Origin of the sequence: Caballeronia sp. ATUFL_F2_KS9A (assembly GCF_023630765.1) — a bacterium.
Taxonomy (GTDB): domain Bacteria; phylum Pseudomonadota; class Gammaproteobacteria; order Burkholderiales; family Burkholderiaceae; genus Caballeronia; species Caballeronia zhejiangensis.
Map to the genome: position 1 here is coordinate 115,067 of NZ_JALQEK010000032.1, position 55,697 is coordinate 170,763.

Annotated in this window: 57 protein-coding genes (2 of these 57 running past the window's edge); 28 read left to right on the top strand and 29 right to left on the bottom strand. The window is 61.5% G+C overall.

The features are described 5' to 3' along the window. The 4 genes in view from NCS67_RS21295 to NCS67_RS21310 are tightly spaced (at most 10 nt apart) and all read left to right on the top strand, a layout consistent with a single transcriptional unit that may run on beyond the window. Window positions 1-187 carry the 3' end of a DUF3348 domain-containing protein gene (locus tag NCS67_RS21295; protein ID WP_250436469.1) on the top strand. Its footprint begins 500 nt before the window's first position, so the window shows 187 of its 687 coding nt (coding positions 501-687); the start codon falls outside the window, past its left edge; it ends in the stop codon at window positions 185-187. 10 nt (window positions 188-197) lie between these two features. Then, window positions 198-2,444: a DUF802 domain-containing protein gene (locus NCS67_RS21300; protein WP_250436470.1), complete on the top strand. Its 2,247-nt coding sequence runs from the start codon at window positions 198-200 to the stop codon at window positions 2,442-2,444. Further along, on the top strand, window positions 2,441-3,088 hold the full coding sequence (locus NCS67_RS21305) for an OmpA family protein (RefSeq protein WP_008347904.1): 648 nt from the start codon (window positions 2,441-2,443) through the stop codon (window positions 3,086-3,088). The genes NCS67_RS21300 and NCS67_RS21305 overlap by 4 nt, the downstream gene beginning before the upstream one ends. Next, window positions 3,081-3,662 carry a DUF2894 domain-containing protein gene (locus NCS67_RS21310; protein WP_250436471.1) on the top strand — a complete coding sequence of 194 codons (582 nt, stop codon included), beginning with the start codon at window positions 3,081-3,083 and terminating at the stop codon, window positions 3,660-3,662. Before NCS67_RS21305 ends, NCS67_RS21310 begins: the two co-directional genes overlap by 8 nt. A gap of 42 nt (window positions 3,663-3,704) precedes the next feature. On the opposite strand, the gene NCS67_RS21315 is transcribed toward NCS67_RS21310, so the two are convergent. The 8 genes from NCS67_RS21315 to NCS67_RS21350 all read right to left on the bottom strand — a co-directional run bounded on the left by NCS67_RS21315 (window position 3,705) and on the right by NCS67_RS21350 (window position 12,340). Beyond that, the gene (locus NCS67_RS21315) at window positions 3,705-4,688 is read right to left on the bottom strand and encodes a transketolase family protein (protein ID WP_250436472.1); all 984 of its coding nucleotides are present in this window, start codon (window positions 4,686-4,688) and stop codon (window positions 3,705-3,707) included. After that, window positions 4,685-5,527 carry a transketolase gene (locus NCS67_RS21320; protein WP_008347910.1) on the bottom strand — a complete coding sequence of 281 codons (843 nt, stop codon included), beginning with the start codon at window positions 5,525-5,527 and terminating at the stop codon, window positions 4,685-4,687. Before NCS67_RS21320 ends, NCS67_RS21315 begins: the two co-directional genes overlap by 4 nt. Before the next feature lie 24 nt (window positions 5,528-5,551). Then, window positions 5,552-6,880, bottom strand: a complete 1,329-nt coding sequence (locus tag NCS67_RS21325) for an MFS transporter (protein ID WP_250436473.1) — start codon at window positions 6,878-6,880, stop codon at window positions 5,552-5,554. 55 nt (window positions 6,881-6,935) lie between these two features. Continuing rightward, window positions 6,936-7,685: an SDR family NAD(P)-dependent oxidoreductase gene (locus tag NCS67_RS21330; RefSeq protein WP_250436474.1), complete on the bottom strand. Its 750-nt coding sequence runs from the start codon at window positions 7,683-7,685 to the stop codon at window positions 6,936-6,938. A gap of 93 nt (window positions 7,686-7,778) precedes the next feature. Beyond that, window positions 7,779-8,672 (bottom strand): LysR substrate-binding domain-containing protein, encoded by an 894-nt coding sequence (locus NCS67_RS21335; RefSeq protein ID WP_175980739.1) that lies wholly within the window; start codon window positions 8,670-8,672, stop codon window positions 7,779-7,781. Between the two features lie 6 nt (window positions 8,673-8,678). Beyond that, entirely contained in the window at window positions 8,679-9,266 is a 588-nt protein-coding gene (locus NCS67_RS21340; RefSeq protein ID WP_250436475.1) for a peroxidase-related enzyme, read from the bottom strand. A 48-nt stretch (window positions 9,267-9,314) separates the two neighbouring features. Continuing rightward, window positions 9,315-11,924, bottom strand: a complete 2,610-nt coding sequence (locus NCS67_RS21345) for a PAS domain-containing hybrid sensor histidine kinase/response regulator (RefSeq protein WP_175980743.1) — start codon at window positions 11,922-11,924, stop codon at window positions 9,315-9,317. A gap of 230 nt (window positions 11,925-12,154) precedes the next feature. Then, window positions 12,155-12,340, bottom strand: a complete 186-nt coding sequence (locus NCS67_RS21350) for a hypothetical protein (protein ID WP_175980745.1) — start codon at window positions 12,338-12,340, stop codon at window positions 12,155-12,157. A 178-nt stretch (window positions 12,341-12,518) separates the two neighbouring features. Here NCS67_RS21350 and NCS67_RS21355 point away from each other — a divergent pair, with 178 nt between their 5' ends. After that, entirely contained in the window at window positions 12,519-13,625 is a 1,107-nt protein-coding gene (locus NCS67_RS21355) for an aldose epimerase family protein (protein WP_250436477.1), read from the top strand. A gap of 205 nt (window positions 13,626-13,830) precedes the next feature. Here the strand turns inward: NCS67_RS21355 and NCS67_RS21360 are convergent, their stop codons facing one another. Then, the gene (locus NCS67_RS21360; protein WP_008347927.1) at window positions 13,831-14,127 is read right to left on the bottom strand and encodes a hypothetical protein; all 297 of its coding nucleotides are present in this window, start codon (window positions 14,125-14,127) and stop codon (window positions 13,831-13,833) included. A gap of 271 nt (window positions 14,128-14,398) precedes the next feature. Here NCS67_RS21360 and NCS67_RS21365 point away from each other — a divergent pair, with 271 nt between their 5' ends. Beyond that, complete coding sequence (locus tag NCS67_RS21365; RefSeq protein ID WP_250436478.1) at window positions 14,399-15,451, top strand: helix-turn-helix transcriptional regulator; 1,053 nt, start codon at window positions 14,399-14,401, stop codon at window positions 15,449-15,451. On the opposite strand, the gene NCS67_RS21370 is transcribed toward NCS67_RS21365, so the two are convergent. After that, entirely contained in the window at window positions 15,402-16,691 is a 1,290-nt protein-coding gene (locus tag NCS67_RS21370) for an MFS transporter (protein WP_250436479.1), read from the bottom strand. The genes NCS67_RS21365 and NCS67_RS21370 overlap by 50 nt on opposite strands. Before the next feature lie 145 nt (window positions 16,692-16,836). On the opposite strand from NCS67_RS21370, the gene NCS67_RS21375 reads away from it, so the two are divergent. The 6 genes from NCS67_RS21375 to NCS67_RS21400 all read left to right on the top strand — a co-directional run bounded on the left by NCS67_RS21375 (window position 16,837) and on the right by NCS67_RS21400 (window position 20,715). Next, on the top strand, window positions 16,837-17,718 hold the full coding sequence (locus tag NCS67_RS21375) for an RNA polymerase sigma-70 factor (RefSeq protein ID WP_250436480.1): 882 nt from the start codon (window positions 16,837-16,839) through the stop codon (window positions 17,716-17,718). 117 nt (window positions 17,719-17,835) lie between these two features. Next, window positions 17,836-18,315, top strand: a complete 480-nt coding sequence (locus NCS67_RS21380; RefSeq protein WP_175980753.1) for a carboxymuconolactone decarboxylase family protein — start codon at window positions 17,836-17,838, stop codon at window positions 18,313-18,315. A gap of 38 nt (window positions 18,316-18,353) precedes the next feature. After that, window positions 18,354-18,761, top strand: coding sequence for a cupin domain-containing protein (locus NCS67_RS21385; RefSeq protein ID WP_175980755.1), 408 nt, complete (start codon window positions 18,354-18,356; stop codon window positions 18,759-18,761). Between the two features lie 76 nt (window positions 18,762-18,837). Beyond that, the gene (locus NCS67_RS21390; RefSeq protein WP_250436481.1) at window positions 18,838-19,851 is read left to right on the top strand and encodes a LysR family transcriptional regulator; all 1,014 of its coding nucleotides are present in this window, start codon (window positions 18,838-18,840) and stop codon (window positions 19,849-19,851) included. A gap of 117 nt (window positions 19,852-19,968) precedes the next feature. Continuing rightward, window positions 19,969-20,142, top strand: a complete 174-nt coding sequence (locus NCS67_RS21395) for an NAD-dependent epimerase/dehydratase family protein (protein ID WP_250436482.1) — start codon at window positions 19,969-19,971, stop codon at window positions 20,140-20,142. A gap of 39 nt (window positions 20,143-20,181) precedes the next feature. Beyond that, complete coding sequence (locus tag NCS67_RS21400) at window positions 20,182-20,715, top strand: Ohr family peroxiredoxin (protein WP_250436483.1); 534 nt, start codon at window positions 20,182-20,184, stop codon at window positions 20,713-20,715. Here the strand turns inward: NCS67_RS21400 and NCS67_RS21405 are convergent. The 4 genes from NCS67_RS21405 to NCS67_RS21420 form a co-directional block, all read right to left on the bottom strand. Continuing rightward, entirely contained in the window at window positions 20,697-22,061 is a 1,365-nt protein-coding gene (locus tag NCS67_RS21405; RefSeq protein ID WP_250436484.1) for an MFS transporter, read from the bottom strand. The two genes, NCS67_RS21400 and NCS67_RS21405, sit on opposite strands and share 19 nt — an antisense overlap. 71 nt (window positions 22,062-22,132) lie before the next feature. Continuing rightward, complete coding sequence (locus tag NCS67_RS21410) at window positions 22,133-22,468, bottom strand: NIPSNAP family protein (RefSeq protein WP_008347947.1); 336 nt, start codon at window positions 22,466-22,468, stop codon at window positions 22,133-22,135. Continuing rightward, the gene (locus NCS67_RS21415) at window positions 22,465-24,210 is read right to left on the bottom strand and encodes an FAD-dependent oxidoreductase (RefSeq protein ID WP_250436485.1); all 1,746 of its coding nucleotides are present in this window, start codon (window positions 24,208-24,210) and stop codon (window positions 22,465-22,467) included. Before NCS67_RS21415 ends, NCS67_RS21410 begins: the two co-directional genes overlap by 4 nt. 60 nt (window positions 24,211-24,270) lie before the next feature. Next, complete coding sequence (locus NCS67_RS21420; RefSeq protein WP_250436487.1) at window positions 24,271-25,110, bottom strand: SDR family NAD(P)-dependent oxidoreductase; 840 nt, start codon at window positions 25,108-25,110, stop codon at window positions 24,271-24,273. Window positions 25,111-25,246: 136 nt separating this feature from the next. Here NCS67_RS21420 and NCS67_RS21425 point away from each other — a divergent pair, with 136 nt between their 5' ends. Continuing rightward, window positions 25,247-26,140 (top strand): helix-turn-helix domain-containing protein, encoded by an 894-nt coding sequence (locus NCS67_RS21425; RefSeq protein ID WP_250436489.1) that lies wholly within the window; start codon window positions 25,247-25,249, stop codon window positions 26,138-26,140. A 133-nt stretch (window positions 26,141-26,273) separates the two neighbouring features. Next, window positions 26,274-27,923 (top strand): alpha,alpha-trehalase TreA, encoded by a 1,650-nt coding sequence (treA, locus tag NCS67_RS21430; RefSeq protein WP_250436490.1) that lies wholly within the window; start codon window positions 26,274-26,276, stop codon window positions 27,921-27,923. 60 nt (window positions 27,924-27,983) lie between these two features. Here treA and NCS67_RS21435 read toward each other — a convergent pair whose 3' ends face one another. Next, on the bottom strand, window positions 27,984-28,220 hold the full coding sequence (locus NCS67_RS21435; protein WP_008347957.1) for a tautomerase family protein: 237 nt from the start codon (window positions 28,218-28,220) through the stop codon (window positions 27,984-27,986). A 69-nt stretch (window positions 28,221-28,289) separates the two neighbouring features. Further along, complete coding sequence (locus tag NCS67_RS21440; RefSeq protein WP_175980772.1) at window positions 28,290-29,000, bottom strand: SDR family NAD(P)-dependent oxidoreductase; 711 nt, start codon at window positions 28,998-29,000, stop codon at window positions 28,290-28,292. Between the two features lie 186 nt (window positions 29,001-29,186). On the opposite strand from NCS67_RS21440, the gene NCS67_RS21445 reads away from it, so the two are divergent. After that, on the top strand, window positions 29,187-29,909 hold the full coding sequence (locus NCS67_RS21445) for a haloacid dehalogenase type II (RefSeq protein ID WP_250436491.1): 723 nt from the start codon (window positions 29,187-29,189) through the stop codon (window positions 29,907-29,909). Between the two features lie 33 nt (window positions 29,910-29,942). Here the strand turns inward: NCS67_RS21445 and NCS67_RS21450 are convergent, their stop codons facing one another. Continuing rightward, window positions 29,943-30,236: a DUF1330 domain-containing protein gene (locus NCS67_RS21450; protein WP_008347963.1), complete on the bottom strand. Its 294-nt coding sequence runs from the start codon at window positions 30,234-30,236 to the stop codon at window positions 29,943-29,945. 228 nt (window positions 30,237-30,464) lie between these two features. Here NCS67_RS21450 and NCS67_RS21455 point away from each other — a divergent pair, with 228 nt between their 5' ends. Then, window positions 30,465-30,764, top strand: a complete 300-nt coding sequence (locus NCS67_RS21455; protein ID WP_008347964.1) for a DUF4148 domain-containing protein — start codon at window positions 30,465-30,467, stop codon at window positions 30,762-30,764. A gap of 48 nt (window positions 30,765-30,812) precedes the next feature. Here NCS67_RS21455 and NCS67_RS21460 read toward each other — a convergent pair whose 3' ends face one another. The 3 genes from NCS67_RS21460 to NCS67_RS21470 form a co-directional block, all read right to left on the bottom strand. Beyond that, window positions 30,813-31,694: an isocitrate lyase/PEP mutase family protein gene (locus NCS67_RS21460; RefSeq protein ID WP_175980774.1), complete on the bottom strand. Its 882-nt coding sequence runs from the start codon at window positions 31,692-31,694 to the stop codon at window positions 30,813-30,815. Between the two features lie 97 nt (window positions 31,695-31,791). Next, the gene (locus NCS67_RS21465; protein ID WP_250436492.1) at window positions 31,792-32,661 is read right to left on the bottom strand and encodes an amidohydrolase family protein; all 870 of its coding nucleotides are present in this window, start codon (window positions 32,659-32,661) and stop codon (window positions 31,792-31,794) included. Between the two features lie 7 nt (window positions 32,662-32,668). After that, window positions 32,669-33,952, bottom strand: a complete 1,284-nt coding sequence (locus NCS67_RS21470) for an MFS transporter (RefSeq protein ID WP_008347969.1) — start codon at window positions 33,950-33,952, stop codon at window positions 32,669-32,671. A gap of 126 nt (window positions 33,953-34,078) precedes the next feature. On the opposite strand from NCS67_RS21470, the gene NCS67_RS21475 reads away from it, so the two are divergent. From NCS67_RS21475 to NCS67_RS21490, 4 genes are all read left to right on the top strand, one after another. Beyond that, window positions 34,079-34,960 carry a LysR family transcriptional regulator gene (locus tag NCS67_RS21475; protein WP_008347970.1) on the top strand — a complete coding sequence of 294 codons (882 nt, stop codon included), beginning with the start codon at window positions 34,079-34,081 and terminating at the stop codon, window positions 34,958-34,960. 29 nt (window positions 34,961-34,989) lie between these two features. Further along, on the top strand, window positions 34,990-36,162 hold the full coding sequence (locus NCS67_RS21480) for an alpha/beta hydrolase (RefSeq protein ID WP_250436493.1): 1,173 nt from the start codon (window positions 34,990-34,992) through the stop codon (window positions 36,160-36,162). 144 nt (window positions 36,163-36,306) lie between these two features. Then, window positions 36,307-37,503 (top strand): acyltransferase family protein, encoded by a 1,197-nt coding sequence (locus NCS67_RS21485; protein WP_250436494.1) that lies wholly within the window; start codon window positions 36,307-36,309, stop codon window positions 37,501-37,503. Between the two features lie 14 nt (window positions 37,504-37,517). Further along, window positions 37,518-38,222: a class I SAM-dependent methyltransferase gene (locus NCS67_RS21490; protein ID WP_250436495.1), complete on the top strand. Its 705-nt coding sequence runs from the start codon at window positions 37,518-37,520 to the stop codon at window positions 38,220-38,222. Here the strand turns inward: NCS67_RS21490 and NCS67_RS21495 are convergent. Beyond that, a complete protein-coding gene (locus NCS67_RS21495; protein ID WP_250436496.1) occupies window positions 38,207-39,514 on the bottom strand; it encodes an MATE family efflux transporter in 1,308 nt (435 codons plus the stop codon). The genes NCS67_RS21490 and NCS67_RS21495 overlap by 16 nt on opposite strands. A 360-nt stretch (window positions 39,515-39,874) precedes the next feature. Continuing rightward, the gene (locus tag NCS67_RS21500; protein ID WP_250436497.1) at window positions 39,875-41,248 is read right to left on the bottom strand and encodes a sigma-54 dependent transcriptional regulator; all 1,374 of its coding nucleotides are present in this window, start codon (window positions 41,246-41,248) and stop codon (window positions 39,875-39,877) included. A 406-nt stretch (window positions 41,249-41,654) separates the two neighbouring features. Between NCS67_RS21500 and NCS67_RS21505 the strand changes: the two genes are divergently transcribed. Further along, a complete protein-coding gene (locus NCS67_RS21505; protein ID WP_033536196.1) occupies window positions 41,655-42,566 on the top strand; it encodes a response regulator in 912 nt (303 codons plus the stop codon). Between the two features lie 21 nt (window positions 42,567-42,587). Here the strand turns inward: NCS67_RS21505 and NCS67_RS21510 are convergent, their stop codons facing one another. Beyond that, window positions 42,588-46,535, bottom strand: a complete 3,948-nt coding sequence (locus NCS67_RS21510; RefSeq protein WP_250436498.1) for a response regulator — start codon at window positions 46,533-46,535, stop codon at window positions 42,588-42,590. 474 nt (window positions 46,536-47,009) lie between these two features. Between NCS67_RS21510 and NCS67_RS21515 the strand changes: the two genes are divergently transcribed. Further along, window positions 47,010-47,183, top strand: a complete 174-nt coding sequence (locus NCS67_RS21515; protein WP_235366224.1) for a DUF3563 family protein — start codon at window positions 47,010-47,012, stop codon at window positions 47,181-47,183. Between the two features lie 25 nt (window positions 47,184-47,208). Further along, the gene (locus NCS67_RS21520) at window positions 47,209-48,033 is read left to right on the top strand and encodes an alpha/beta fold hydrolase (protein WP_081851823.1); all 825 of its coding nucleotides are present in this window, start codon (window positions 47,209-47,211) and stop codon (window positions 48,031-48,033) included. On the opposite strand, the gene NCS67_RS21525 is transcribed toward NCS67_RS21520, so the two are convergent. After that, on the bottom strand, window positions 48,034-48,681 hold the full coding sequence (locus NCS67_RS21525) for a VC0807 family protein (protein ID WP_008347981.1): 648 nt from the start codon (window positions 48,679-48,681) through the stop codon (window positions 48,034-48,036). Between the two features lie 148 nt (window positions 48,682-48,829). After that, window positions 48,830-49,141: a hypothetical protein gene (locus NCS67_RS21530; protein WP_250436499.1), complete on the bottom strand. Its 312-nt coding sequence runs from the start codon at window positions 49,139-49,141 to the stop codon at window positions 48,830-48,832. A 222-nt stretch (window positions 49,142-49,363) separates the two neighbouring features. Here NCS67_RS21530 and NCS67_RS21535 point away from each other — a divergent pair, with 222 nt between their 5' ends. Together NCS67_RS21535 and ppk2 are read left to right on the top strand one after the other, a co-directional pair. Beyond that, on the top strand, window positions 49,364-49,585 hold the full coding sequence (locus tag NCS67_RS21535; protein WP_008347983.1) for an HP1242/YdcH family protein: 222 nt from the start codon (window positions 49,364-49,366) through the stop codon (window positions 49,583-49,585). A 52-nt stretch (window positions 49,586-49,637) separates the two neighbouring features. Beyond that, entirely contained in the window at window positions 49,638-50,729 is a 1,092-nt protein-coding gene (gene ppk2, locus NCS67_RS21540) for a polyphosphate kinase 2 (RefSeq protein ID WP_008347984.1), read from the top strand. Here ppk2 and NCS67_RS21545 read toward each other — a convergent pair. After that, window positions 50,726-51,616 carry a LysR substrate-binding domain-containing protein gene (locus NCS67_RS21545; RefSeq protein ID WP_175980791.1) on the bottom strand — a complete coding sequence of 297 codons (891 nt, stop codon included), beginning with the start codon at window positions 51,614-51,616 and terminating at the stop codon, window positions 50,726-50,728. The genes ppk2 and NCS67_RS21545 overlap by 4 nt on opposite strands. Window positions 51,617-51,698: 82 nt before the next feature. On the opposite strand from NCS67_RS21545, the gene NCS67_RS21550 reads away from it, so the two are divergent. After that, window positions 51,699-52,466 carry a sulfite exporter TauE/SafE family protein gene (locus NCS67_RS21550; protein ID WP_008347988.1) on the top strand — a complete coding sequence of 256 codons (768 nt, stop codon included), beginning with the start codon at window positions 51,699-51,701 and terminating at the stop codon, window positions 52,464-52,466. A gap of 223 nt (window positions 52,467-52,689) precedes the next feature. Here the strand turns inward: NCS67_RS21550 and NCS67_RS21555 are convergent, their stop codons facing one another. Both NCS67_RS21555 and NCS67_RS21560 read right to left on the bottom strand, forming a co-directional pair. After that, on the bottom strand, window positions 52,690-53,040 hold the full coding sequence (locus NCS67_RS21555) for a hypothetical protein (protein ID WP_250436500.1): 351 nt from the start codon (window positions 53,038-53,040) through the stop codon (window positions 52,690-52,692). A 369-nt stretch (window positions 53,041-53,409) separates the two neighbouring features. Further along, on the bottom strand, window positions 53,410-53,613 hold the full coding sequence (locus tag NCS67_RS21560) for a cold-shock protein (RefSeq protein WP_008347993.1): 204 nt from the start codon (window positions 53,611-53,613) through the stop codon (window positions 53,410-53,412). A gap of 242 nt (window positions 53,614-53,855) precedes the next feature. Here NCS67_RS21560 and NCS67_RS21565 point away from each other — a divergent pair, with 242 nt between their 5' ends. Then, window positions 53,856-54,644 (top strand): aldolase, encoded by a 789-nt coding sequence (locus NCS67_RS21565; protein ID WP_250436501.1) that lies wholly within the window; start codon window positions 53,856-53,858, stop codon window positions 54,642-54,644. A 109-nt stretch (window positions 54,645-54,753) separates the two neighbouring features. On the opposite strand, the gene NCS67_RS21570 is transcribed toward NCS67_RS21565, so the two are convergent. Beyond that, complete coding sequence (locus NCS67_RS21570) at window positions 54,754-55,380, bottom strand: DUF1349 domain-containing protein (protein WP_250436502.1); 627 nt, start codon at window positions 55,378-55,380, stop codon at window positions 54,754-54,756. A 129-nt stretch (window positions 55,381-55,509) separates the two neighbouring features. Here NCS67_RS21570 and NCS67_RS21575 point away from each other — a divergent pair, with 129 nt between their 5' ends. Further along, on the top strand, window positions 55,510-55,697 hold the 5' end (the start) of the coding sequence (locus NCS67_RS21575; RefSeq protein WP_250436503.1) for an HdeD family acid-resistance protein. The gene runs 1,225 nt beyond the window's last position; only the first 188 of its 1,413 coding nucleotides appear in the window; its start codon is at window positions 55,510-55,512; its stop codon lies off the right edge, out of view.

A 55,697-nucleotide genomic window follows, 5' to 3' on the forward strand; every position in this document is an offset into this window, starting at 1 on the left:
CAACGTGCCCGCGCTGCTCGGCAAGCATTTCGAGCGTCTGAAGCGCGCTCAAGCCGCTGTCGAGACATCGGCGCCGAATGCATGGCTCGACGTGTTTCGCAAGGATCTGCAGAGCGTGCTGCTCGCCGAACTGGATGTTCGTTTTCAACCGATCGAAGGCTTGCTCGCGGCTCTTCGGCCCCGCTAACTGGCTCGCTATGCCCCGAAATCTTTTGAACATCGCTGTATTTTCGATTGGCCTCGCCGCGGTGCTCGGCATCGGCATTGCATACGTCACGTCGAATGCGATCGCGTTCGCCGTCACGCTCGTGATCGCCGCATGCTATCTCGCGGGCGCGGCGGAATTGCGCCGCTATCAACAGATCACCGGCTCGCTCGAACAGGCCGTCGCACAACTCTCGACCGCGCCGCGCAGCCTCGCCGTGTGGCTCGACAGCCTCGATCCGAGCCTGCGCAATGCGGTGCGTCTGCGTGTCGAAGGCGAGCGCGCGCCGTTGCCCGGTCCGGTGCTCGCGCCGTATCTAGTCGGTCTGCTCGTGTTGCTCGGCATGCTCGGTACGCTGCTCGGCATGGTCGCGACCTTGCGCGGCACCGGCACGGCGCTGCAAAGCGCATCCGATCTGACGGCGATCCGCGCATCGCTTTCCGCACCCGTGACTGGGCTGGGCTTCGCGTTCGGCACGTCGATCGCGGGTGTCGCGACATCCGCGATGCTCGGCCTGCTGTCGGCGCTGTGCCGTCGCGAGCGTCTTCATGTCACGCAGCAACTCGACGTGAAGATCGCGACGACACTTCGCGTCTTCACGCAGGCGCATCAACGCGACGAAACGTTCAAGCTGCTGCAGCTTCAGACCGAACTGATGCCGAAGCTCGTCGATCGCCTTCAGTCGATGACGATCGCAATCGAACAGCAAAGCCTCGCCGCGAGCGAGCGTCAGATCGCGAGTCAGGATGCGTTTCATGCGAAAGCGGAGACGTCGTATCGGCGGCTCGCAACATCGGTCGAACTGTCGTTGAAGCAAAGCGTTGCCGATAGCGCGCGCGCCGCGAGCGCCGCGTTGCAGCCCGTCATGCAGGCGACGATGGATGGCATCGCGCGCGAAGTCACCGCGTTGCACGGCAATGTCGAGCAGGCGGTGGCGCGTCAACTGGAAGGCTTGTCGAGCGGCTTCGAGGCATCGTCGGCGAAGGTCGCGGACATCTGGAACGCATCGCTCGCGAAGCACGCGCAGTCGAACGCAACGCTCGTCGGCGAGATGAGCGCGTCGCTCGATCGCTTCGCGCAAGCATTCGAGCAACGTTCGACGCATCTCGTCGATGGCGTGTCCGCGCAAATGGATCGCGTGTCGGGCGCGCTGGCGTCGTCGGTTGCGAAGCACGAGCAATCGCGCGATGCGCTCGTCGCACGCATGGATGCATCGCTGGAACGCTTCGCACAGACTTTCGATACGCGTTCGTCCGGCTTGATCGACGATGTGTCCGCGCGCCTCGAAACCGCGACGGGCAACATGTCGCAAGCGTGGACCGATGCGCTCGCACAGCACGCGCGCGCGAGCGAGCAGGCAGCCGCGCAGAACCGGAACGCGTTGACGACCGCGGCGGCCAGCTTCGAGCAACATGCAGCGGCGCTCGTGCAATCGGTCGATCGTTCGCATGCGGATTTACGCGCCGAACTCGCGCAAAGCGGGGAAGAGCGCCTCGCCGCATGGAGCAGCGCGCTCGACTCGATGACCGGCTCGTTGCGCGAGCAATGGCAGCAAACGAGCGACGTCGCGGCGAATCGTCAGAAGGACATCTGCGATGCCCTCGCGCAAACCGCGCGCGACATGTCCGCGCAATCGCAGACACACGCGAGCGCGACCATCGCGGAGATCGAGCGGCTCGTGCAGGCTGCATCGGAAGCACCGAAGGCAGCCGCCGAAGTCGTCGCCGAAATGCGTCAGAAGCTGTCCGATTCGATGGTCCGCGATACCGCGATGCTCGATGAACGCAGCCGCTTGCTCGCCACCGTCGAGACATTGCTCGGCGCGGTGAACCTGGCATCGAACGAGCAACGCGCCGCGATCGATGCGCTCGTCGACACATCGGCGACGCTGCTCGAACGCGTCGGCGCGCAGTTCACCGGCACGGTCGAAGCCGAGGCCGGCAAACTCGTTTCGATGGCCGCGCAAGTGACGACGAGCGCCGTCGAAATGGCGAGCCTCTCGGATGCGTTCGGCGCGGCCGTGCAGTCTTTCGGCGAATCGAACGACAAGCTCGTCGCGCATCTCGAACGCATCGAAAGCGCGCTCGACAAATCGCTTGCGCGCAGCGATGAACAGCTCGCGTATTACGTTGCGCAGGCGAAGGAAGTGATCGACCTGAGCATGATGTCGCAGAAGCAGATCGTCGAGGACTTGCAGCATATCGCCGGGCAACGCGTGGCCGGAGCGCGCGCGGCATGAACGAGGAAATCGACGGCGGCGCGGAACACGCCGCGCCGATCTGGGCCGCGTTCGCCGATCTGATGTCGGTGCTGCTGGGCGCGTTCGTGCTGATACTCGTCGGCGTGATCGGCGTGCAGTTGCAGCTGGAGAACAAGCTCGACGAAGAGGTGAAGCATCGTCAGGAAGAGACGCAGCGCCGCAAGACGCTGGAACAGGCGCTCGCGGGACCGCTCGCATCGGGACGCGTGACGCTCGTGAACGGTCGCATCGGCATCAGCGGCAGCGTGCTTTTCGCGCTCAATTCCGATCAATTGCAGCCGCAGGGCCGCGATGTGCTGAAGAGTCTCGCAGCGCCGCTTTCGACGTATCTGCGTGCGCATGAAGAGATTCTCATGGTGAGCGGTTTCGCCGACGATCAGCAAGTCCACGAAGGCAACCGCCGATTCGCGGACAACTGGGAGCTTTCAGCGAAACGCGCACTGACGGTCATGCGCGCGTTGATCGATGCGGGCGTGCCTTCGTCGTCGGTGTTCGCGGCGGCGTTCGGCTCGGAACAGCCGGTGAGTTCCAATGCCGATGAAAGCGGGCGCGCGAAGAATCGTCGCGTGGAGATTTCAGCTGTGCCGCGTTCGTCGGATGGCGCGGTGAAGGCGCATGAGTAACGTGGCCTCTGCACGCGCGATACTCGAAGCATGGCGCGCGAATGGCGACGATCGCGCGAATCCCGTGCGCTTCCATCTGATCGATGCGCTGGACAAGCGCGCGGCCGCGTATGAAGGCGAGGCGCGTCGCCTGCTCGATGAACGTGTCGCGCAATTGCTCGATGCGTATCGAAGCGATATGGAACGTGCTGCATCTTCGGATGCACCGATAAGCGATGCCGATGTGCGCGGTCCGCTGGCAACGCTGATCGCTGACATCGCCAAAGCATCTTCGATGCATGGAACATCTCATGCGGAGTTGCTCGATTACTTTCGCGCGGTATGGTCGAAAGTCAGTGCGGAAAAGCAGTTGCGCGATTCGCTCGCACAGGTGCCCCGAAACGCAGGACCGCTCAATTCGAGCAGTCTCGTGCATCGTTCGTTGTCGCTGATGCGCGAAGTATCGCCGGGTTATCTCCAGCAATTTCTTGCCTACGTCGATGCGCTTTCGTGGATGGAAGAGTTAAACGGGCCGACTGTGACCGTCGCGAAAGAAGCGTCGGGTGCGAAGAAGGGCGGACGCAAGAAGAAGTGATGAAGCGCCGCGCGATTCATCGATCGCGCGGCGTGCAGTCTGTTACGCGAGCCAGCCTTTGATCGTGCTCGACATCACGTTCGTCGAAATGCCGTAGCGATCGTGCAGCGTAGGCAACGCGCCTGCATCGAGGAACGCATCGGGCAATGCGATCTGACGATAAGCCGGCGCGACCCCCGCCGTCAGCAGTGCGGTTGCCACCGCTTCGCCGAGCCCGCCGATCACCGTATGGTTTTCCGCCACCACGACGAGACGTCCCGAGCGCTTCGCTTCGCGGACGATCGTCTCCGTGTCGAGCGGCTTGATCGTCGGCACATGCAGCACGGCGACATCGACGTTATCGGCTTGCAATGCCTTCGCGGTTTCGAGCGCGCGCATCGTCAGAATGCCCGACGAAATGATGAGCACGTCCCGGCCATCGCGCAGCAGCTTCGCCTTGCCGAGTTCAAAGCGATAGTCGTATTCGTCGAGCACGGCGGGCACGTTGCCGCGCAAGAGACGCGCATACACCGGACCTTTGTGCGCGGCGATCGCGGGCACCATCTGTTCGATATCGAGCGCATCGCACGGATCGATCACGGTCATGTTCGGCATCGCGCGCATCAGTGCGAGGTCCTCCGCGGCTTGATGGCTCGGGCCGTAACCCGTCGTGAGTCCCGGCAGCGCGGCGACGATCTTTACATCGAGATTGTCTTCCGCGATCGTTTGATGGATGAAGTCATACGCACGGCGCGTCGCGAATACCGCGTACGTCGTGACGAACGGCTGCGCGCCTTCGTGTGCGAAGCCCGCAGCCGCGCCCATCAGCAATTGCTCGGCCATACCCATCTGGTAGTAACGCTCGGGGAATGTCTTCGCGAAGATATGCAGGTCCGTGTACTTGCCGAGATCGGCCGTCATGCCGATGATATTCGTCTTCGTGCGCGCTTCTTCCACGAGCGCATGGCCGAAGGGGGCCGAACGCGTGACCTGTCCTTCGCTTGCGATCGACGCGATCATCGCGGATGTCTTCAAACGAGTGCTCATGCTTGTCTCCCTGCTTCGAGTGCTTGCAGCGCCAGTTGCCATTCATGGGCATCGACGCGGATGAAGTGGTTTTTCTCGCGTTGTTCGAGAAAGGGCACGCCACGGCCCATCTGCGTATCGCATACGATGATGCGCGGCTTCGCGTCCTCAAGATTGCGCGCGTTGTCGAAAGCGTTCTTCACCGCATCGATGTCGTTGCCGTTCACGCGCTGCACGTACCAGCCGAATGCTTCGAGCTTGTCGACGAGCGGCTCGAACGACATGATCTGCGTCGACGGGCCATCCGCCTGCTGATTGTTCACATCGACCATTGCGATGAGATTGTCGAGCTTCCAGTGCGCCGCCGACATCAAACCTTCCCAGATCGAGCCTTCATCGAGCTCGCCATCGGAGAAGAGCGTGTACACGAAAGACTTCGAGCCCTTGCGCTTCAGACCGAGGCAGCGGCCCACAGCGATCGTGAGACCTTGCCCGAGCGACCCGCCGGACATTTCCATGCCGGGCGTGTAGCTTGCCATGCCGGACATCGGCAGACGGCTATCGTCGCTGCCATACGTTTCGAGTTCCTCTTGCGGCAGGATGCCTGCTTCGAAGAGCGCGGCATACAGCGCAATTGCATAGTGACCGTTCGACAGAAGGAAGCGGTCGCGGCCTTCCCATTCGGGATCGTCGGGGCGGTAGTTCATCGCGCCGAAGTAGGCGACGGCCAGCACATCGGCGATATCGAGCGCCTGGCCGATATAACCTTGACCTTGCACTTCGCCCATCAGAAGGGCATTGCGGCGGATACGATAGGCGCGCTCGGCGAGCGTCACCTCTTCGATAACGGGAGCATTCATGCGTTGTCTCCTTGATTAATAAAATTAGCGATTGACCGTTTTCGCGGGCACGAAGAACACGAGCGCCGCGCCGATCACGATGGCTATGGAAATGAAGATCAGGCCCGCGGTCGATTTGCCGGTGAAGTCGTTGAGCCATCCGACGATGGCAGGCGAGAAGAAGCCCGCGAGATTGGCGAAGCAGTTGACCGCGGCAATGCCCGCCGCCGCCGACATGCCGCCCAGCACAGCCGTAGGCAAGGACCAGAATTGCGACGATGACGCGAGGATGCCTGCTGCCGCGATGCTCACGCAGACGATCGATGCGCCCACGCTGCCGAGCATCGGCAAGGTGGCGAAGCCGGCTGCGGACACAAGCATCGGAATCGCGAGATGCAGGCGGCGTTCGCGACGCTTGTCGGCACTTGCACCGATCAGCGGCAGCGCGACGATGGCGCAGAGATACGGAATCGCGGTGAGAATGCCGACCCACAGCGGGTCCGCTACGCCGGTGCGGCGCACGATGGTCGGCAGCCAGAACGTGAGTCCGTATTGACCCATCACGACGCAGAAGTAGATCGCGGCCATCAGCCAAAGACGACGATCGCCGATGAACGCGCGGATCGATACGTGCTTCACCGTCTGCGCGTTGTCCTTCTCGACATTGCGCCGAAGCAATGCTTTCTCTTCGTCGCTGAGCCACTTCGCGCCGGCGATGCCGTTGTCGAGGTAGAACAGGATCGCGACACCCAGGAAGAGCGAAGGCAGCGCTTCGAGCATGAAGAGCCACTTCCATCCGGCGAGCCCCTGCACGCCCTGGAACGCATGCATGATGTAGCCCGAGAGCGGTCCGCCGACGATGCCCGCGAGCGGAATCGCCATGAAGAACAGCGAGAGCGCCTTGGCGCGGCGCGCGGCGGGAAACCAGTACGTCAAATAGAGAATGACGCCCGGCGCGAAACCCGCTTCTGCGACGCCCAGCAAAAATCGCAGGACATAGAAGACTGTCGGTGACTTCACGAACACGAAGCTCGCGGATATCACGGCCCACGTCAGCATGATGCGTGCGAGCCAGTTGCGCGCGCCCACTTTATGAAGGATAACGTTACTGGGCACTTCGAACAGGAAGTAGCCGAGAAAGAAGATGCCCGCGCCGATGCCGTAGATGGTTTCGGAGAAGCGCAAATCGTTGAGCATCTGCAGCTTGGCGAAGCCGACGTTCACGCGATCCAGATACGCGCCGAGATAGCACAGCATCAGAAAGGGAATCAGGCGGCGTCCGACCTTGGCATAGGTCTTTGCTTCGAAGCTGGCGGCATCGTCGGACGATGTGAACTCAGCGCTTACCGCCGCCGCGGATAACTTTGGTTTCATGTGTGTCTCCATCCATGTTCGGCGCCCTGGTTTCCAGGTGCGCCCGTACGTGCAATCAATGAATCAGCATGCCGCCGTTGACATCGAGTGTGACACCGGTGAGATAGGAAGAAAGATCGCTCGCGAGATACAGGCACGCGTTGGCGATATCCGCTGCATCGCCGAGACGCGCGAGCGGAATGCCCTTGATGATGTCCGCGCGCATTTCGGGCGTGAGCTTGTCACCGGTGATGTCGGTTTGAATGAGGCCCGGCGTGATCGAATTCACACGGATGCCGTCGGCGCCGAATTCACGCGCCATTGCCTTCGCGAGGCCCAGCACGCCGGCCTTCGCCGCGCTGTAATGCGGCCCGCCGAAGATGCCGCCGCCACGTTGCGCCGACACCGACGACATGCATACGATGCTGCCGCTCTTCTGCTTTTTCATCTGCGGAATCACGGCTTGCGACATATACAGCGTGCCGCGCAGATTCACGTCGATGACGGCATCGAAGTTATCGGCGCCTATCTCCAGCGTCTTGATCGGCTGCGTGATGCCCGCGTTGTTGATGAGCGCGTCGATGCGTCCGTACTTATCGATGGTGGCATTCGCGGCCGCGATGCACGCGTTCTTATCGGTGACGTCGCAAGCGAGACCGAGATGGCCATCGCCCAGATCGTTCGCGGCGCTTTGCGCGTCTGCTTCCTTCAGATCCAGCACGACGATGCGCGCGCCTTGCGCCGCAAGCGCCTTCGCCGTTGCCTTGCCGATACCGCGCGCCGAAGCCGCGCCCGTGACGATCACTACCTGGTTCTCGAGCAACATCGTTGTCTCCGTTGGTTGTCTGGTGTAGGCGCAGTTTCTCCGCCTTCGACCTGACGATCAACGCAGTTTGGCTCAACTATTGCTGAGAAATTTTCAGGTATCGCCGCGACGCTCGATTTGCTGATCCATCCACGCCAGAAACTTTGCGACGCGTGGCAATCCGGCGTTTTGACTCGGGTAAACGAGATGATGCGCGCCGACTTCGACCGCGTATTCCTTGCCGAATACAGGCACGAGCGAACCGCGTTCCAGATGCCCGGACGCGAGCATCGTGCTTTCGAGCGCGATGCCGTGACCGAGCGCGGCCGCTTCGAGCGACATGTACGAGCGGTCGAATGAAAAGTCGAATGCCTTGCGCTTCACCGCGACGCCGAACTTGCCGAACCACTGCTGCCATTGAACGAGCGGCGATTCGGAGAGAATCAGACGACGGTCGAGCAGATCATCTGGCGTAGCGACTGGAAAGCGTTCGAGATAGGCGCGCGAAGCGAGCGGCGCAATGCTTTCATGCCGCAGCGTCTTCACTTCGACATCGGTCCAATGAGCATAGCCATGACGCACGGCGATATCGTAGTAACCCGATGTGAACGACACGTCTTCATACGAGCACGCGAGGTTCATTTGAATATCGCCATTGGCTTCCTGAAACGCGGCGAGACGCGGCAATAGCCACATCAGGCCGAAGCTCGGACTCGAATGAATGCGCAGTATCTCGACGGATGTTTCGCTCGATGCGCGTTCCGTCGCGCGATTCAATTCGGCGAGCGCGCCGGTGACGTCGGCAAGATATTGCGTGCCGGTCGGCGTGAGGACGAGACCGCGGCCGAACCGCGTGAACAACGGCCGCCCGACGATGCTCTCCAGATTCGCCAGTTGATGACTGACGGCCGAAGGCGTGAGGCCGAGTTCGTCGGCGGCGCGGTTGACGCTCTTCGTGCGCGCGACGCTCTCGAACGCGATGATGGATTTGAGAGGAGGAAGGCGCATGGAAGCTTACTTCGGCTCCTTCGGCACGCGCCCCATCAAAAAGAACTCGTCGTTGGGCCGCATTGAAATGACATTTGCCATGCGATTCGATAACCCGAAAAATGCGGTGATCGCGGCGATATCCCAGATATCTTCATCGCTGAAGTCATGCGCGTGCAATGCCGCGAAGTCGGCATCATTCACCGTGCCCGATGCGCGGCATACCTTAAGCGCAAAATCGAGCATCGCCTTCTGACGCGGCGTGATATCCGCCTTGCGATGATTCACCGCCACCTGATCCGCCACGAGCGCGTTCTTTTCATAGATGCGCAGAATCGCTCCGTGCGCGACGACGCAATAAAGGCAATCGTTCACCGCGCTCGTCGCGACGACGATCATCTCGCGCTCGCCCTTGCTCAGGCCGCCTTCCTTGAGCATCAGCGCATCGTGATAAGCGAAGAACGCGCGGAATTCATCGGGCCGGTGCGCAAGCGTGAGAAACACGTTCGGCACGAACCCCGCCTTGTCCTGCACTTCGAGAATGCGTGCGCGGATATCGTCGGGCCATTCTTTCGGATCGGGAACGGGATAGCGGCTGATGGGCTTTGGCGTCATGACGTCCTCGAAGGCTTGATCGAACGCCCATTGTAGAGCGAGAGTTCGTCAACGCGTGACTGTGAGCGACGACAATAGCTTCAAGAGGCTCTCGACATTCACGGGCTTCACGAAGTGATAGTCGAAGCCTGCCGATTGCGCGCGCAATCGGTCTTCGGCCTGGCCATAACCCGTGATCGCGATCAGCAAAGGCGTCGTGTCTCCCTTGCGACGCAAACGACGCGCGAGTTCGTAGCCGTCGATATCTGGCAGGCCGATATCGAGCAGCGCCACATCGGGCTGCAAGAGCGGCGCGGCTTCCAGCGCTTCCGCCGATGAATACGCGACGCGCGCGACATGTTCCTCCGACTCGCACAGCATCGCGAGCGAATCGGCGGCATCGCGGTTATCGTCCACGACGAGAATGCGCAGCGCCGTGCGCGTCTCGCGCATGCTCGTCTCCGAAAGTGCGAGCGCGGAATGCCTTTCGTGATGATGCAAACGCGGCAGCCGCACGGTCACCGTCGTGCCGAGGCCCGGTCCCGGGCTTTGCACGGTGATCGTGCCTTTATGCATTTCCACGAGCTTCTTCACGAGAGAAAGCCCGATGCCGAGGCCGCCGTTCGAGCGGTCGAGCGTGCGCTCGCCTTGCGAGAATAGCTCGAATACTTTCGGCAGAAGGTCGGCGGAAATGCCCGTGCCCGTATCGGCGATGACGATAGACACCGAATCGTCGGCAGCCTGCACACTGACGCTGATACGGCCTTGCTCCGGTGTGTACTTGCTCGCATTGTTCAGCACGTTGACAAGGATCTGCGAAAGACGCGTGGGATCGCCGCAGACCCATGTCGTCGCATCGGAAACATCGACTTGAATGTTTTGCGAACGCGACTCGACCATGCCCGCAATGGCTTCGACTGCGTGATATACCGCCGTGCCGACGAGAATCGGTTCGAGTTGCAAGGCGATGCGTCCCTGCGTAATGCGCGAAACCTCCAGCAAGTCGTCGACGATGCGCGTCATGTGCTCCACTTGCCGGCGCATGAGATCGATAAGATCGCGCGGATGCGTGTCGCCATCCTGATCCTTTTGCAGGAGCGCTATGGCCGTTCGCAGCGGCGCAAGCGGATTGCGCAGTTCATGCGCGAGCATCGCGAGGAACTCGTCCTTGCGTCGTCCCGCTTCGCGCAACATCAGCTCCATATGCTTGCGTTCGGTGATGTCTATCACGCTGCCGATGATGCGCAGCGGCTCGCCGTCCTTGCTGCGCTGGAGCAGGGCGCTGCCTTGCATCCACTGTTCTCCGTGCATGTTGCGCACGCGAAACTCGAAATGTCCCTCGGCGTCTTCACCGGCCGCGATGCTGCGCACATAGCGATCGAGCATGGCGCTGTCATCGGGATGCACGCGTGCGAGCGCTGCCTCATAGCTGAGCGTTTCGGTGGTCTGACGCTCGCCGCCGGTTTCGAGCGACAACGTCCACGTCGCGAGTTCCAGCGACGCGATATGAATGTTCGCGGCCTGCATCGCCACCGTGAGGCGCAAGCTGCGCGCCTCGATTGCGGCTTGCGCTTCGAAGCGCGGCGTGACGTCGGTTGTCGTGCCGAACCATTCCTGCAAGCTGCCCTTGTCGTCGTAGAGTGGCGCGGCGTGCGCCTGCACCATGCGATAAACGCCGTCGCGACGGTACATGCGAAAGGTGAGCGTGCAAGCGACGCCGTCGCGCAATGCATCGAGCCATGCCTGATGCGTGCGCTCGCGATCGTCGGGATGGATGTAATCGAGCCAGCCCCAGCCGGACAACACGTCCGGCGATGTGCCCGTGAACTGTTCCCATTCGCCGCCAGAAGGACGGATTTCGCCGTTTGCATCGGCGGACCAGACGAGCGCGCCCGTCGTTTCGACGAGCGCCCGATAGCGTCGTTCGGAAAGGCTCAGGCGATCTTCATCGGCGCGTTGCGTGCTGATATCGAAGCTCACGCCATAGACGCGCGTGAGCACGCCATGACGGTCGAACTCGGGATGCCCGCGCATGCGCAGCCATCGACGTTGTCCTTGTTCGCTTTCGAGAACGAAGTCGAATTCGAATGGTCCGCCATCGCGCAATGCTTCGGTCAACTTGCGCTGAAACGGCTCGCGATGTTCGGGCGCGACCCGGTCCCACACTTCCGAAAGAAGAACCGCTTCGGTTCCGGGCGGAAAAGAATAGAGCGCGGCGAGCTGTGCGGTCATGCGTACGACGCGCGTCTTCATGTCCCATTCCCACGCGCCCATGCGTGCGCCCGCGAAAGCGGCCTGCAAGCGCCGCTCGCTGGCTTCATACATTGCCCATGCGTGACGACACTCATGAATGTCGATGGCCACACCGACCGTCTCGCCGATCTGCCCTTCCTCATCGCGCCGCGCCTGAAGATGGAGCGTATGCCAGCGGAACGCGGCATCGTTGCGTAACAGGCGCACATCGACGTTGCGAAGCAGCGTGCCGTCGCGCATCTGACGCAGTGCTTCGAGAACCGGCGGGATGTCGTCGGGGTGAACAAAAGCTTTCCAATGCTGCCCGACGAGTTCGGGAAACGGAATGCCGAGATACCGGCAAGCCCACGGATTGGCGTACTGGATTACCCCGTCTCGTGCCGCGCGCCACACAAACGACGGCAGGAAATGAGCAGGATCGTGCATGGCGTCCTTGCTTCCTTACTCCGGCGAAAAGCGTCGCCGCGCACGCCATCCGAGGCTTTGATAGCTTAGGGATACCATACAACAAAAGCGATGGGCCTCATCGCGATACGGCGATGCAGCCATCACCGCTCCGAAAGGTTATATGTAATTTATACGTATCAAAGAATGTTTCGTCTTATGAATCAGCGCGTCGCCTTATTGATTCATTGGACGATAACAAGCGCGCAAGATCAGCCGGCTTCACCTACGTCTTTCGGATTCGGCAGCTTTTCTTCCTTGCTTTCATCGGTGCGCTTCGGCGGCTCGGGCTCATTTCTCATCGTGCGCTTTTGCTCGTCGGACAAGCGGCGGTCGGCCATGTTCGGATCTTCTGGCGTTTGGGTGGGCGGCGTCGGTCGATCGGTTTGCTGATTCATGAGCGGCTCCTTGTCGTGTTCGTCGGATGACATGAAGAGGTCGCATCCGACGTGCCCGCCGTACCGGGTACAGCCGATGCTCAATTCACACTCCGATGTATCGATCGAACGTTCTTCTCTCATTGCTCTTATGCAGTTCGCGAAAAACACGCTCATTCGTTTTGCCGCTATCGCATGCATGATTTTGTTATCGCCGCGCGGCTTCGCTGCTTCGATTGCCTCCGCGCCCTATGGCGCGACCCAACAAGGCCAGGCGGTGACGCAATTCACGTTGTCCAATGCGCGCGGCGTGTCGATGAACTGCATCACGTATGGCGGCATCGTCACGCGTCTCGATGTGCCGGACCGGCGCGGGCGTCGCGCGGATATCGTGCTCGGCTTTGGCTCGCTCAACGACTATGAGAAGTACAACGGCAAGATCCATTTCGGCGGTCTGATCGGGCGTTATGCGAATCGCATCGCCGATGGAAAGTTCGAACTTGATGGCCGCGACTACAAGCTGCCCGTCAACGAGCCACCGAATACACTGCATGGCGGTCCGCATGGATTCGACGAGAAAGTCTGGACCGTGGTGAAGACGTTTCAGGGCGCGCAAGGCGCGGGCGTGCAGCTTCGCTATGTGAGTCCCGATGGCGAGAACGGCTTTCCCGGCACGCTTACTGTCGACGTAACCTACACGCTCACCGACGATAACGAAGTGCGTATCGACTATCGTGCGAAGACGGACAAGCCGACCGTCCTGAACCTCACGAACCATAGCTACTTCAACCTCGCGGGCGAGGGCAGCGGCAATGTCGAAGGGCAGCTCGTCATGATCGCGGGATCGAGCTATACGCCGACGCGCGCCGATTCGATTCCGACCGGCGAGATGGCGAGCGTCGAGAACACACCGCTGGATCTGCGAGCGCTGACGCCGATCGGCGCGCGTTTGCGTTCGTCGAATCAGCAGATGCGTTATGCGCGCGGCTACGACCACAACTGGAAGCTCAACAAGAACGGACAGCGCAATGGAGAACCCGGCTTTGCCGCGCGCGCCTACGATCCGTCGAGCGGCCGCGTGCTCGATGTCTATACGACGCAGCCCGGCTTGCAGTTCTACACGGGCAACGGTCTCGATGGCAGCGCGATCGGCACGTCGGGCGTGGCGTATCGACAAACGGATGGCTTCGCGCTAGAAACCCAGCATTTCCCGGACTCGCCGAACCGCCCCACGTTCCCATCGACCGAACTCAAGCCCGGCGACGAGTATCACGAAGTCACCGTCTGGAAGATCGGTGTGCGTTAGCGCATGAGTCGGGTGCGAATCGTACCCCGGGACGCGAAGCCACACGTAGAGGCACTTTTCGACGCGGTGGTCGGAATCGGCCCCCGCGTCGAGTGCTCTCTCTCAGGCTGGCCCTCGGAATTCGTTCGGCGCAAACGGAATTTTGCGTTTTGCATTCGAAATGCCTTGTCGTGTTTTGCATTTCGCATGCGTTGCTGGCGGAGCGCTAGGCGGCCGCCTTGTCGGAGTCTGCTGCCCGGTTCTGTTCGAGAAGATCGAGGAGCCGCAGCACGCGGGCGCGTTGCGTCGAGACGAGATCGCTTTCGTCGCCGACCGCGGCGAGCCGCCTTTTCCAGTAGGCATGATCGAACTGGTCGACCGCCTTTGAATTTCCCGATAGCGCGAGCGAACGGATCATGTGCTCGAGATGATCGAGCTGGGTGTCCGCGAGACGCGCGGGCTTGAGCATCGCTCGCGTGGCCTGCGCGGCGCGCCCGACTTGCACAATTTTCGACTTTTCCATTTGTGACGCCCCGAAACGTCTTTTCTCTCTTATGTGCGGCTGAATTTTTTATCTTGACTAGCCGTAAACCCTAGGATGGGGAGTCAGCAATGTGACGGCGGGATGAAGGCAAGGAATCGCCGACCTGGCCGCCCACGACGCCGCACACGCTGCTCCTCGTCCAGCACGATATACCGGCATTCAAAATACGCTTTACCATGCGTCTCATTTGCTGGCCCGTATCGTGCGCGCCACAGCGCGAAGGACGACCCGACAACATCGACTGCCGCACATGCCCGCAGATTCCGATCCGCCGAAGACTTCCACGCACTTTTCGACGCGCGCCTGTCCGCGTGAGCGTCAATTGCTCGCATGGCGCGATCGGGTCGGGCATGTGGTCGATGTCGTGCCGGACAAGGATCAGATTGCACGCGGCTTCTCGGGCAGCATCGATTTGCATGCGGCGGGCGGCCTCGTGTTCACGGAAGCGCGCACCGACGCGCTCGTGCTCGAGCGATCTATCGCGCGCGTCTCCACTGACACGCGTCGCGATTTCGCATTTCACGTCTATGTGGAAGGCGAGACCGGTCACGTCAGCGGGCTGAGCGTCAAGCGCAGCGCGCCTGGCTCTGTGCGCGGCATCATCGCACTCGATCTGAATCAGCGCTTTCGCGTCGAACGTCCGGCGTGCCGCGTGCTGACGATATTCGTACCGCGTGCAATCGTCGCCGCGCATATCGGCGACTGCGACGCGTTGCACGGTCGCGTGCTGCCCGACCAAGCGCCGCTCGTGCATTTCGTGTTCGAACATTTCGAGGCCACCGCGCGAGAATTGCCCGTGCTCGACCGGCCCGACGCCGCTGACGCGCTCGATGCCGGCGCGCGGCTCCTGCTCGGGGCATTCGCCGACAAGCCGAATGCCGCGAGCGATTCACGCGCCGCACTGCAAACGGCCGTGAAGAGCCAGGTGAAGCGTTACATCGAAACGCGCCTGCATGAGGCCGATCTCACGCCGACCGCGATCGTCGAGGCACTCGGGCTCAAGCGCGCGACAGTCTATCGGTGGTTCGAGCAGGAGGGCGGGCTCGCCGCATATATTCGACTTCGCCGCTTGCGCGAAGCGGCCGACGAACTCGCGCTGTTTCCCAATCTGCAGATTGCGGATATCGCATTCGGTCTCGGCTTCAAGAGCGCATCGGATTTCACGCGCGCGTTTCGCCGCGCGTTCGACGTCAGTCCGCTCGAGATGCGCCTGCGCGCGCTCGAACTGTTGCGCGCGACGAGTGGCGATCCCGTCATGCGGATGCGCGCCGCGCACTCGCGCGGCCTTCCGGAAAGCGGCTGAGCGCAAGAAGCGTCAGGCAGTTCGCGGCGAGCAGATACCACGCGGGCGTCATTACGTTGCCCGTCGCGCCGACGAGCCATGCGACCGTCAACGGCGAGAATCCCCCGAAGATGACGACGCCGAAGGTATAGATCACGGCGAGGCTCGCCGCGCGCCGATGCTTCGGGAAGGCTTCGAGCATGAGCACCGAAGCGGCGCCCGCGTTGTTCAGCGCGACTGCGACATAGAGCAGGATGATGACGAGCGCGAGCGCATCCGGTGCGCCTCGCGTGAGCGCATAAAACGCGGGATAAGCCGTCGCGAGCGCGGCGAAGAGCGAGGCATATTGCAGCGTCTTGCGGCTCATCAGCCGATCGGCCGCAAGCGCGACGAGCGGCGTGACGATCAGAATAACGAGGCCGGAGAGCGACGCGATCAGAAAGCTGATGACAGGCGGCCGCTGCAGCGTATGCGTCAGATAGCTCGGCATGTACAGCACGGCGATGTAGATGCTCGACGATGGCGCGGCCATCATCAGGATGCCGCATGCGAGCGGGCGCGCGTGCTCGCGCAGTACAGTTGCGAGCGGCGTGCGCGCGGGTCGGGGCTTCGACGTGGATGCGTCGCCCGGCATGCGGCGCAGAAACCATCCGAGCGGCGCGATCAGTCCGCCGATGAAGAAGGGCACGCGCCATCCCCATTGCAAGAGTTGCTCCGGCGACAGAAGCGCCGATGTGCACGCGCCGACGAGCGCCGCCACGCACGCGGCCGCGCCCTGACTCGCACCACGCCAGCTGACGATGAAGCAGCGCCGTTCATAAGGCACGGCTTCCATCAGCAGCGCCGATGCCGGTCCGATCTCGCCGCCCGCCGCGAGTCCTTGCAAAAGCCGCGCGACCACGATCAGCACGGTCGCGCTCGCGCCGATCGCCGCGTGCGTCGGCAAGCATGCGATCAGCCACGTACCCAGCGCCATCACGGCGATCGACAGCCGCATGCCGGCTTCGCGTCCGCATCGATCCGCGTATCGTCCGATGAGCACTGCGCCGAGCGGACGCATCACGAAGCCGGCGCCGAATGTCGCGAGCGATAGCAGCAGAGACGAGGCGGGATCATGCGCGGGAAAGAACAGCCGCCCGATGATCGCCGCGGAGAAGCCGTACACAGTGAAGTCGTATGCGACGAAGCCATTGCTGATCACCGTCGCTACGATGATGCGGGTCAGACTCGCGGGCGCTTGTGGACGTTCGATTTCAGTCATGAATGAGATTGGCGCGTTCGATTCTGGCCATCGATATTAACGGCCGTATTATTCATATCTTTAAAGGAATATCGCGCACGCGTAATATACGATCTCCTTTCAAGCCGATGACTTTACAGACGTTCAGTAACGAGGAATCGCCTTCATGGATGACGCCACGCGCGAATTCGACCGCTTGCGCCCTCGTCTGCAGGGCATTGCGTATCGCATGCTCGGTTCGGTCGCCGAAGCCGAGGATATCGTGCAGGACGTATGGCTGCGCTGGCATGCGGCGGCTCGCGAAGCGATCGAGAATGCCGAGGCGTGGCTCGTCGCAGTGACGACGCGCCATTCGATCGACCGGTTGCGCGCCGCGAAGTTGCAGCGCGAACACTACACCGGCATCTGGCTGCCCGAGCCGCAGATCACCGAGCCGCCGGCAACGCCGGAGGAAGTCACGGAGCGCGCGGACGACGTATCCGTCGCGTTCCTCATGCTGCTCGAACGCCTCACGCCCGAAGCGCGCGCGGCGTTTCTGTTGCGCGAGGTCTTCGACGCCGACTATGCGGAGGTCGCGAACATCATCGGCAAGACGGAGGCCGCATGCCGCCAGCTCGTGAGCCGAGCCAAGGCACAACTACGCGAAGAGCGTCCGCGACGTTCGGTGTCGCGAGAGATTCAAAGGCGCTTGCTGCATGCATTCGCGCACGCGATGGAGCTCGGCGATTTCGCAGCGATTCACGCGATGCTCGCGGAGGACGCCATGCTGATCGGCGATGGCGGCGGGCGCGTGCAGAGTTTCCCCAAACCGCTTTTGGGCGGCAAACGCATCGCGCAGCTTTTTTATGCGGCCTTTCTGCGGTATGGAAACGGCGTGTGTCTCGAACTCGTCATGCTGAATGAGCAATGGGCGCTGCTGCGTTTCATCGACGGCAAGCTCGAATCCGCGCAGACTTTCGATATCGAAGATGAACGCATCGTACGCATACAGGTGCAGCGCAATCCGGATAAGCTCGAACGCATTGCGGCTCGCCATGGCAATGCATGAACGCTCGCGATTCGATTGATGCGTGCGAGGCAACAGCGTGGGCACGTTCGCGTGTCTACCGCGACAAGCCGCGCAAACCTAGGATGACATCCATCTTCAACCAGACATGGAGTCATCATGACGCAGCGAATCAACTACATTCAACAATCTCCCGAGCTTTTCCGGAAGTTCTATGAGTTCAGTCAGGCGGTGCGTGAATGCTCGATCGAGCAGACGACCCGCGATCTCGTGACGCTTCGCGCATCGCAAATGAATGGCTGTGCGTTTTGCGTCGATATGCATGTGAAGGAAGCGAAGATTCATGGCGAGCGCGAACTGCGCACGCATCACGTTGCGATCTGGCGTGAATCGCCGCTGTTTTCGCCGCGCGAACGTGCCGCGCTCGCGTGGACCGAAGTGCTGACGCGCATTCCCGAGCATGGCGTGTCCGACGATCTCTTTGCACGCGTGCGTGAGCAGTTTTCGGAGAAGGAGTTGTCGGATCTGACGTACATCATCATCGAGATCAATGGGTGGAACCGTGCGAATGTCGCGTTTCAGACGGTTCCGGGTTCGTCGGATAAAGCTTTCGGCCTGGACAAGGCAAACCTGTCGTAGTGCGTTCGCGCCGTCGTTCGATCATGGGAGAACGGATCATGCACAGCATCAAACGCGTGGGACTTGCACTCGTCTTCGGATGCACGGCGCTCGCGGCGAGCACGGCGCACGCGGCGCCGGAGGCCATCGTCAAGGAACTCATGACGAAGCCGCTTCCGGAATATCCCGGCAAGGAGGCGCTGATGATCAGCGTGGAGTATCCTCCGGGCGCGGTCGATCCCGTGCATCGTCACGACGCTCATGCCTACGTATATGTCCTGGAAGGTACGATCGTCATGCAGGTTCGCGGCGGCAAGGCCGTGACGCTCAAAGCCGGCGATACCTTTTATGAAGGCCCTGACGACATTCACACTGTGGGACGCAACGCGAGCAACACGAAGCGCGCGAAATTCATCGTGCTGCTTCTCAAAGACAAGGACAAGCCCGTTCTGACGCCCGTTAAATAAAAAATTCGGCATGGCGCGTCACAAACCGTGTGGCGCAAACGTCTTGTTGGACAGAGCCACTACGTTTCGTGCCGCCATGCCATCAGACCTTGTGTGTCATTCCGACGATTCTCTCGCGTATAGCTTCGTAGCGAGTTATGCGGGCGTCGTTTCTTTTCTTGCCGTCGCCAACGAAGGCAGCTTCGCGAAAGCGAGCGACCGCCTGGGCATCGGCCGTTCCGCCGTCAGCCGCAACGTACAGAAGCTGGAAGCACAGCTCGATGCGCGTCTCTTCCTGCGCACGACGCGCAGCACGTCGCTCACACGCGAAGGCGAGCTCTTCTACAAGAATTGTCAGCCAGGCGTGGAGCGCATCGTGCAGGCGCTGGAGGACATGCGCGAGTTGCGCAACGGGGCGCCACGCGGTCACTTGCGCATCGCGTCGGCACCGGGCTTCGGCCGCAAGGTCGTCGCGCCGCTTCTAGCCGGCTTTAATGCACGCTATCCGGACATCGCACTCGAACTGCTGCTGAACGATCGTCCGTGCGATTTCACGGCAGATCGGGTGGATGTCGCGTTTCGCGATGGTCACATGGAAGATAGCGAAGTCGTTGCAAAGCAATTGATTCCGATGCAGATGATCGTCTGCGCATCGCCGGCGTATGCGCGCGAGCACGGCCTGCCGCGTCATGTCGACGATCTCGACGACCATCGCTGCATCAATTTCCGCGCGCCGGCGGGGCGCATCGCTGAATGGGAATTCAAGGTCGACGGCCTTGCGCGAAAGCGCTCGCCTGCGGCCCGGCAAACCTTCAACGATATCGACCTGATGCTGCAAGCAGTGCTCGACGGGCAGGGCATCGCACAACTGCCTGCGTATCTCGTCTGCGATTCGCTCAAGGCGGGGCGCCTCGTCACCTGTCTCGCGCAATACGCGCCCGACGATGGCGGCCACTATCTTTGCTATCTCAGCCGCAAGCATTTGCCCGCGCGCGTGCGTGTATTCGTCGATTACATGACCGAGCAGACGCGGGCGCTTGATCTGCATTGCCTGACGACGTTCATCACGAACCCACGTGCGGGCGTGCAGCAGCTCATCTCAACCGATTGATGCATCGAAGGCAACACTGCGCATCCGTGCGAGGCGCTACCGGATGCACGCCTGCACGCCTACGATGCGTCATCATCGCGCATTCGCGCATTCGCGCATCGTTTCGAGGAGGAAATCATGAACACCGTAGTCATCGGCGGAAGCGGACTCATCGGCAGCAAGGTCGTGGAGCGTCTGCGTGCGCGCGGGCACGAAGTAATCGCGGCATCGCCGGCATCAGGCGTCGACACGATGACAGGAAAGGGCCTGCAAGAAGGGTTGCAGGACGCGCGCGAGGTCGCGGCGCCTTGAGCGATCGTGCAACGTTCGCGCGAAGAATGGATGACCGCCATGGAGCATATCGATCCGCCGCCCGTCAGCCTGCTCGACAGGTATCAAGGACGCGACGTGCAACCCCTGTATTCGACGACCGTCGCGGTGACGGGTGGCGATGCGGGACATGGCCGCGCGACGGGCGAGGCACGATCCGACGACGGCAATCTCGCTCTTGACCTGCGTATGCCCGAGGCGCTCGGCGGTCCCGGCGGCGGCACGAACCCCGAGCAACTGTTCGCCGCGGCCTACGCTGCATGTTTTCATGGCGCGATGGTCCTGCTTGCGGCGCGCGCCGGCATCGTTGTCGCGGCTGCAAGCGTGTACGTCACGGTCGAATTCAGCCGCGATCCGATGAACGGGCTCTTCGTGTTGACCGCCCACACACGCGTGCAGATGCCCGGCATCGAACGCAGCGTAGCTGAGGAACTCGTGCGCAGCACGGAACGCTTTTGCCCTTATACGAAGATGGCGCGTCAAGGCATCGTCAACATAGTTGCGCTTGCAAATACCGACGATGCCTCGAAAGCACATCAAGTCATCAAACGTTGAGTGGCTTCACTCGCTCTATCGCGCCGGCTCAACGCGCCCAACGCGAACGCGGCGATGATTGCGGGAATCGCGAGCAGCGTGAAGACCGCGCCAAATTGCAGCCCCATGCTCATGAGCACGCCGCCGGTCATTGCGCCCGCGACCGCGCCCATGCGGCCGATGCCAAGCATCCATGCGACGCCGGTCGCGCGGCTTCGCGTCGGATAGAACGACGCGGCGAGCGCCGACATCGATGTAACCGCGCTCGTCACCGCTGTTCCGGTCAGGAAGATCAGCAGAGCAAGCCAGAACTGATCCGCGATGCCGCGTCCGATTGTCAGCACCATCGCCGCTGCGAGCACATAAGCGCACGCGTTCACGCGTCGCGGATTGGCCTTGCCCATCACCCAGCCAAGGCACAGGTTGCCGAGAATGCCGCCGAGCGGAAAGAGCGATGTCGTGAGCGCAGCGCGCTCGGCGGAGAAGCCTGCATCCTTGAAAAGCGTAGGAAGCCAGTTCGTCAGCAGATAGAAGATCATCAGCCCCATGAAATAGGCGAGCCATAACATGGACGTGCCAAAGCGATAGGGACGCGAGACGATGATGCCGAGCGAAGATTTGTCGGCGCCGGCCGTGCGCGTATCGGCAGAAGTGAACGTGACGCGCGCGCCTTCCGCGAGACGCAGATCGTTCGAGATGCGGCGCAGGACGCGCGCGATCTTTCGCGTAGGGCGTTGTCTCACGACCATGAACTGTGCGGACTCGGGCAACAGAACGAGCAACAGCACGGTGAGCACGATAGGACCGAGTCCGCCGGCGACGAGCACGCTTTGCCAGCCGAAATGCGGTATGAGCCATGCGGCGCAGAGCCCGCCAAGCGATAGTCCTACGGAGAAGCCGCAGAACATCGCATTGACGGCGATAGCACGAACGCGCGCCGGTGCGTATTCGGACATCAGCGTGACCGCGTTGGGCATTGCCGCGCCGAGACCCAGGCCGGTGAGAAAGCGCCACGCGGTTAGTGTTTCGACTGAGCTTGCTTGTGCCGATGCGAGGCTCCATACGCCAAAGAAGAACACGGAAAGGGCAAGCACCGCCTTGCGTCCGATACGGTCCGCGGCCGGCCCGGCCACGAGCGCGCCGATGCCGAGACCGACGAGCGCCGCACTCATCACCGGGCCTAACGCGGCGCGCGTGATGCCCCAGTCGCCGATCAACGACGGCGCGATAAAACCGATTGCCGCGGTATCGAAACCGTCGGCCGCGACGACGAGAAAGCACAGGATCAGAATGACCCATTGATAGGGCGAGAAGCGCTCGCCGTCGATAAAGCTCTGGACCTCGATGGTCCCGACGTTCTTTTCCATGCCGTTATGTCTCCATTCATTCATGTGCAAGCGGAAGAATGCGGCCTTCGTCGTGCCGCTATGCCGCGCGTTTATCGAACCGCTGGCGAAAGACTCTTGAACTCGACGCGCCTGATGATGCGGCTTTCCTGGGCGACGATGAGATGCGCCGACGCATGCAGATAAGCGGGCCATTCGGGGTCGTTGTCGCGCGCGGTGCGCCGCTGGTCGTAATCCGCGATGCTCTCGTAGCCCCACAGATGCACGACCTGATTCAACGCGCCGATATCGCTCATATAGAAACCTACGGGCGCGCCGAGATATCTGGTCTGAATAGGCATCGCTAGACGGTCGAATACGTCGATGAATTCCGACATGCCGCGCGGCTTGATCGTATAGATGCGGTGATCGATGAAAGGCTTGCTCATGCTGCGCTCCTCAATTCGCTGGACTTCGCGTGCGCGTCGACGCTGCCCGCGAGATGCAATCCGGTGAGATAACCGAACGTCATGATTGGACCGAGCGTGATGCCCGCGCCGGGGTAGTTGCCGCCCATGACGCTCGCGCGGTCGTTGCCGACGGCATAGAGCCCTGGTATCGGCTCGCTGCCCTTGAGTACCTGGCCATGCGGATTCGTCGCGATTCCGTCGAAGGTGCCGAGATCGCCCATAACGACCTTGAGCGCGTAGTACGGACCGTCGCCAATCGGTGCGATGCAAGGATTCGGCTTGTGAGCGGCATCGCCGAGATAGCGGTTGAAAGATGTCGTGCCACGGCCGAAAGCAGTGTCCTTGCCATGCGTGGCATCGCGGTTATAGTCGCGAACCGTCGCTTCGAGCGCTGTGGCGTCGATGCCTGTCTGCCGTGCCAGTTCCGCGAGCGTGCGGCCTTTGACGAGATAACCGTTCTTCAGATGAGGACCGACCGGTAGCGGCGCGGGCTTTACAAAGCCGAGGCCGTATTTGCGAATCGTCGCGTGATCGCAGATGAGCCACATGGCTGTTTCGCTTTCATCGCGACAGGCTTCGATCATCGCTGCGCCGACATCGTGGTAGGAATTCGATTCGTTGGTGAAGCGCACGCCGCTGCGTGTCACGCCGATCAAGCCCGGCTTGTAGCGATCGAGCAGATGCGGGAACACGCCGTATTTGCCGCCTTTTAGCGGCACGCGCGAGACCGGCATCCACGCAGCGGGCTGCGGATAGCGAACATCGACACGTCCGCCCACGCGCTCGGCCATGCGCGCGCCATCGCCGGTATTGCCTGCCGGCACAGGCGATACATGTTCGCCGCCGCGCCGCACATGCGGATAGGCCTTTGCGATGCGCGCGACATCGTGAGAGAAGCCGCCACACGCCAGCACGACACCGCGTCGCGCAACGATGCGCGTTTCATGTCCGTTCGCAATCACGATCGCCCCGGTCACGCGGCCCTTCACCGTAATCAGTTCTTTCGCGCCCGTTCGCGTGTGAATCGGAATGCCGAGATCGAGCGTGGATTTCGCGAGGCGCGCGGCGAGTGCGTTGCCGCTCGTGATCTGCACGCCGCGCTTGTATTGTGCGAGTTCCCGGATATGGCTCGCGAGTCGCTTCGCGACATACCACGCGGATTCGATCGATTTCGTCGCGTTAAAGAAATGCTTGAGATCCGCGCTCGACGAATTGAACATCATGCCGATGAAAGTTATCGTCTTGAGCGGCGGGCGCAGGCGCACGATGTCCTTGCCAAGCGCGCGTGCGTCGAACGGTTTTGCAACGACGGAACGTCCCACGTCGACACCGCCCGGCGCATCGGGATGATAGTCGGGGTAGAGCGTCGGCAGAAATTCGACCGAGGTCTCGCGCTCGAAGAATTCGATCATGCGTGGGCCGCTTTCAAGGAACGCTTCGACGGCTGCTTCGTCATACATCGCGCCCGTTTCGCTGCGCATGTATCGAACTGCGGCTTCGCGCGTATCCTGCACGCCCGCTTCTTTCGCGTGGCGATTTCCCGGTATCCACAAGACGCCGCCCGAGAACGCGGTCGTGCCGCCGAAGTATTCCTCCTTCTCGACGACGATCACGTCGAGCCCTTGCTTCTTCGCTGTAATGGCCGTGGAAAGGCCGCCGGCGCCCGAGCCGATCACGAGCACATCGCAAGCGAGATCGGACGACCGCGTTACGGTAGTCATGATGAAGTCCTTTGATTGAAGCCGGGCGCTTCGCACGCCCGTGAGATGAGAAGCAGCGTGTCAGGCGTTGCGCGGCGCTTCGAAGCCGGGACGTGGAACGAGATCCATCAACATGCATTCGAAGCCGCCGTCGACGGCAAGCTCCGCGCCGTTCACATAGGCCGCGCGCTGGCTTGCGAGGAATGCAACCACCTCGGCGATATCGCGCGGTTCGCCGATGCGCCGGCTTGCGATCATTGCGCTGCGGCGCGCTTCGACATCGCCTTGCTCATAGAACGCCATCGAAAGCGGCGTGCGGATCATGCCGGGGCAGACCGTATTGCTGCGCACGCCGCGCCCGCCCCATTCGGCGGCGATCTGACGGGATAACATTGCGATGCCCGCCTTGCTCGGGCTATATGCGCCGCTCCACGTCTGCGGATGATGCGCCGCCACCGATGCGATATGCACGATGCTTCCGGCGCCGCGCGCGAGCATGTCGCGCCCGAATGCCTGCGCACATAACATGTAGCCGGTGAGATTGACGGCGAGCATCGCATTCCATGCATCGAGGCCGATATCTTCGATGCCGCCCGCGCGCAACAGACCTGCGTTATTGACGAGCACATCGACCTGACCGAACTTGCGTGCAACCTGATCGCGTGCGCGGTTCACGCTCGTTGCATCGCCGATATCGCAAGTTATGGCGATAGCATCGACGCCAGTCGCGCGCAATGCTTGCGCCGCATCGTTGCAGCCCGCTTCATCGCGATCGAGTAATGCGAGCCTTGCGCCCGCATCGGCGAATGTCGATGCAATGGCGCGCCCGATTCCGCCGGCCGAACCCGTCACTACGCATACGCTCGATTCGAGGCCGAGCCAATGCTGCGCGGTGTGATCCCGCGCGGCCTGATTAGTCATCCTTGTCTCCTGAGTTCGTTCGATGCAAAGGCGCCGATAGCCTTGCCTGTGAAAAAAGTATATTCACGCCCATGCACGAAAGATTGGACAAAGGACGCAGACGACAGGACAATTTGTGCATCAGGAGACGCAGGATATGAGGAAAATCCCTAACTACAACTTGTACGGGGAATCGGCGCGTCCACCGTGGTATGACGCGTTCAACTTCGAATGGATCGTCGAGCGCAGCGCGCCCAACGACTGGCATATCGACGCGCATCGCCACGATGCGCTCTTGCAATTTCTGTACATTCGCGGCGGCGGCGGGCAAGTGCTGATCGAGAACAGCATGATCGATCTCGTGCCGCCGTGCGTCATCATGCTGCCCGCGCAAACGGTTCATGGATTCAACTTCGCGCCGAACGTGGATGGTCTCGTCGTGACCGTCGCGCAAAGATCGATCGAGGCGCTGGCATCGATCGCGGCGCCGGGACTCGTTCCGGTGTTGCAACGCGCAGGCGTCTCGCGCATGAGTGCCCACTCCGTGGAGGAAAGCGCATTCGTGCCGATCGTCGAATTGCTCGAGAAGGAATTCCGCGCGACGAATCGCGGTCACATGGCGGCGGGCATGTCGCTATTGATTGCACTCTTTGTGCATGTCGTGCGCCTATGCGAAAGCGCATCTGCGCCGAGTGTCGCATCGACCGAAAGGCGGGCGCAGCAGATCAAGCGCTTCAGGGAACTGGTGGCCGCGCATTTTCGCGAGCATCGACCTGTCGAGTTCTATGCGCAGAAGCTCGGCATGACGGTCACACAACTCGGGCGGATATGCCGCGAAGAGATCTCGAGTTCGCCGCTCGCAATGATCAACGAGCATCTTGTGCGCGAGGCGCAGCGCGATCTCGTTTATTCCAGCATGTCGGTCAAGCAGATCGCACATGGACTGGGCTTTGCCGATATCGCTTATTTCAGCCGCTATTTTCGCAAGCAGACCGGCGTCACGCCGACCCAATTCCAGGCGGAAGCGCACAAGGCGCTGGCCATTCAATAGCCCGTTCGCTTCCTTCTTCGAGGGTTGCCAGCTTCGTACAAGCGTGCGATGCTTCGCCGTGCTGTAAATCGATAACAACAAGAAAGGCCCGAGCGAGACCAGTCCGGTTTAATCACCCTTCGAAGGAGTGAACATGATCGTACTGTCATCGGATCGAGCGGCGCACGACGCGTCGCGGCGCTTCCGCATAAAGGCACGCGGAATGCTGTGCGCCTGGCTCGTCATGAGCTCGGCTGCCAATGTCGCCTATGCCGATGCACAAACGGCGTATACGCTTCTGCCGCCACCCAGCGAGTTATACGGTGACCTTTTCGTCGCCGTGCAGACGCAGGGCGTCTATCCCGATCAGAAGACTTTCGTCGATGCCATACCCAAGATTGACCCCGCGCAGATCGTGCAGGCTTATCATCAGCAGATGTCGGTGCCGGGCTTCTCGCTCGCGACGTTCGTCGCACAATACTTCACGCCGCCAACTGATCAGGTGATTACGCCGCCGCCGAATCAGAGCCTGCGCGAACATATCGACTGGCTTTGGCCCGCACTCACGCGTCTGACGACGACCGCGAACGTACCCGCCAACAGTTCCCTGATTCCGATGCCAAAGCAGTACGTGGTGCCTGGCGGACGCTTTCGGGAAGGTTACTACTGGGATACCTATTTCACGATGCTCGGTCTGCAGGAGGCAGGCCGCGAAGATCTCGTCGACGATATGCTCGATAACTTCGCGTATCTGATCGACACGATCGGCCATATTCCGAATGGCAATCGCACATACTATGTGAGCCGTTCGCAGCCGCCGTTCTTCTCCTATATGGTCGAACTTGCCGCGCACAAGGAAGGTGGACGTGTTTATCAGAAGTATTTACCGCAATTGCGCCGCGAACATGATTACTGGATGCAAGGAGCGGATACGCTGCAGCCAGGCGGCGCGGTACGCAACGTCGTGATGATGCCGGACAAGACCGTGCTCAATCGGTATTGGGACGAACGCGATACGCCGCGCGACGAGTCCTACTCGGAAGACGTGGCGACCGCCAAGCTGGTCACGAACCGTCCGGCGAACGAGGTGTATCGCGACTTGCGTGCGGCGGCTGAAAGCGGCTGGGACTTCAGCTCGCGCTGGTTCGGCGACAATATGACGCTTGCGACGATCCGCACGACATCGATCATTCCCGTCGATTTGAATAGCCTGATGTTCCACCTCGAAACGACGATCGCAATCGGTTGCGGCGAGGCGCGTGATTTCCGTTGTGTCGGCGAATTCGTGGGGCGTGCGGCCAAACGCGCGATCGGCATCAACAGATATCTCTGGAACAAGAACGGGTATTACGGCGATTACGACTGGAAACTCGGTCAGCCGCGCAACAACCCATCGGCTGCTATGCTCTATCCGCTCTTCGCCAACGTGGCGTGGCCGGAGCGCGCGCACAAGACCGCGGAAACCGTCGAAGCGATCTTGCTCAAGCCGGGCGGACTCACGACGACCACGTACAACACGACGCAGCAATGGGACGCGCCGAATGGCTGGGCGCCATTGCACTGGATCGCCGTGCAAGGATTGAAGCGCTATGGGCGCAGCGATCTCGCGCAACAGATCGGCACGCGCTTTCTTGCCGACGTGAATAACGTCTATAACACTCAACATAAGCTCGTTGAGAAGTACATCGTGGAAGGTAGTGGAACGGGCGGCGGAGGAGGTGGGGAATATCCGTTACAGGATGGTTTCGGATGGACGAATGGCGTGACGCTGAAACTGCTCGATCTCTATTCGCCGGGGCAATGAGCCGATGAAACGGCGGGCATCGTCAAAGGTCATGTAGCGATGCCCGCGTTTCGGTTCGCGTCAATCCTTCTTCGCCTGCTTTTGCCGCCGATATTCCGGTACTGTCATGCCGCCCACGCCCCAGTTCTCCATTTCCACTTCCTGGATGACGACGAACGTGGTATCGAGCGGCTTGTTCAATACTTCGAGAAGGAGTTGGCTCGCGCCCTCGATGAGTTGCTTCTTTTCCTCGGCAGTCACCGCGTTCGTGCCGGGCTTGTTGCCTTCGCGTGTCACCTGAATCGTTACGATCGGCATGACGATCTCCTTGAGTGGGAAACGACGAAGCGCCTGCGAGAGGCGCATCGTCAACGGGCAAAGAATCGATCAATGTCCCGCGCTTTGACCGCCGTCGACGTGCAGGATCTCGCCCGTCACGAACGGCGCCGCATCAAGATACAGCACCGCGTTCGCGATGTCGCTCATTTCGCCCATGTGTCCCATCGGATGGAGTGCGCCGAGCGCGTCGTGCGTTTCGGGCGCATGCATCGGCGACTTGATGATGCCGGGCGACACTGCATTCGCGCGAATGCCTGACTTCGCATACTCGATAGCAAGCGACTTTGTCGCGGAATTCAGACCGCCCTTGGTCAGCGACGCCAATACCGAAGGCACGCCGCTTACCGCATGATCCACGAGCGACGTCGTGATGCTGACGATGTGGCCGCTCTTGTTCTTTTCCATTTGCTCGATAGCCAGTTGCGTGATGTGGAAGAAGCCATTCACATTCACGTTCAGAACCGCGGCATAGTCTTCCTGCGTATATTGCGTGAAAGGCTTTGCGACGAATATGCCGGCGTTGTTGACGAGCGTATCGATGCGGCCGAACTTTGCGATTGCCGCTTCGACCACGCGCTGCGCGGTGGCGCGATCGCCGATATCACCGGCGACAGCGACGACGTTCGGATCGTCCGGTTGCTGAATTGAACGGGCGGTCGCGACGACGCGATAACCTTGCGCACGGAATGCCTTGACGATTTCAGCGCCGATGCCTTGCGATGCACCGGTAACGATAGCGACTTTGCTTGCGTTGCTCATGATGAACCTCGATGAATGTTGGTTTGGGCCTGTTGCGGATCGGACCGACGGCTCCGATGGCTCGTAATCTAGGCCTTTCGAGATTCCTTGCGTACACCCGTGATGGACAATCAGTCTTGCGTGCGAGGAACAAATGGGCCGCAGCGAAATCGATCAGACGAATGAATCACCGATAGGAGAAACGACGTGACGCTGCAAAACGTAAGGGCCTTCGTGTTCGACGTATTCGGCACGGTAGTGGACTGGCGCGGCGGAGTTGCACGCGAGGCTGCGCCATTTCTTCAACGCCACGGCGCGATCGACGCAACGCCCGAAGCGTTCGCCGATGCATGGCGAAGCCGCTACGTGCCTGCGATGCGCAAGGTGATCAACGGGGAGCGGCCATTCGTGCGGCTCGATGTGCTGCATCGCGAGAATCTGCTCGACGTGCTGCCGGAGTTCGGCATCGATCCGAATGCCGTGGCTGCAGAAGCGCTCGAAGAGTTGAATCTTGCATGGCATCGGCTCGATCCGTGGCCGGATTCGATAACGGGTTTGCAACGGCTCAAGGCGCGCCATATCATCGCGCCGCTTTCGAACGGCAATATTCGATTAATGGTCGATATGGCGAAGCGCGCCGGTCTGCCTTGGGATGCGATTCTCGGCGCGGAGATTGCGCAAATCTATAAGCCCGATCCGCAGGCGTATTTACGCACGGCCGAAGTGTTGATGCTGACGCCGGAAGAAGTATGTCTCGTCGCCGCGCATAACGACGATCTCGCGGCGGCAAGAAGGTGTGGGTTGCGCACGGCGTTCATCGCACGGCCCTATGAACGCGGTCCCGCTCAGACAGTGGATTTAAAAGCCGAAAGCGATTGGGATGTCGTTGCCAAGGATATGAACGAATTGGCCGATGCCGTGGGTGCGTGAGCGCTGCGAGCATCGGCCAATGACGAGCTGGATTTAAGCGACGCCTTCGACGATGCGGAAGTCGCGCACGACGGAATCGCCCAGCACTTCCAGTGCGCGCTTATACGTTGCACTGTTATAGGCGGCGACGGCTGCTTCGAGTGAATCGTATTCGATGACGACGGTGCGCTCGAGCACGCCTTCGCCTTGCACCATCGACGCAACGCCGCGCACGAGCGGACGGCCGCCGCCTTCTGCAATAGCCTGCGTTGCGATCTTCGAGTATTCCGCAACCTGATCGGGCTTCATGATTTTTGTGTACACACTGACCCAATATCCCTTTGCCATCTTTATCTCCAGTGTTTGAAGGGCGCCTTGCGCCATGAGGCGAACGCACTGTGCTTTTGCATTCAGTCCGGCGGACAGCATAGCAAATTCTCGATTAAGCGCGTTTCGGTGAAAGGTGCTTTCTTGCGCTAGGGGTTAACCCGAGAGCACCTGCGTCATAAACTGCTTTCACTGCTTCGAAAGGCACTGTGTTCGAAGCCGGGCACCTCATAACACTGGAGTTTCATCATGAAGTCGATCATCCGCGCAGCACTCGTCGCAACCGCTCTCGTCATTCCCGTCGCTTCGTTCGCGCAAAGCCAGATCACGCGCGCTCAAGTGCGCGCGGAATTGGCGGCATTGGAGAGCGTCGGCTATCACGTCGGCGACGGCGATCAGGCGCACTATCCCGAAGCCATTCAAGCGGCCGAAGCGAAGCTCGCCGCACGCGATGGTGCGACGGCCTACGGCGGCGCAGCCAATGGTGCATCGCAATCGGGTAGCGCACGCGTGTCGCAGTCCGACTGGAACGCAATGTACTCGCGCTAAATGCGTGAATGACCGAAGCGGTCTATGTGACCGCTTCAGGCGATGCATTCAGTCCGCAGCGTATTTGCGGTCGAGTTCATCGAAAAGCGGCTTGTTCACAAGCCGCTGACGCTCGGCGAAAGGCGCAACGACAGCGGGATTTTCGTCGAGACGTCCCTGCGATTTCAAGGCGCCGAGCGCGGTCTGCATGCCGCGCACGGCGCTTTGCAATGCCGCATTTGCATAGAGCACGAGGCTGAAGCCGAGGCGTTCGAGATCCGCGCGGTCGGTAACAGGCGTCTTTCCGCCGATCACGATGTTGATCAGTTGCGGCGCGTCGAGCAGCTTCGGCAGTGACGCGATTTGCTCCGGCGTTTCGATCGCTTCGACGAAGAGAATGTCGGCGCCCGCTTCGACGAATGCGCGTGCTCGTTCGATCGCTGCATCGAAGCCCTCCACCGCGCACGCATCGGTGCGCGCGATGATCAGAAAGTTATCGTCTTCGCGGGCATCCGCCGCTGCGCGTATCTTCCCTACCATTTCATTGGTCGATATTACGGCTTTGCCCGCGAAGTGCCCGCATTTCTTCGGCATAACCTGATCTTCGAGCTGAATGGCGTCCGCGCCCGCGCGCTCCAGCGTGCGTACCGTGTGACGCACGTTGAGCGCATTGCCGAAGCCCGTGTCCGCGTCGACGATAAGCGGCAGGTCCACTGCATCGCGGATGCGCGACGTATGCTCCGCGATTTCCGCGAGTCCCATGAAGCCGAGATCCGGCAGGCCGAGCGACATGTTGGTTACACCTGCACCGGTGATGTAGATCGCCTCGAAGCCGAGATCGGCGGCGACTTGCGCGCTCATTGCGTTGAATGCGCCGGGCAGCAGCAGGGCGCTGCGAGCGTTGACCCGTTCGCGAAAGGCCGCGCGGCGGCGCGAGGAAGAAGTGGTCATGGCTAAGGTTCCGGAAGGATAGTTCGTGTTCAGCGTCGATGCATGCGCCAGCGTCTGCAATGCTAACGCGCGATGCGCTTCGGCGCTCGCACGAACGTCATTCGAAGCGGAACAGCGCACGCGCCGAATCGCGCAACACGATGGTACGCAGCGATGCGTCGGGAATCCAGCGGTCGAGCGCATCGCGCGATGCGCCGTAGTCCATCAGGCTTTGATGTTGCGTGTGCGGCCAGTCGCTGCCCCACACGAGCCGCGCTGCGCCGAATGAATCGAGCAAGGCGGACGTGAGCGTCTGACCGAGCGACGTGCCGGTTTCGCCTTCCACGCTGCGGTAAGCCGCCGATAGCTTGACCCACACGCGGCCGCATTGCGCCGTCGTCAGCAGATAGCGAAAGCCCGGATCGTCGGCGCCAAATGCCGGATCGGGACGGCCGAAATGATCGATCACGATTGTGCAGGCTTGTTCGAGCAATGGCGCGATAAGCATCGGCAAGTCCACGGCATCGCGATGAATCTCGACGTGCCAGCCGAGCGCGTTGACGCGCTCGAATAACGCTCGCCAACGCGCTTCACGCAGATCGGGCAACGCAAGCCCGATCAGATTGAGCCGCATGCCGACGACGCCGAGTGCCGCGAGGCGATACAACTCCGCGTCGCTGATCGAAGGATCGATAACGGCCACACCGCGAAAGCGTTGCGGATAGCGCTGCAGCACATCGAGAAAAAACGAATTGTCGGTGCCGAGAAAACTCGGTTGCACGAGCACCGCGTGAGAGACGCCGTTGGTGCGCAAGTGTTCCGCATAGGCATCGAGCGTTGCGTCGTAGTCGGGTGCGTGTCGACGATGCGGTGCCAGCGGCAGGCCGCGCACGAAGACATGCGCGTGACTGTCGATCGCTTCGATGGCGGCAGGCTTCGATTCGAGCCATTGCTCATCGCCGAGCGTGGAATGAAGTGAACGCGTCATGGAAAGTTCAGACATGCTTGGGCGAACGCTCGTTCGACGCAGCTTGACCAGGCACAACAGCAATGCGACGGCCTTTCGTTTCAGGCAAGAGCAACGCGGCCACGACGACGAGTCCATAGGCCGCGCCCGCGTCGATGCCGATTGCCTGTCCGATCGGCATCGAATTGCCCATGTGGCCGACGAGCACCGGAAACGCCGCCGACACGACGCGTCCGAAGTTGTAGCAGAAGCCGACGCCCGTACCGCGCACGCCTTGCGGATAGAGCTCGTTGAAGAGCGCGCCGAGCGTTGCGGGAATGCCCGCGGAGAACAGACCGAGCGGGAAGCTCAATACGAGCATGGCAATATCGCCGATGGGCAGGAACACATAGACGTTGACCGTGACCGCGCAACAGACAGCGAAGAGAATCACGTTCTTCCTGCGACCGATCTTGTCTTGCAGCCATGCACTGACAAAGCATCCGATGATGAATGCCGTAATCACGACAGCCAGATAGCCGCCCGTGCCGAGCACCGACAAATGCCGCTCGGTTTTCAGGTACGTGGGCAGCCATGTGGTAATGGCGTGATAGCCGCCGTGCGCGCCGAGGCCGATCAATCCGCCGACGATCGTCGTGCGCAGCACAGAAGGATGAAAGATTCCAGCGAGAATGGCGAGAGCGCTCTGACGTTGTGCATGTTCCTTTTCGGCAGGTTTCGATTCACGCGGCGGCTCTTCGATATTGCGGCGCATATAAATGACGAGCACAGCCGGAATGAGGCCGACGGCGAACAGCACGCGCCAGGCCCAGTCGGGTGATACCCATGAAAACACGATTGCATAGAGCAGAACCGCACCGGCCCAGCCAAAGCCCCATGCGCTTTGCACGATGCCCATAGCTTTGCCGCGATGTTTCGCGCGAATCGTCTCGCTCAACAATACTGCGCCCGCCGTCCATTCGCCGCCGAAGCCGAGTCCCTGAAGCGACTTGAGCACGAGCAACTGTTCGAAATTCTGCGCAAAGGCGCTGAGAAACGTGAAAAGCGAAAACCAGAGAACCGTGACTTGCAAGGCCTTGACGCGTCCGATTCGATCGGAAAGCACGCCCGCGAAGAGTCCGCCCAATGCGCCCGCGACGAGCGTCGCGCCGCCGATCAGACCGGCTTGTCCTTTTCCGATGCCCCATGTCGCGATGAGTGTCGGAATGACGAGACTGAATAACTGCGTATCGACGCCGTCGAGCGCCCAGCCTGCAAAGCATCCCCAAAGCGTGCGTCTTTCCGCCGTGGAAATTTCACGGTACCAATTCATCTCGCGTCTCCTGTGCTGGCCTCTGGCCGGCTCTTGTTCAATATGCCACTGAATTCTAAAAACGAATCGCGGCCGCGCATACTATGGATACGTTCATCTTTCATAGCATTTTGATATGCTCGCAAGATGGAGACGCGCAACCTCAAATACTTTCTCGCGGTAGTCGATGCAGGCAGCGTCACGCGCGCGGCCGAGGTACTCGATATTGCGCAACCCGCGTTGAGTCAGGCGCTTTCGCGCATGGAGCGCGATCTTGGCGTGAAGCTTTTCGAGCGCACGCGACGTGGCGCGCAATTGACTCCGGCGGGCGACGCAATCGTCGAAGACATTCGATTGAGCGTGGCGCGCATTGACGCGGCATCGCATCGTGCGCGTGAAATCGGTGCGCAGCGCGGCGGGCGTCTGACGATAGGCTTTGCATCGGCGGCACTTTTCAGCCTGTTGCCTCGCGCGATTGCGGCGCTGCGCGAAGAGGTGCCGAACGTCGAACTCATGCTGAGAGAAATGAGCAATGCGGAGCAGGCAAGCGCGTTGGAGAAAGGCACGATCGATATCGGCTTGCTGCATACGCCTGTTGCCGTGGGCGGGCGCATGCGCGAAAAGTTGATCGTGAGAGAGCGCTTGCTCGCGGTACTGCCGATGTCTTTTGTTATTGGCGACGATGGAAAAGTCGGTTTGAAGGAGTTATCCGATGCAGGCCTCGTATGGTTTCCGAGCGATCAATTGCCGGTAGTTCGCGCGGGCATCCTCAGTGCTTTTCGTAAAGCGGGTTGCGAAGCCAACGTCGTGCAGGACGCGAATCGTTCTCTGACGGTATTGGCTTGCGTCGCGGCCGGATGCGGCGCATCGCTCCTGCCGCAATCCGTGACTGCGTTGCAGTTCGCCGGCGTGCGCTTCTGCGACGTGCGCGACGGCGATAACCTGCCACCATTCGAACTCAGCGCAATATGGCCGATGCGTTCCCGCCCGACGCTCGCGGATCGCTTCGCGGCCTTGCTCGAAGCATGAGCGCATGATCGCATCGCAAGGAGACACGCATGAATGAAACATCGAACGATCTGCCGCTACCGGACGGCATTCGCGCGCGCATGATCGACAATGGCAATGGCCTTTCGATGCATGTGCTCGAAGCCGGATTCGATATCCCCGGTCGGCCTTGCATCGTGCTCCTTCACGGCTTTCCCGAACTCGCTTATAGCTGGCGCAAGATCATGAAACCGCTTGCCGATGCGGGCTTTCATGTCGTCGCGCCGGATCAGCGCGGTTATGGGCGCACTATCGGCGGTATTGCTTCATTCGATACCGATCTCGACGAGTTCACATTTCCGAATCTGGTCCGCGATGTACTGGGTCTCGTGTCGGCGCTGGGTTATCGCAGAGTCGCATCGGTTATCGGTCACGATTTCGGCTCGCCCGTTGCCGCGTGGTGTGCATTGATTCGTCCCGATGTATTCGCATCGGTCGTGATGATGAGCGCGCCTTTTGCGGGGCCGCCTGCATTCGCCTTCAATACCGCGAACGACGATGCAAGGCTCGCGCGCGTCGAGACGGCGCAATCGATCATGGCCGAAGCGGTCGCCGGGCTCGCGTCGCTCGATCCGCCGCGCAAGCACTATCAATGGTATTACTCGGGCGCGCAGGCGAATGACGACATGTGGCACCCGCCGCAAGGACTCGCCGCGTTCTTGCGCGCGTATTACCACATGAAGAGCGCGGACTGGCCGGACAATGGTCCGCATCCGCTCGCATCCGTTTCTGCCGATCAACTGGCTTTGCTGCCCACGTACTACGTGATGAACGCGGATGCGACGATGCCGCAAACCGTCGCCGAACATTCGCCCGACGCCGATCAAATCGCCGGATGTGCCTGGCTGTCCGACCGCGATTTGAACGTCTATGCGAGCGAATACGCGCGCACGGGATTTCAGGGTGGACTGAACTGGTATCGGTGCGGCACCGATCCGAGTCTTGCTGCTGCACTGCGGATGTGGTCGGGGCGCACTATCGACGTGCCGTCATGCTTTATCGCAGGCGCGAGCGATTGGGGCTATTACCAGCGGCCGGGCGATTTCGAAGCGATGCGCGTGCTGGCCTGCACCGATTTTCGCGCGACGCATCTGATCGAAGGCGCAGGGCATTGGGTGCAGCAGGAGCAGCCGAGCACGGTCGTCAGCCGCATACTGCGGTTTCTCCGTCAGAATGCGCCATAGAAATGTATCCATACGTGTATGAAGTTTCTTGTTGTAAGAGTCTCATCTGAATGAGTTGTCTGGCGGAACTTCATTGAAATCGCGGCTGTCCACGAGCCTCGCGGCCTTTTTTGTAGGTCGGCATGAACCGCGAGGAGAGTATCGATGGATAAAGGACGTGTTGCCGCGCTCGACGCTGGCCGGGCGCTCGCGATCGTCGGGGTAGTCGCAGTACACCTGTCGTTTCAGTTTCCCAATCTGCCGGGCACCGTCACGCTCATTGCGCGCATGGGCCAATACGGCGTGCAGTTGTTCTTCGTGATCAGCGCGATCACGATCTTCATGACGCTCGAAGTGGATCACGCGCGCTGCGCGGATGCGCGTCATGTCACGTTGCGCTTCTATATCAAGCGTTTCTTTCGCATAGCGCCGATGTACTACGCGGCGATCGCGGTCTATGGACTCATCAGCTATGGCGCGACGCGCTCGGGCATCGAACGCGCATGGATTCTCGGCGCACATGGGCCGATGGACGTGCTGCTCAACCTGGTCTTTCTGCATGCTCTTTCGCCGACAGCGATCAATAACGTCGTGCCAGGCGGATGGTCGATCGGCGTGGAGATGCTGTTCTACCTGATTGCGCCACTTCTATTTTTTCTCGCGATGAATCGCGCGCGCCTCTTGCTGGCTACGGTGTTGTTGCTCGGCCTCTCGTATGCCGTGATGTCGATGGCCGATTGCAACGGCACGCTCGATTGCAATGTCGCCAATAACACCTTCAGCTACTTCTGGCCGCCCGTGCAGGGTCCGTGCTTCATCGTCGGCATGTGGGCGTGGTATGCATTTCGCTCGCATCTTCTCGGCGCGTCCGACGTGACGACGCGCGTGTCTTTACTGTATTTTTCGCTGGCGCTGGCTTTTGCGCTCACGACCGCAGCGCTCGGCGTGTGGCTCGACAAGGCGCATGCGCTCGCGCCCGTATTCGCGGCATGCAGCGCCGTGGCCTTTCTGCTCTTCGTGTGTTCACGTCATGCCCGCAAGCATCGCGATAACAAGCATGCCGTGCCGCGCGTCACACTCGTTCGACGCGCCGCCGCCGCGCTCGGCCGCGAAAGTTATGGTATTTATCTCTGGCACTTCATCTGCGTCTACGTGACGTTTCATTTCTTCGATCGCTCATTCGGACAGAAGAATGGAGAGACGTCGCTCGCGTTGTTCGGCGCGACGCTGATCGCGGTGCTCGTCGTCTCTTATGCATTGTCGCGTGTGTCGGACCGGCTGATTCAAGGGCGTGCTACACGCTTGTCGAGACGCCTGCTCGCATCGGTCGATCGACGCTTTCATCTGACGCGCGACGCCTGATCGCGAGGATAAGCATGAGCGCAGAACGCCTGACGGAAAGCCGGCATGGCTCGGCTTTCCCGCTGTCAAAGTACACGCGCGCGTTCATTCGATTCGCTCGCAAGCGGGGTGGCGTAGTGCTGGATATCGGCGCAGGTTATGGAGCCGCGTCCCTGCCTGCGTTGAGCAAACGCACGCGCGTGATTGCGAATGACATTTCCCGGGCGCAACTGGAGCAAATCCGGCAGGCTGCACCAGCTGCGTACGTCAGTAATCTCGTCTTGCTGGAAGGCGCGTTCCCGCACTACGAACTCGAAGCCTCTTCTCTCGACGTGATTCTCGCGTCTCACGTACTCCATTTCCTCGCGCCCGATGATTTCCGTACGGGCGTCGCCCGGCTATTCGATTGGCTCAAACCCAACGGCAAGGCATTCGTGCTGTGCTTCACGCCGTATCATCGTTTCATGGCGAAGATGATTTCCGACTACGAGCGGGCGATCGTATCGGGCAATGCATGGCCAGGATTGACGGAGGATTCGGATCGCTATGCACTCGCGCCAAAGCTATTGCCCGCGACAGTCAACCTCATGGACCCGACGATACTCGCCCGCGAATTCATGCTCGCGGGTTTTCGCATCGAGTGCGTGGAATTCACGCCGTGTCCTCGCGGCGTGAATCCGGAATACTTCCCTCTCGATGGCCGCGAGTGGGTCGGACTCGTTGCCTACAAAAGCGCCTGATTCGTCGTCGCTGGCGCGGGCAATTCGAACCGCCTTCCGCGCGTGCGATACAGCACGATGCTCAGAGCCAGCGTCGCAAGCTCGGTGATGGCGACGGTCATCCAGATGCCGCGCGGCCCGAACCATTCGGTCAGAAGCCAGAGCATCGACAAGAGCAGCAGCCAGCTTCGCAACAGGGCGACGATCATCGACGCGAGCGGCGCTTCGATGGCCGTCAGATAGCCGCTGATCGCTACGTTGATCGCGGCAGGCAGGAACGCGAGCGCGCACCACGGCAATGCGTCGCGCAGAAGCGCTTGTGCCGCAGGACTGTCGGGCACGAAGAGCGCCCCGAGCGGTTGCGCGAGCGCGAGGATCGCGAAAGCGGCGGCGAGTGCGAAGCCTGCCGTAACGATGACGCCGATCGAAAACGCGCGCGACACGGCATGCGCGTTGCCCGCGCCGCGCTGAAAGCTCACGATAGGCTGCATGCTCTGTACGAGCGCGACCATCGTGACCGACGCGATCATCGTCATGTATTCCACGACTGCGAACGCAACGAGGCCCGTGTCGCCGAGCCAGCGCAATACAGCGTGATTGAACGCGAAGAGCGTGACGCTTGGCGCGATCTCGCCGAGAAACTCCGATGCCCCGTTATAAGCCATGCGCCATGCGTGATCGAGCCGTGTGAAAGCATGGGCAACAGGCCGAACGTGCCGGGCCTTGACGAAGTGGTAGCCGAGCATCGGCATGCAGGCGAGCGCCTGGCTGATGCCCGATGCGAGCGCCGCGCCACGCATGCCCCATTGCATGTGGCTCACCATCCACCATGTCAAGGCGACATCGGCGATGCCGCCCGCGATCAGGCAGACGAGACCGAACTTCGCCGCGCCTTCGATTCGCAAGAACAGTTCGAGCGCATAACATGCGGTCGGAAACAGAACGAAAGGCGCATAGGCGTGCAGGAAGTCTTTCGCGAGCAGCGCAAGCGCGCCGCGCGCGCCCGTCCATTGCACGAAGGTATCGGCATAAAAATGGATCGCCATCGCGAATGTCACGCCGCATAGACCGAGCAGCCAGAGCGCCTGTGTGAATGCTTCGGCGGCATCGCGTTCGCGCTGCTCGCCGAGCAATCTCGCGACGAGCGTCGATCCGCCGACGCCGATCATCACGCTGAATGCGTAAGGCAGATAGAGCAACGGAACGAGCAGATTCAACGCGGCAAGCGCATCTGGGCCGACATGGCGTCCGATGAAGATGCCGCTGATGACCGAGTGCATGCAGTACACCCATGCAGCTAGCACGGTGGGCACTGCATAGTTCGAAAATTGACGAATGAGAGAAGCGTTGTTATTGAAAGCCATGACTGACAACCAGACGTTACTCGCTAGGCACGCCCATAAGAATTCGCGACGCATCATGCGTGCGAATGAATGTTATGGCATGGCGCATTAGCGCAGAATGAGCGCGCCGAAGATACGCAGGCGGGCCGCAAATGATTGAAACGAGACTGCGTAGTAGCGCGGGAGCGCTACGAGAGGAACTGCGACGTGCGTGAGGTACGAATGCGGTGTGAATGCCGCTTCACGCTTTCATGACGCCGTGATTGGAGCGGCGAAGGCGAATGAAGGTTCCTTATTGCCCTTTTGAGCGAATCATGATTCGCGCACCGGTCAGCCGCCTGATGCCTCCAGCGGCCTGTCGGCCTTGGCGCGCAAGCCATAGGCAGTCAACATGCGATACAGCGTGACGCGGGAGATGCCCAGTTCGTCCGCCGCTTCGCCGAGACGTCCGCGATGACGCAACAACGCCACGTCGATAGCCTGTCGCTCGGCTGCTTCGCGCGCTTGTGCGAGCGTCATCAGCGCGGCTTCCGCATATTCGCCCAGTTCGAGATCGCTGGCGAGAATCTGCCTTCCTTCCGACATGACGATTGCGCGACGCACGCGATTGATCAACTCGCGCACATTGCCGGGCCAGCCATAGTTATGCAGCGCTGCAATCGCGCACGGCGCGAAGCCGCGAAGCCGCCGGCTCGCGTCCTTTCTGAAGCGATCGAGCATGTGATTCGCAAGCAGTTCGATATCCTTGCCGCGCACGCGCAGCGGCGGCTCGTCGATCTGCAATACGCACAGGCGATGGTACAAGTCCGCGCGGAAGCGTCCTTCGAGCATGGCCGTCTGCATGTCGACGTGCGTCGCCGAAATGATGCGTACATCGACGTCCGTCGAACCTTGTCCGCCGAGACGCTCGATCTTGCGCTCTTGAAGAAAGCGCAGCAGACTCGCCTGACTTTCGAGCGGCAGATCGCCGATTTCATCGAGAAAGAGCGTGCCGCCGTCGGCCGCTTCAACGCGACCAATCTTGCGTTGATTGGCGCCGGTAAATGCGCCGCGCTCATAACCGAAGAGTTCCGACTGCAACAGATGCGCGGGAATCGCGCCGCAGTTGATCGCGACGAAAGGCCGCTCGCGCCGCACGGATCGCTCGTGAATCGCAACAGCGGTGAGTTCCTTGCCCGTGCCCGATTCGCCGGAGATGAAGACGGGCGCATCGGTCATCGCGACTTTTCGAATCGAGCGATAAAGCGCCTGCATCGCATCGCAGGAACCGACCATGCTGCCTTCCTTGCATTCGTCCTTGCGCGGATCGTTGCTCGCGGCATCGTGCAGCGAAACCATGCCGTATGCGTGTCCCACTGCATCGACGATTCGATCGGCGGTGGACGGCACGGTCACATAGTCGAAACAAAAATCGCGAATGAGGCGGCAGATATCGGGGTTATCGACATGCTCGGCGTCGACCGTCGCGACCCAGCCGATCTGATAACTTGCGAGCATCGCGGTGAGCGCGGCCGCGTCCTGTGCAAAACCGCGACTGGTGAGATCGACGATACCCGCCGCTGCGCGTTTGCCGTGTTTGGCGGACTTGGGCGGCTTGGCCGGGTCGATGCGCTCGACGGTCCAGCCACGAGCGCACAAACGCTCGGAGACATCGTCCGATAATGCGCGGCCCACGAAGTAGAGCGTTCTGGCTTCCCCGTACATGGCTATTCCCGGCTTTTATAGATATTGCGGCAAGTATGCGCCCTGAGGTCGCAATGTAAAAAGCCTCGCAAACGATAAGCCGTTTTTGAATGTTTACATTGATCGGCGGATTCGATTAAAAACGTCATAGCATTTTTTTCGGGACGCCCGTGCGAAAATCTGCGGGACAAACGTGCTTTATCCGGCCGTGCCCTACGTGACACGGCCGGGCGCGCACGGAGCGCTCGGAACAAGTTACTTATTCACTTATGAATATGTCCATGCACGAAAGTATTTGCGGAACAGAAATCTGCGAGCACTGAAATATCAGATAATTAATACCTCCACGCATTTCAATTTGCGGCGCACGCATTGCGGGCGTAGAGTTCATAAAGGTGCATCTCGTCTGATGAATGACCGTTCGAATATGGATAAAGCAGAGAACTCCACCTCAACGTACCAGCCGCGTTTGCTTCTCGTCGACGACGACCCGGCGATGATTCGCATCATCGGGGACATGCTCGCGGAGTTCCCCAACCAGCGCTTTGCCACCACTGGCGAAGCGGCACTCGCGCTGGCGCGCGAGTCGACGCCGGATCTGATCCTTCTCGACGCCAATCTGCCCAACATGACGGGCTTCGATGTCTGCGAAATCCTCAAGCGCGATGCGAAGCTCGCGCGCGTGCCGGTGATATTCGTCACCAGTCACGACGCGCCCGCGCTCGAAGTCGACGCCTTCAACATCGGCGCGGCGGATTACGTCATCAAACCGCTGGTCGCGCCGCGCCTGCAGGCACGTGTGCGGGCACAGCTTCGTCTGCGGCATCGCGTGATGGAGGCGCAGGCGCGTCGGCACGAGCAGGGTAAAGCGGCGGCGTCGAAACCTACGGGCGTGCGCGTGCTCGGCATCCTCGGGGACGACACGATCGAGGCGCATCGGCATGCGCTCGAAGGCATCGGCGCACTCGATCTCGCGAAGGATTGCAATGCCGCGCTAGGTCTTGCGCAAAGCAAGGAGCCGGATGCGATCGTGCTGGATGCGCGTTGCTGCGATAACCCTTGCGCGGCCGTGCGCGCATTGTTGTCGGAACTGGCCCACGTACCGATCGTCGTGCTGGCCGATGCGCGCGATGTCGAAACGGAGCAATGCACGCTCGATGCGGGCGCGGCGGATGTCATTGCAAAGCCGGCCAGGTCCGCCGTGTTGCAGGCGCGCGTGCAGGGCGCGCTGGCTTCTGCGCGCAAGGCGCGGGAAGAATTGCGCGCGATGCTGGACTCGGCATGCGGCGCGAACGTCCATCCGTTTCCGGTGTATGTTCGCGATGCAAATGGCCGCTAACGTCTAGCGTTCTCGTTCGGCTCAAACCTGTTCGAGCATATCGCGCGCGATCTCCGATGCGCGCGCGAATTCGAGTGCGCGCACGCACGCGAGAAACTGCTCGAAGTGCTCGCGATACGCGCTCGGCGCATAAGGCGACAAGTTCTCGGATAGGGCGATCGCCTGCAGATTCGATGCATCGAGCAATTCGACGATAGCAGTGAGGCGTGCGCGCCAGTCGTAGTCTTGCAGCGGTGAAATGTTGGAAGTGTTCCGTGCAGGCGATCGGGGCCGACCGAATTCATCGACGAGTTGCGCCACGCTCGATGCAAGCAACTGCTGCATGCGCGGCAACGCCACGCGCGCAGCTTCCAGAAGATGCGCGTCCTTCTCGAGCGTGCTCGCGAGCCGCGCGAGCGCAGCAGCGCCGATCGTGCCCGCGCTGCCTTTGATCGCATGCAGCATCGCCGCGGCGCGGCGCACGTCGTGCGCCGCGAGCGCCGAGGCGAGCATCGCGAGTTGCTTGCCAGTCTGCGCGTCGAGGCCGTCGATCGCCTTGCGGATCAGATCGACGTTGCCGCCGAAACGCGCGACGATCGAATCACGCGGCTCCATGATGGATTCGATATCGGCATTCGCGTGATGTGCATCCGGCGCTTGCAGCGTGCGTTCGGTGTGCGCGCGCAGCACCGCGACCAGCCGCTCCACATCGATTGGCTTGCCTACATGTTCGTTCATGCCGGCCGCTATGCATGCATCGCGATCCGCGCCCGATGCATTGGCCGTCATCGCGATGACGGGCAGCGCGGCGAAGCGACCGTCCGCGCGAATGAGGCGTGTCGCTTCGAGTCCATCGAGATCGGGCATCTGCACGTCCATGAGCACCGCGTCGAAGCAGGCGTTTGCTGCGATGACCCGATCGACGCCTTCACGGCCGCTTTGCGCAAGCGTGACGGATGCGCCTTCAGCGAGCAGCACGCCTTCGGCAACCTGGCGGTTGAGCGCATTGTCTTCGACGACGAGCAACGCGAGTCCCGCAAGGCGGCGCGCTTTCATTGTCGGCAGCGGCGTGACGGGCCGCGTCGTTTCGGTGTCGCGAGGCAGCGCGGCACGGATTGCCGCCGCGAGTTGCTTGGGCGTCACGGGCTTCGTCAGGAAGCCGGCGAAAGGCGCGTCGCCGCCTTCCTGCGACTCCTTCAACACCTCGCGGCCGAATGCCGTGACGAGCAGCACGAGAGGCGGCGCAGCGCGGCCTTTCATCGCGTGAATCTGCCTGGCGGCGTTGAGCCCGTCGAGTTCCGGCATGCGCCAGTCGAGAAGGGCGATGTCGTAGGGCGCATCGTTCAGCGCAGCTTCGCCGATGCGTTCGACCGCTTCGCTTCCGCTCGTCACGATGTCAGCGCGCCAGCCGAGCGAGCGCACCGTGCGCGCCATGATCTCGCCTGCGATCGCGTTGTCATCGGCGATGAGAATGCGCGCGCCATGTCCGAGGTTCGCGCTTTCGTCATGCGTCAACGCGCTCGCCGTTTCGACGCCAAGCGTGATGTCGAACCAGAAGCGGCTGCCTTCGCCCACGCGGCTTTCGACTTCGAGCTGCCCGCCCATCATCGCGACGAGCCGCTTGCTGATGACGAGCCCGAGGCCCGAGCCGCCGTAACGGCGCGAAGTCGATGCCTCCGCCTGCGTGAAGCTTTCGAAGATGCGTTCGAGCTGTGCCTCGCTGATGCCGATGCCGCTATCGCTGACCGTGATACGCAAGCGCACCGCATCGCCGGATGCATCGGGCGAATCGTCGAGCCGATGCACGCTCACGACGATCTGCCCCGCCGACGTGAACTTGAGCGCATTGCCCGCGAGATTGATCAGCACTTGCTGAAGGCGGAAGCTATCGCCGACGAGCACAGTCGGCACGGACGGATCGAGATCGAACAGCACTTCGACATCCTTCGCGCCCTGGTTGCCCGAGAGCACGATGCCGAGCTCTTCCATCAGTTTTTCCGGCTCGAACGGATGGCTGTCGAGCTGCAGCTTGCCCGCTTCGATCTTCGAATAATCGAGAATATCGTTGAGCAAATTCAGCAACGATCTGGCCGCGGTTTCCGCCTTGCTCACATAGTCCTGCTGGCGCGCATTGAGCGCCGTCAGCTGCACGAGATGCAACATGCCGAGCACCGCGTTCATCGGAGTGCGGATTTCGTGGCTCATGTTCGCGAGGAACGAAGACTTCGCCGCGCTCGCGGCATCCGCCTGCTCCTTCGCATTGCGCAGATGGAACTCCAGTTCGTACTGGTCGGTGACGTCGTAGTTCACGCCGGTCATCACGACGGGCGTGCCATTCGCGTTGCGCTGCGTGCGCAGCCCGCTCTGGATGCGCCGCGTCGTCCCGTCTGGCAGGACGATCCGGAACGGCTGCAAGGTCTCGATCTCTCCTGCAGCGGCCGCGCGCAGGTTCGCCATGATCGCGTCGTGATCCTCGGGATGTATGCGCAGGCGCCAGTGCTCGAAGTGCAGCCCGTTATCGAGCATCTCCGGCGGATATTGATAAATCTCGAACATGCGCGCGTTCCAGTGCAGCTTGTCCGTCACCAGATCCCACGACCAGATGCCCAGTTCGGCAATGTCGGCAGCCAGAAGCAACTGGTCGCGCGCGTGCGCCAGTTCGCTGCGTTCCTTCCGCTGCCTGGAGATATCCGTAATTACGGATACAAAATGCAAAGCGCCATCGAGACGCATCGCGCCCGTCGATACATGGGCAGGAAACGACGTGCCGTCCTTTCGCTGTCCGGCGAGTTCGCAGTCGGCCGTCGCGACGCCGCTTTCCCCCTTGAATTGCATTATGTATTCGTTATACAAATCCAGATGGGGCGGCGGCACCAGCATCCGGATGTTTTGCCCGATGACTTCGCTCGCCTTATAGCCGAATACCTTTTCGCCGGCCGAATTGAAGGAGCGGACTGCGCCGCGCTCGTCCACGGTGATGATCGGGCTGATCGCGGTGTCGAGGACGGTTTGAGTCGTCGCGAGGCTGCGAGCGAGCGCCTGCTCGATGTGGGTGCGCGCCGTGACCTGACGCACGAGCCGTGCGCCGAACATCGCGATGACGAGCGCGAGCACGGTCGTGACGGAGGCGTGCCAGAGCGTATCGCGCCACCACGGGCCGAGGATCTCATCTTCCGAAAGTGCTGCGGCGACGAAGAGCGGATAGTCCTGCAATTCCCGCAGGCTGTTCAGACGCGTGACGTGATCCTGCGACGATTTGGTCGTGAACACGCCCGAGCGGCCTTCCAGATGCGAGCGATAAAGCGCGGTGTCGCTCACGTTCTTGCCGACGAAACGATCCTCGAAAGGGCGGCGCACGATCATCGTGCCCGAGTTCAGCACGAGAACCGCCGCGCCCGACTGGCCGAGATCGAGGCTGTCGTAGAAGCGCGAAAAGAAATCGATGTCGATGGTCGCGAGCGCGACGCCCGCGAAGCTGCCGTCGGGCGCGTCGATGCGGCGTGATACTGGCACGACCCACTTTCCCGTCGAACGGCTCTTGACCGGCGGCCCGATGTGCGAGCCCTGATCGGTATGCGTGCGGTGATATTCGAAGTACTCGCGGTCCGAGTTATTGAATCGCGAGTCGAGCTTCGCCTGCGAATTGACGATCCACGCGCCGTCCTTGTCGAAGATGAAGAGCCCGTTCAATTGCGGCAACTGCTGCACGCGTGACACGAGCGAGCGGTGCAGGCGCGCGAGGTCGGCCGGCGACGTGCCGTCCTCCTCGACGCGCTCCACCATGCCGATGAGCGTCGTATCGGCTTCCTTGAACGCGTCGTTCGCGTGCTGCGCCATCGCGCGCGCGAGGTTGGACGTCGCCGTCGTCATCTCGTCGATCTGCGCGCGGCGTGCGGCGACGCTGCGCCAGAGATCGGTGCCGATGAGGAGCACGCAGACGACGCCGATGAACACCGTCATCCTGAAAGTGAGCGAGTGGCGACTGTGCAAGCCGTTTGTCTCCGAATGAGCGATTGCGGGACGCTAAGATCGAACGCTGCCGTATCTTATCGCGCCATCCGAAGCGGGCCGGTCGACGGGCAGGCGCGCCGGGCGAAGCGACTTTCGCGGCAATCAGCCGTATTAACGGCGCGGCGGCGCGAAAGCTTGATCCCATGCGAAGGGAATATTTTCGCGGCCTTTTCCGTATCTCACGCAAGGAGTCGCTTCCGACGAGGTCCGGCGACGTGTTCGACGTCCGCCGTCTTTCCGAAGACGAAGCGTTGGCTCGCGCCCGACACTCGCGTCGGCCTGCGCGCGGCTGATTTCGCCCCGAGCCTTGACTGGCACGGCATCGGCGAAACTGGCACGGTCGCTGCATTGCATCGACACCCGCCGCCTCAGCGACTCTCCGATTCATCCGTCTTGCACGTTCGCTCAGCCGGCATTTCATGGAAGGTCTCGTTGGTGCAAGTGGAGCGAATCATGTTGGGATACCTAATCAATGTCGGAAAGGACTTCATGCTGCCGCATCTGATCTGCTGGACCGGGATGCTGCTGGAACGTGCGGAGCATAGCCGCCGCGACGCCTATCTCGGATCGTGCGCGGATATCGGCGAGCTCGAACGCCGTATGCGCGCGTGCGACGGCGACGCCTGATCACTCACGAAAGCGAGAACGAACGATGATGGATTCGAACGACGAACACACCGCCGCAGCGGTCATCGCGCTGCACTGCTCGGGCGCGGGCGCGAATCAATGGCGCCAGCTCGGCGAAACGCTCGACGCACTCAACGCGGATCACGCGCGCTACACGTTGATGGCGCCGGAGCACTATGGTTGCGACAGCGTCGGACCGTGGAGCGGCGAGCGCGCCTTCACGCTCGCGGACGAAGCAGCCCGCACGATCGACATCATCGATCGTCAGCGCGGCAAGGTGCATCTCGTCGGACATTCGTATGGCGGCGGCGTCGCGTTGCGCGCCGCGCTGGAACGGCCGCACGGCGTCGCGAGCATCACGCTTTACGAGCCGTCGGCGTTTCATCTGCTCAAGAGCATGGGCGCGCGCGGTGCGACTGAATTCGCCGAGATTCTCGCGATCGCGGCGCGCACGGCGGAGGGCGTCGTCGCCGGCGATCTGCGCGGCGCGGCGCGTTCCTTCGTCGATTATTGGGGCGGACATGGCGCATGGTCGGCGTTGCGGCCGTCCGTACAGGCGATGCTCACGCGCTGGGTGCCGAAAGCGCCGCTCGATTTTCGCGCGCTGATTCACGAGCCGACGCCGGCGAGCGCGTATGCGAAGCTGCGCATTCCCACGCTCGTCATGCGCGGCGAGCACGCGCCCGCGCCGACGCGCCTGATCGCGGAAACCTTGCCCGATCTGATGCCGGCGGCGAAGCTGATCGTCGTGCCGGATGCGGGACACATGGGGCCGCTCACGCATGCCTGTGCGGTGAACGCGGCGATCGCGGATCACATCGCGATGGCGACGTGCGCGCCGCTGGCCTAGCTAGCCGAGCAGACCGTCGCGCGACGACGCGCTTTCTCCCTGACGCTCGATGAGCCGCGCGCGGAACCAAAACGTCCACGCGAGCAATCCGCCGTAGATCACGTAGCTCACGACCGGCGAGACGACCAGATAACGCTCGACCGGCCACGTCCACGCGAACCAGAAGCGCAGCACGGTTTCGAGCGAGAGCCCGACGCCCCACACGAGCGTCATCAGCCGCAACGACATGCGCAGCGAAGCGCTCTCGCTCCAGTACGCCTCGAAGCGTTTCGCGCCGTCTTCCTGCTCGCGAGTGACGGTCGCGCGGGCGAGATAGAAGACGAGCGGGCGCTCGAAAAACAGCGAGATCAGAAAAACGATGCCCGTTGCGCCCGCCGCGAGCGATTCGCGCACGAGCAGGATGCGCGGGCTGCCGCCCATCGCGAGCATGACGATCGATAGCGCGATGCCGAACAGCACGAGCGCGGAAAGCGCATCCACGCGGCGCGAGCGCGCGAATTCGGCGACGCTCCACATGAGCGGCGGCGCGGCCGATGCATACAGCGCGCCGACATCGCCCCAGTAAGGCAGCGCGAGCCGGTACGCAAGCCACGGAAGCAGCAGGTTAGCGACGAGTTCGAGCACGAGACCGGGTTTGATCTTTTTCATGGACTCAGGAATGTGCGCTTTGAATGGCAATGCCTGAGCCAAGTATAAGAGATCGACAATGCGCGGCCGTGCGAACGCGCGCGCCGGTTCGCTGGGAAGGGCTCGGGCCGCTCCCGATCCAACGAGCGGCCCGACGCGCACATGGCGCCTACTTTCTCGGGGGCGCGCCCGCGGCGGCGGGCGTTCCGGGCACGGCGCCGTTTGCCGTACTGCCCGCGTTGGGGTTGTAGTTCGAGTTCGCGTTGTAGTTCGGCGTCGTCGTATTCGCGTTCGGCGTGTTCGGCGTCGCCGGCTTCAGGGGCTTCGGCTGCAGTGTCTGGTTGATGACGCCCATCTGGCCCATCTTCTTCGCGGCTTGGCTGTCCGCGCTGGCCGCCGTGGCGAAGCACAAGCCAGCAGCGCCGGCGATCAACGCAATGTGCAGGGCGCGTCCCTGCGCGCAATTGCGGCTTTTCTTCATGTCGGCCTCCTTGGCTCACGCCGGCCGCGCGGATGCCCGGCCGGCGACATCATTCTGTGCAAGGACGATACCCGGGCGAAAGAGGGTTTTGCCTAGGTGCTTGCAAATGCAATCCGCGGCGGTCTGACACAGCATCGCTTGATATTTGTCTAAGAAAAGGCCCTCTCCGGTCGGTAATATGTACTTCGAATTGCTAATTGTTTATCAACCGGAGGATCAAGCATGTTTCCCGAATATCGCGATCTCATCTCGCGCCTGAAGACCGAAGACGGCCACTTCTCGCGGCTCTTCGAGCGCCACAACGAACTCGATCATCAGATCCACAACATGGAGACCGGTGTCACGCCTGCGGATGGCTTCGCCATCGAATCGCTGAAAAAAGAAAAGCTGCTGCTGAAGGACAAGCTCTACACGGTCTTGCGAAAGGCGCACGAAGCCGCCTGAAGACAAAACGACGTGAGAGACAGAGACTCCGAGCAACAACATCGAGGAAGGAATGAAGTTGATATCGCCAGGTAACACTGCCGAATCGAGCGACGGCGGCGTCGCGGCGCGAACGAAGCCGCCGTCCATCGAACAGGAAGAAACGGGCCGCGCGGTCGAAGCGGCGCATGACCTGCTGACGAGCAGCCTGGACGACATACTGAAGCGCTTCGACGCGCGAGACGGCGCACAAGCTGAATCGCTGGTCGATACCGTCCGAACCTTGATCGGCGGTATGTCGCCGGATGAAGTATCGGCGTTGCGCGCCCATCTTTTCGATGGCGACGCGATGCTGCGGGCCGCCAACGGCACGCCTGATCCCGACGACGAACTGTCGCCGTCGTGGAGAGATGGCGGCTATCCGTATCGGAACCTGATGTCGCGGCGCGCGTATGAGAAGCAGAAGTATCGCCTTCAGGTGGAGTTGCTGAAGTTGCAGGCGTGGGTGCGCGACACGGGTCAGCGCGTCGTCATCCTCTTCGAAGGGCGCGACGCGGCGGGCAAGGGTGGCACCATCAAGCGCTTCATGGAGCATCTGAATCCGCGCGGCGCGCGCGTCGTCGCACTGGAAAAGCCGTCCGAGCGCGAGCGTGGTCAGTGGTATTTCCAGCGCTATGTCGAACACTTGCCGACGGCGGGCGAAATCGTGCTCTTCGACCGCTCGTGGTACAACCGCGCGGGCGTCGAGCGCGTGATGGGCTTCTGCTCGCCGCGCGAATACGAAGACTTCATGCAGCAGGTGCCCGCGTTCGAACGGCATCTTTCGCAGAGCGGCACGCACGTCATCAAGCTGTGGTTCTCCGTGAGCCGCGCCGAGCAGCGCCGACGCTTCAAGGAGCGCGAGATTCATCCGCTGAAGCAATGGAAGCTGAGTCCGGTCGATCTCGCGTCGCTCGACAAGTGGGATGCGTACACCGACGCCAAGGAAGCCATGTTCGCGCATACCGATAGCGCGGACACGCCCTGGACCGTCGTACGCTCCGATTGCAAGAAGCGCGCGCGCCTCAACGCGATGCGCTATGTGCTGCACAAGCTGCCCTACGCGAATCGCGATCTCAAAGCGATCGGCGCGGTCGATCCGTTTATCGTCGGGCGTCCGTTCTAGCTTGCGGTTGCGCCGTCCATCAACGTTTCGGCGAGCAAACGCGCGTGCGGCGTGAGCGCGCGGAAGTCGCGGGCACACAGATGCAGACGGCGTGTCGCCCACGGCTCCGATAGCGGCACGACCGCGAGCGTCGGCCGCTCCAGCATCCGCGCCGATGCCTCGGACAGAATCGCGAGTCCGATGCCCGATTCGACGAGCATCCCGACGTTGTCGATACTGCGCATGCGGATTCGGTAGCCGATCTGCCGGCCAAGTCGCGAGGCGCGCTCCGCAAGATGCAATTCGAGCGCGGCATCCGACAGCCCGACGAATGCCTCGCCGACGATTTCCGCGAACGCCACCTCGCTTTCTCCCGCAATCCGATGCGCGCGATTCGCCACGACCACGAGTCGATCCTTCGCGAGCAGATGCGTCTCCAATTGTCCAAGATCTGTCGTGTCCGAGACGACGCCGAGATCCGCGCGCCTCTCCGCGAGCGCCTGCACGATCTCCACACTCGGGCGTTCGTCGAGATCGATCGAAAGATCGGGATAGGCGACGAGAAAACGCGAGAGTCTCGGCGGCAGGAAGGCGGCCAGCGCCGCCGTGTTGGACATCAGCCGGATGCGGCCTTTGAGGCCGGTTGCGAACGAGCGCAGCTCGCCGCGCATCTGCTCGACCTGGCCGAGAATCGCGCGCGCGTGGCGCACGAAGGCATCGCCGGCGGCGGTCGCCTGCACGCCGCGGCGGTTGCGCTCGAGCAGCGGCGCGCCAAGCGCGGCCTCCATGCCCGCGATGCGCTCGCTCGCCGAGGCCAGCGCGAGGTGCATCGCCTGAGCGCCCGCCGTGATGCTGCCGCGCTCGACCACGGTCAGGAAAAGCCGCATGTCGGTCAGATCGAAACGCATTGCGCTTCCTTCGGATTGGCCGAAGCCTCGCATTGGAAATGCCAGATTGTAAGGGGACGGCCGCGTCGCTAGCATCTGTCGCATGGAACCCTTCATTGTCGTTATCGGCGCCGGTTTTCTTGCGGGCGCGATGAATGCGCTGGCCGGCGGCGGCTCGTTCGTGAGCCTCCCCGCGATGATCGCCGCCGGCTTGCCACCGGTTCAGGCGAACGCTTCGAGCACCGTCGCGCTGTTTCCGGGCGGTGTCGTGAGCGCGTGGGCCTATCGCGACGGGCTCGGTCCGGTCGGCTCGGTGTCGATCCGCAAGATGCTCGTGACGACGCTCGCCGGCGGGCTCGTCGGCGCAGTCTTGTTGCTGTCCACGTCGTCGCGGACGTTTTCGTTCGTGCTGCCGTGGCTGCTTCTGTGCGCGAGCTTCACGCTTGCGTTCGGCCGCAAGTTGGGGGAGATGTTGCGGCGGCGCTGGCATATCGGCGCGGCGGCGGTGCTGTCGATCCAGTTCGCGCTCGGCGTGTATGGCGGGTATTTCGGCGGCGCGGTCGGCATCATGATGATGGCCGTCTGGGGCCTGCTCGATTCGCGCGACCTGAAGAGCCTTAACGCGCCGCGCACGTTGCTCGTGAGCGCGGCCAACTCGGTGGCAGTGCTGACGTTCGCGGCGGCGCAGGCAGTGCGCTGGCCGGAGACGATCGCGATGCTGCTCGCGGCGATCGCCGGCGGGTATGGCGGCGCGCAGATCGGCCGGCGCGCGCCGCCGCAGTGGGTTCGCGCGGGCACCTTGATCGTCAGCGCCGGTATCACGATTGCATTTTTCGTAAAGACCTACGGGCCGATGCTCTCGCATCGATGATCGAGTGCGTCGACGTTCAGGGAGACCGACATGATTCCCGCCTTGCTTGAGACTATCGGGGCGTTATCGCTGCTCGCAAGCATCGCGGCGAAGATCGTGCTGCTGCACGGATCGCGCGAGGAAGACGAGCCCGAAACGCCGAAATCCGCATCGATCAGGCGCGCGCGAATCGGATGTTTTCGCTCGAGAATCCGCGACGAAACACATCGCGCCCGTATGCCGCTTAGTGCGCGTTGCGTTCGATTGGCGGCAGGCCGAGCGGCTTTCTCGCGGACTCGTAGGCACGGATGAAGCGCGGATCGTCGTCGAGTTCGCGCGCCATCCACTTGGACAGATCCGCGCCGCAAGCCGGGTCGGCGATGTCGTGGAAGCACGGCGAATTCGCCGGCATCATGCTGGCGGCCCAGTAGAAGCCGAAGAGCGCCTGCTTTTCCGCTGGGTCCATGGCGATGGCCTGAGGATCGGCGCCCGAAAGCCAGCGATCGAGCCTGGCAGACAAGGACGCTTCGGTTTCGCGGCTATCGTAGGAAAACACGTAACCGCCGCCCGCCTGGGCGGTGCGAAAGTCGTTCATCACAACCTCCGAGACGAAACGCGCGGCATTTTGATTCGCCGCGAACGATTGCGCGCGCGCATCGCAAGTCAGGAACCAAACGAAGACGAGCAATGCTTTTGTTTTGTGCCGAACCAGCGGACGGCATTTTTTCCGATTGCTTGCCGAGTTCACGTGAATCAGAGGAAAGAATTTCGCATTACCGTCAATGAGAACGGCGCTGCAAATACAGTATTTATTCTACTGATTTATTCAAAGGACATGCGCGCCGAGGTCAGTTTGCGCTGGCGCGAAAATCCCGACCATCCGGTAGATAAATAATCTCCGCGTGCACCAATGCAAAAACGGCCCATACGGGCCGTTTCGTGCCTGAGGCGCCAGCGTTGAAACTTACAGCGGCTGGATCGTCGAAGCTTGCTTGCCCTTCGGGCCTTGCTTGACTTCGAAGCTCACCTTTTGATTCTCCTGGAGAGACTTGAAACCCTTGGACTGGATTTCGGAGAAATGTGCAAACAAGTCTTCACCGCCGTCGTCCGGCGTGATGAAGCCAAAACCCTTTGCATCGTTGAACCACTTCACAGTACCTGTTGCCATTTTTCCAAACCCTATTGAGACGAATTACGTTGAAGATGCGCTTCGAATTTCGAGCGGCATAGAGTTTTACCATGCCACAAGTCGGAGTTCAAATAAGCGTTTCTGCTAAGAGACATGACATACACGCGTCATACTCCGCGCTCAGGCGCCGGTCGCGCTGATTTTTTTTGTCGGACATAATGCGCGCGTCCTTTCGATTATCCTCGCCTTCACGGTCACGCAAACGACAAAGGCAAGCTCATATGGCACATACGCTTTCGAGCGGCGCACCGCGCGCCGCGTCCGCTTCCGCACGGCTCGACGCGCCCGGGATCGCCGAAGCGCGCCGGCAGCTTGCAGCCTGCTTCCGGCTGGCGGCGCTGAACGGGTTCGAAGAGGGCGTCTGCAATCATTTTTCGGCGATGGTTCCAGGGCACGACGATCTTTTCTTCGTGAACCCCTACGGCTATGCGTTCGGCGAGATCACGGCGTCGCGTCTGCTGATCTGCGATTTCCACGGCAACGTAATCGACGGCGAAGGCGAGCCCGAAGCGACCGCATTCTACATTCACGCACGCGTGCACAAGCTGATGCCGCGCGTGAAGGCGGCTTTTCATACGCATATGCCGAACGCGACCGCACTGTGCCTGCTCGACGGCCCGCCGCTTCTGTGGCTCGGGCAGACGTCGCTGAAGTTCTACGGCCGCACGGCGGTCGACGAGGACTACAACGGTCTCGCACTCGACAACGCGGAAGGCGATCGCATCGCGCGCACGATGGGCGACGCCGATATCCTGTTCCTCAAGAATCACGGCGTGATGGTTGCAGGCGCAACTATCGCGGAGGCTTGGGACGATCTCTACTATCTGGAGCGCGCGGCCGAAGTGCAATTGCGCGCGATGAGCGCGAACCGGCCGCTCAAGCCGGTGCCACACGAGATCGCGCAGCGCACGTACGAACAGATGCGCGCGGGCGATGCCGAAAGCGCGCGGGCGCATCTCGCGAGTGGCATGCGCCAGTTGCGCGCGCGAGGCATCGATTTCGAGGCGTGATGACTCCTTCGCGTCGAAGCGCCTGAACCAGCCGCGTTTGCCCATGTCGGTCTGCTGCAGGAATCGCGGCCTGGCCCTGCAAATGAGTGTTTTTGCGAGCCGGTGTGCCTTACATCGAGATGTCGTGCAGGTCTTTCACGATGGGCGGCCCGATCGTGAAGTCTGAGAAATAGACCGTGAGACCGCCGCGCTCGGGCGTGCAACACATCGGGCCGACGAGCCATCGTGCGTTCGCGCTGCTCGATGAGAAAGGCGCGAGACGCATGAGCGTCCAGTTGCCTTCATCGGCGCTGCATTGCACTTTCAGCACGCCTTGCGCGATCGTCACGCGAAGCCGGAAGCGGTTTGCGCCGGCACGCGAGCCGAGCGACCAGTCCGAGAGGTCGTTCGTGAGTACGGTGCTGAACGTGAGCGCGCCGTCGTTGTATTCGGCGCCGGCCTTGATCCAGAGCTCGGGGCTTTCGCGGATCATCAGGCCCGCCTGATCGTATAGCGCGGAGAAATCGCCAGCGACGGCGACTTCCGCCGTAAAGTCGCCTTCCACGCTCGCCGCGAAAACATGGCCGTTGTCGCGCACGAAGCCGTAATGCGTCTCGCGCCAGAAGTCGGTGTTCGTGTCGGTGGTGACGATGAGCGTGTCGTTGTCGACGCGCCATTGCGCGGGCTCGTTGATCCATCGGCATTGCTCGAACATGGCGTCTGGCGTCGCGTGAAGATGGCAGCGCAAGTATTTCACGGCGCGCAAGCCGTCATGCTGCCGCGCGTGACGCAGTGCAGGGCAACGAACGGTCGTAGGAAAACGGTTTTCTGTGTCGACTGCATTAACATACGAACACTTACCGTCACGCTTTGAATCGAGAGAACGATGGTCAAGCTGATGATGATTCTGCTGGGCGTCGACTATTTGCGCAATCGTTGGCGCAGCCTGACGGTCACGGGCTGGTTGCTTCTGGCCGTCGGCATCGGCGTCTTCATCGATGCCCTCGACGGCGCGCTCGGCTTTCCGGTCGCGTTCGTCGGCTGGCTGCTGCTGATCGAGGGCGCGCTGACATT

Bases quoted from the DNA above. Each gene is read 5' to 3' on its own strand.
- NCS67_RS21330 (WP_250436474.1), bottom strand. From the start codon at position 7,685: ATGTTGCTCGAGAACCAGGTAGTGATCGTCACGGGCGCGGCTTCGGCG.
- NCS67_RS21520 (WP_081851823.1), top strand. From the start codon at position 47,209: ATGATGGATTCGAACGACGAACACACCGCCGCAGCGGTCATCGCGCTG.
- NCS67_RS21380 (WP_175980753.1), top strand. From the start codon at position 17,836: ATGACGCAGCGAATCAACTACATTCAACAATCTCCCGAGCTTTTCCGG.
- NCS67_RS21345 (WP_175980743.1), bottom strand. From the start codon at position 11,924: ATGCACGATCCTGCTCATTTCCTGCCGTCGTTTGTGTGGCGCGCGGCA.
- NCS67_RS21340 (WP_250436475.1), bottom strand. From the start codon at position 9,266: ATGACGCCAAAGCCCATCAGCCGCTATCCCGTTCCCGATCCGAAAGAA.
- NCS67_RS21460 (WP_175980774.1), bottom strand. From the start codon at position 31,694: ATGACCACTTCTTCCTCGCGCCGCCGCGCGGCCTTTCGCGAACGGGTC.
- treA (WP_250436490.1), top strand. From the start codon at position 26,274: ATGATCGTACTGTCATCGGATCGAGCGGCGCACGACGCGTCGCGGCGC.
- NCS67_RS21485 (WP_250436494.1), top strand. From the start codon at position 36,307: ATGGATAAAGGACGTGTTGCCGCGCTCGACGCTGGCCGGGCGCTCGCG.
- ppk2 (WP_008347984.1), top strand. From the start codon at position 49,638: ATGAAGTTGATATCGCCAGGTAACACTGCCGAATCGAGCGACGGCGGC.
- NCS67_RS21385 (WP_175980755.1), top strand. From the start codon at position 18,354: ATGCACAGCATCAAACGCGTGGGACTTGCACTCGTCTTCGGATGCACG.
- NCS67_RS21515 (WP_235366224.1), top strand. From the start codon at position 47,010: ATGTTGGGATACCTAATCAATGTCGGAAAGGACTTCATGCTGCCGCAT.
- NCS67_RS21440 (WP_175980772.1), bottom strand. From the start codon at position 29,000: ATGAGCAACGCAAGCAAAGTCGCTATCGTTACCGGTGCATCGCAAGGC.
- NCS67_RS21550 (WP_008347988.1), top strand. From the start codon at position 51,699: ATGGAACCCTTCATTGTCGTTATCGGCGCCGGTTTTCTTGCGGGCGCG.
- NCS67_RS21395 (WP_250436482.1), top strand. From the start codon at position 19,969: ATGAACACCGTAGTCATCGGCGGAAGCGGACTCATCGGCAGCAAGGTC.
- NCS67_RS21315 (WP_250436472.1), bottom strand. From the start codon at position 4,688: ATGAGCACTCGTTTGAAGACATCCGCGATGATCGCGTCGATCGCAAGC.
- NCS67_RS21470 (WP_008347969.1), bottom strand. From the start codon at position 33,952: ATGAATTGGTACCGTGAAATTTCCACGGCGGAAAGACGCACGCTTTGG.
- NCS67_RS21500 (WP_250436497.1), bottom strand. From the start codon at position 41,248: ATGTACGGGGAAGCCAGAACGCTCTACTTCGTGGGCCGCGCATTATCG.
- NCS67_RS21560 (WP_008347993.1), bottom strand. From the start codon at position 53,613: ATGGCAACAGGTACTGTGAAGTGGTTCAACGATGCAAAGGGTTTTGGC.
- NCS67_RS21465 (WP_250436492.1), bottom strand. From the start codon at position 32,661: ATGACGCGTTCACTTCATTCCACGCTCGGCGATGAGCAATGGCTCGAA.
- NCS67_RS21325 (WP_250436473.1), bottom strand. From the start codon at position 6,880: ATGAAACCAAAGTTATCCGCGGCGGCGGTAAGCGCTGAGTTCACATCG.
- NCS67_RS21300 (WP_250436470.1), top strand. From the start codon at position 198: ATGCCCCGAAATCTTTTGAACATCGCTGTATTTTCGATTGGCCTCGCC.
- NCS67_RS21525 (WP_008347981.1), bottom strand. From the start codon at position 48,681: ATGAAAAAGATCAAACCCGGTCTCGTGCTCGAACTCGTCGCTAACCTG.
- NCS67_RS21565 (WP_250436501.1), top strand. From the start codon at position 53,856: ATGGCACATACGCTTTCGAGCGGCGCACCGCGCGCCGCGTCCGCTTCC.
- NCS67_RS21305 (WP_008347904.1), top strand. From the start codon at position 2,441: ATGAACGAGGAAATCGACGGCGGCGCGGAACACGCCGCGCCGATCTGG.
- NCS67_RS21535 (WP_008347983.1), top strand. From the start codon at position 49,364: ATGTTTCCCGAATATCGCGATCTCATCTCGCGCCTGAAGACCGAAGAC.
- NCS67_RS21415 (WP_250436485.1), bottom strand. From the start codon at position 24,210: ATGACTACCGTAACGCGGTCGTCCGATCTCGCTTGCGATGTGCTCGTG.
- NCS67_RS21375 (WP_250436480.1), top strand. From the start codon at position 16,837: ATGGATGACGCCACGCGCGAATTCGACCGCTTGCGCCCTCGTCTGCAG.
- NCS67_RS21420 (WP_250436487.1), bottom strand. From the start codon at position 25,110: ATGACTAATCAGGCCGCGCGGGATCACACCGCGCAGCATTGGCTCGGC.
- NCS67_RS21365 (WP_250436478.1), top strand. From the start codon at position 14,399: ATGCCCGCAGATTCCGATCCGCCGAAGACTTCCACGCACTTTTCGACG.
- NCS67_RS21490 (WP_250436495.1), top strand. From the start codon at position 37,518: ATGAGCGCAGAACGCCTGACGGAAAGCCGGCATGGCTCGGCTTTCCCG.
- NCS67_RS21450 (WP_008347963.1), bottom strand. From the start codon at position 30,236: ATGGCAAAGGGATATTGGGTCAGTGTGTACACAAAAATCATGAAGCCC.
- NCS67_RS21555 (WP_250436500.1), bottom strand. From the start codon at position 53,040: ATGAACGACTTTCGCACCGCCCAGGCGGGCGGCGGTTACGTGTTTTCC.
- NCS67_RS21390 (WP_250436481.1), top strand. From the start codon at position 18,838: ATGCCATCAGACCTTGTGTGTCATTCCGACGATTCTCTCGCGTATAGC.
- NCS67_RS21310 (WP_250436471.1), top strand. From the start codon at position 3,081: ATGAGTAACGTGGCCTCTGCACGCGCGATACTCGAAGCATGGCGCGCG.
- NCS67_RS21405 (WP_250436484.1), bottom strand. From the start codon at position 22,061: ATGGAAAAGAACGTCGGGACCATCGAGGTCCAGAGCTTTATCGACGGC.
- NCS67_RS21505 (WP_033536196.1), top strand. From the start codon at position 41,655: ATGGATAAAGCAGAGAACTCCACCTCAACGTACCAGCCGCGTTTGCTT.
- NCS67_RS21475 (WP_008347970.1), top strand. From the start codon at position 34,079: ATGGAGACGCGCAACCTCAAATACTTTCTCGCGGTAGTCGATGCAGGC.
- NCS67_RS21410 (WP_008347947.1), bottom strand. From the start codon at position 22,468: ATGAGCAAGCCTTTCATCGATCACCGCATCTATACGATCAAGCCGCGC.
- NCS67_RS21320 (WP_008347910.1), bottom strand. From the start codon at position 5,527: ATGAATGCTCCCGTTATCGAAGAGGTGACGCTCGCCGAGCGCGCCTAT.
- NCS67_RS21335 (WP_175980739.1), bottom strand. From the start codon at position 8,672: ATGCGCCTTCCTCCTCTCAAATCCATCATCGCGTTCGAGAGCGTCGCG.
- NCS67_RS21530 (WP_250436499.1), bottom strand. From the start codon at position 49,141: ATGAAGAAAAGCCGCAATTGCGCGCAGGGACGCGCCCTGCACATTGCG.
- NCS67_RS21355 (WP_250436477.1), top strand. From the start codon at position 12,519: ATGATTTTGTTATCGCCGCGCGGCTTCGCTGCTTCGATTGCCTCCGCG.
- NCS67_RS21400 (WP_250436483.1), top strand. From the start codon at position 20,182: ATGGAGCATATCGATCCGCCGCCCGTCAGCCTGCTCGACAGGTATCAA.
- NCS67_RS21425 (WP_250436489.1), top strand. From the start codon at position 25,247: ATGAGGAAAATCCCTAACTACAACTTGTACGGGGAATCGGCGCGTCCA.
- NCS67_RS21435 (WP_008347957.1), bottom strand. From the start codon at position 28,220: ATGCCGATCGTAACGATTCAGGTGACACGCGAAGGCAACAAGCCCGGC.
- NCS67_RS21545 (WP_175980791.1), bottom strand. From the start codon at position 51,616: ATGCGTTTCGATCTGACCGACATGCGGCTTTTCCTGACCGTGGTCGAG.
- NCS67_RS21455 (WP_008347964.1), top strand. From the start codon at position 30,465: ATGAAGTCGATCATCCGCGCAGCACTCGTCGCAACCGCTCTCGTCATT.
- NCS67_RS21350 (WP_175980745.1), bottom strand. From the start codon at position 12,340: ATGAATCAGCAAACCGATCGACCGACGCCGCCCACCCAAACGCCAGAA.
- NCS67_RS21370 (WP_250436479.1), bottom strand. From the start codon at position 16,691: ATGACTGAAATCGAACGTCCACAAGCGCCCGCGAGTCTGACCCGCATC.
- NCS67_RS21360 (WP_008347927.1), bottom strand. From the start codon at position 14,127: ATGGAAAAGTCGAAAATTGTGCAAGTCGGGCGCGCCGCGCAGGCCACG.
- NCS67_RS21480 (WP_250436493.1), top strand. From the start codon at position 34,990: ATGAATGAAACATCGAACGATCTGCCGCTACCGGACGGCATTCGCGCG.